Below are 57,671 nucleotides of genomic sequence, written 5' to 3'. Positions count from 1 at the left end.
CGAGATAGAGATCTCATCTAACCCATCCTCTCCATACACAGTCATAACTCGTTTTACACCTAAGAGCTTTGCCGCTCTAGCCACAATAGGTACGAGATCAGAACTATAAACGCCAATTATTTGATATTGAGCTCCCGCTGGATTACTTAAAGGTCCTAAACAATTCATAATCGTTTTTATTCCAAGAGCTTTTCTAACAGGTCCTGCATATTTCATAGCCCCATGAAAAAGAGGAGCGAATAGAAAAGCGAAATCTGTTTCCTTTAGTAACTTTTCCGATTTCACAGGATCAATATCGATTGTCATTCCTAAACATTTATAGAAGTCAGCACTTCCCGATAAGGAACTAACGGCCCGATTACCATGTTTAGCAACAGCAGCTCCTGCACTAGAGGCAATCAAGGCTGCAAAACTTGAAATATTGAAACTACCAGATCCAGAACCTCCTGTTCCACAAGTATCAAGAAGTGGTTTTTCACCACAAATAGCGACTCTTTTCTTTAATAAAACAGAGGCGCAACCTGCGATTTCTTCACTAGTTATACCTTTTGCATTGAGGGCAACCAAGAAAGCGGAAATATGAATATCAGATAGATTACCATCTGTAAGTTCTTCCATAAAACTAGCCGCTTCGTCCTGAGATAGATCTTCACCATTTATCACCTTTGATAATAATTCTTTTATATCCAAGGCTTCTCTTTTGTAGTTTAAAAAATTTTTTAACATACGTTTGCCTGCCTCGCTGGCAATAGATTCAGGGTGAAACTGAACTCCTTCAATAATCATATTCTTATGACGTAACCCCATAATTTCTCCATCTTGACTTTGTGCGGTTATCTCAAAATCTTGAGGTAAGGAGTTCTTTTCAATAACAAGAGAATGGTATCGAGTAAATTGGGTTGGATTGGATAATCCCCTAAAAAGTCCCCTCCCATCATTTGTTATAGGTTCTGTTTTTCCATGTACTATATTTTTAGCACCTACAATGATTCCACCAAAGGCTTCTCCAATGGCCTGATGCCCCAGACATATTCCAAGAATAGGGATTTTACCTGCAAAATATTTAATGGCCTCTATACTGATCCCAGCGTCTGTAGGTCTTCCAGGACCAGGAGATATGACAAGATAGGAAGGTTTGAGTTCAATTAAGTGAGTCAAATCTATTTGATCATTACGGATAACCTTTATAGGAAGTTCAGTTACCTCCGTAAGATACTGATAGACATTGTAAGTGAAAGAATCATAGTTATCTAATAAGACAATCATTGTTACACCTCTATTCCTATACTTGAAGCTAAAGCTCTTAATTTTTCATTTGTTTCTTCCAACTCACGTTCAGGCTCTGAGTCATGAACGATCCCACCACCAGCTTGTAAAGTAATCACGTCCCCCTGCTTTAAGCCTGTACGTATAGCTATGCAAGTATCCAGATTACCTCCAGGTTCGAAATATCCAACTAGCCCTGCATAAAAACCTCTTTCAAAAGATTCTAATTGGCTGATAGTTTTTATAGCTTGAATTTTGGGTGCACCAGATACTGTACCAGCAGGAAACGTTGCTCTAATGGCGTCCATTCCATTTTTATTATCTTTGAGTAGACCTTCCACATTGCTAACAATATGCATGACGTGACTATATCTTTCTACTTGGGCATAGGATGTTACCTGGACTGTTTCTTTTTCACATAAGCGACCGAGGTCATTCCGCGCTAGATCTACAAGCATGAGATGTTCAGCTCTTTCTTTTGGGTCATCTAATAGTTCCTTCTCTAGTAGCAAATCTTCCTGATTCGTCTTCCCACGCCTTCTTGTACCAGCAATAGGTCGAATCAGAGCCTTCCCCTCGTGAACTTTGACATGAACTTCTGGAGAAGAACCAAACATTTGGTAGTCATCAAAATTAAAAAAGAATAAATAGGGGGAAGGATTACTTGAACGAAGTCGCCGGTAAGCTTCCAAGGCAGGTAATTTAGTTTTTACCTGTAATCTTCTTGAAGGGACACATTGTAGTAAATTACCCTTTACGATTTCATCTTTTATAAAACTTACATTGGCTTTATATTGTTCTTCTACAGAAGAATCTGTTAATACTTCAACTTCAAAGTCATTATCTTTGGGAGCTAGGTAGTTAAAATTTAAGTCATTGATAGCATCAACAGTTCTATCAATTGCTTTTGTTAGATTAATTTCACTTTCTTTGTAATTAATACCAACCAGATAGATCACATCTGTATAATGATCAAAGATTATAAAAATGTGCCCAAAAATAAATACAGCTTCAGGCAAATTTAGAGGATTTGGATTATTCGTGAGAGGTATATCATCACAATACTGACAAAACTCAAAACTAAGAAACCCTAATCCACCTGCAGGAAATGGTAAATTTTGTTTTAAAGGGCTATGTTGTTCAGCAAAATAGTTAAGAACATCTAGAATATCTTTAGCCTGACTTTTTATTTCTAATAATTTATTACCCTTTTTCATATAGCTTCTACCAGACGATTGAACAATTTTAAAAGCTTCATCTACTAAAAGAATGGAATAACGCTCTCTACCATTATTCAAAGAGGATGATTCTAAAACAACTTTTGCATGGAGTTTTTCTGCTAGAGAATAGGGTGTGAATCGTTCACCAGGAAGGACTTTAATAATAGTGTCTTGTCTATATTCTTTAGGCATATACGCTCCTGATAAAATATAACCGTTTCTACTAATAGAAACGATTATACCTTTATACACAGGAGTATAACGACATGTCAATTAATTTTTCTAAAATGTGACTTCAAACTCTGATTGATTTGTCACTTTTTTATCTGTGCGTAAAGTACGGAACTCAATATGTTCCCCAATGATTTTTATTTTAGATCGAACATGACCATCTTTATCATTCCAACGATCCTGTCTCAAAATACCAGCTATTCTTACATTAGTGCCTTTTGATAGATATTCCTCTGCAAACTCAGATGTTCTATTCCAGACTTCAATGTCAAAATAGTTGACTCCCTTAGTCTGCTCTCCATCGACTTTGTAATAATAATTGTGTGCTACAGTAAATAAACTTAATTTGTGACCGTTTGGGGTTGTTCGTGTTTCAGGATCTTTTACCAGATTCCCTTCGACTACGACAGAATTGAATGGCTGCATATATGACTCCTTATAATATGTTAGTTATAAGGAATACAGAAATTTATGGGGGATTGATTTTAAATAAAAACCCACCGTCAAAGACGGTGGGATATATAGCATAATACTAACAAAAATTACTTATTAGAAAGAAACCTTTGCAGATAAGAAGAATGCATTTGCAGCTTTATCGTTTTCAGCAGCTACCATATCAATAGGTGCGTTCAATGACTGTTTAGCATAAGTTGCGCTGTCATCTTTCTTAGCAATATAAGCGTAACCATAAGTAAATGTTACACCTGATACTTCAGATTGTGCTCCTGCTTCTAAGAATTGGAAAGCTTTTGCGTCTTTGTTATAAGAGTCTTCATTAGTACCAAGAGCAAAATCAACACCAACATAAGGTTGGAATAAACCTTCAAACAAGTTATACGCTACTGAAGCAGTAAGATTTTGTACCTGTGAATACTTATTAGCATCGGATCCATTGTCCCACTTTTCTCTGTTTACTGAAACGAAGTTCATACCACTTGTAAGAGTAAGATCAGATACCGCTGCATTAACACCCAAACCAAAGAAGATTTCATTTCCACCATCATAAGTATGCTTAACGCCACTTATTTCTGTGTCACCAACACCTAAAGCCTTGTAAGAAAAGTTAACACCTGGTTTGACAGAAAAAGCATCTGTTGCATATTCATAATTTGCTGTAGCAAAAAATGTACTTGTTGCATCTTTTGTACCATTAGTATTGAAACCTAGTTCATAGTTTGCATCAGCCGCAGAACCATAACCCAAAGCTGTGAAATACATAAAACCGTCTTTCACTGATTTAAAATCAGTAATTACACGAACATTAAAAACTTCAGCTGGTTTTACATCAACTTGGTAATTAGCTTTTGCACTATCTCCTCCAAGTTTTACATCAACGGCTTCTGCTTCAAAACCGCTAACCTTACCAAATCTTTCTCCTCTAGCATCAAATTTACCAATTTTTGCTACAACAGGAAGTACTCCTAAGGAAGATCCAATATCAGTCTGAAGCCATGCAGAATCAACTGCCATAAAACCTGAATCAGCCTTGATTGTAGCTTCAATAGAAGTAAAATCATTTAACTCGTTAGCAACAGTAATCTTTACATCAGCTTTACTATAGTCATCTTTTAAGCCCTTTGTTACTTCACCATCAAAATCAGATGCATAACCAAATTTAAGCTCACCAGATACTTCGGTTTGCGCTATTGCGAATGATGCTACAAACGCAACTAACAATGAAAAAAGTAAAAACTTCTTCATAAAAACTTTTCCTCCGTTTTTTAATCGATCAATGGATAATACCCATTAACCTTCTTATTTGTTTCAGTATATCCAGTGCTAATTTTTTCTGTCAAGTTTTTCTTTACTTTTTTAAAGGTCTACTAACAATTCTATATGGACATAATGGAGATAACTCTGCCAATGGCAATATATTTATCCGAACACATAGTATTTGTAAAAAATACAAGCCCTTTTATGTAAGATTGGACTTTTTTTTAAAGGACTGATTAAATAGCTTTATCTGTATTAAAAAGGGAGAAATTTAAATGGGATTTTCTTTATCAATTTTGCCATGGATTTATACAGCAAAATATATAAATCAATCTTGGAAAGGAAATTTTGAAGAAAAGAAGCATTTCTCTTTTGAAGAAGAGCTTCAACTTTCATCTCAAGATAAATCAGAACTATTAGCCAAAAGAAATGAACTAGGGCAATTGCCAATGGTTTCCTATACAAGCCAGTACGGTATGGGATGCTTTGAAGGATTAAAAGCGTTTCCTCAAAAAGATGGTAGCTTAAAAATATTCAGACCTGATGAAAATGCTAAAAGAATGAAAAGTTCTATGGAGGGTCTTCATATGCCTGGGATTGATGAAAAAGTATTCCTGAATGCTGTTAAAGGGATAGCTAAAAGAAATCAAGAACTAGGTTTTACGCCAGAATACGCTAGTGTTTGGGAAAAAGATAATTTTCTATCAGGTCATTCTATCTATATAAGACCATTTACTTATTCAGAAGCGGCTATCGGCTTAGGATATAGTGAAGCCCCCTGGTTTATTGTTATATCAACACCAGTAAGTTCTTATTTTGGAACAGGAAGCTCAAAAGCAATTACAACAGACCGTATTCGTGCTACTAAACGAGGTACAGGTTGGATAAAATGTGATGCTAATTATGTCATTCCCACACTTGCTAAAAAAGAAGCAGAGCAACAAGGCTATATGGAGGCTATATTTCTCGATAGTATGGAGAGCAAGTACATAGAAGAAGGCTCTAGTAGTAATTTTTTTATACTTCTAAATGATGGCACGCTTGTAACTCCATCTTTAGGAGATACGATTCTACCTGGCATCACTAGAAAAAGCATTATGACACTAGCTGTCGATATGGGATTGACCGTCGTAGAACGACAAATATCAATCGAAGAAGCCTTGGATGCTGGCAAGGAATGTTTTGTAACTGGTACAGCAGCAGGAATCAGCTTTTTAGAATCAATGACCCATAAAGGCAAAACAAAAGTCTTTAATGCTGGAAAAATGGGAGAACTGACCAAGGAACTTCTTTTAACATTAAAAGGTATTCAATATGGTTCAAAAGAGGATAAATACAATTGGATGGTTAGTGTCTAATTTTAAAACTGATCTGATTGCAAGTCCCTAGGAATATCTTGATATATCTCTAGGTCTGCTTCTGACTGAGGATATAATAGTAATCTTGAGTTCACATAAGGCAAATTAGCAAGCTCTTCTCGAACACCTGAATCTGGATCTCTTGACAAATTATCGATTAATTCAGAAGCCTTAGTAAAATAATACTGGGCTTCTCCTTTTTTTGAATTATCTCCCATCCTACGTGATACCTGCACAAGTGAGACACCTAAATTGTTGTAAACCTTATACAAATCCTCAACTAGATATTCATGATCGGGGTTATCTTCAGGAAGCAACATGTCTATGGATTGATATTTGGCCTCAAGGTCCTTCTTAAGACCCTCATAATATCCGCGAGCAGCATAATAATCCTTTCTCCTATACAAAGTATTCGCCATAGCATAACGAAGGTTTTCATTATTCTCAATTGAGTCCAAAGAGTCATAAAACTCATCGAGAGATTTCTTAAACTTATTTTGTAGATAGTAAACGAATCCTTTTCTATAATTCACTTCTGGTTCTTGATAATAATTCCTCTCCCCTTCAACATAATAGTCTAAAGCGGTCTGATAATCATGTGACACATAATAGTTGAGGTCTCCCATTAATTTGTATATTTCACCAAATTCTTTACGTGCAGACATTAATCCTCTAGACTTACTATCTTCATAAATATTTAAAGCAGCCCCATAAGATTGTTCTGCAGACAGATAATCCCCTTCATCATACTGCAACTTTCCGATTCGTTTATGAGTGTCTACTAGCTTAGGAAGACGCCTCTGAGATAAAGGCATGGATTGTTCAAAAAAATATAAAGCGGAAGTCAGGGCCTTCTTTTCATCTCCCTCCTTACCTATTTGATCAAAATATCTGGCTAATTCATAATGTGTTTCAGGATAAGACGGATTAATTTCATAGGATTTTAAAAGTATAGATTCAACATCAGAAATTTCATCCCTATCTATAAGATATCCTCCTAATTCTGCCCAAGTATCCCCAAAACTGGCCAGATTCCTTGCTGGAACATCAAGATACATATCTTTGATCCTATTTACTTCTTTTATATTATCAGTACGTATAAAAAGCCTTAACATTCTCATCCAGATTTCATTCTTGCCTCCAGCTTCCTGTCGCAACTCAGCATAGGAACGCCTAGCAGATTCAAAGTAGGAGGGATCTTCATAAGCCCATTCAAGATAGTTATCACCAAGATAGAGTTTCAAGTCGTAATCATTACGATTTATATCTAAGCCCATCTTCAAAATACGTTCGGCTTCAGCATAGTCATTACGATCGTTACTAGCCATTTTGGCCCATTCCAGGTAGCCATTTGTTTCTTTAGGATAATTCTGAATTAATTGACTATACTTTTCTGCTGCGTAATCATACTGTCGACGACTCAAATAGGCTTCTGCGTATTTGTAAAACCAACTTTTATCTTTCCATGTATTCCAGGCCAATCTAAAATCTTCTTTGCCCAATTCATAGTCGTCATCCAGAACACTCTCATAGCCCCGCGTATATAAATTCTTTGCCTTTAATGGTCTATATGCGAACTGATATCCCAATATAATTAAAACACCAGTCAATATACTTAATAAAAATGCATTCCTTATGATGGGAAGCATTATATGAACCGCATTATATAGGAGAGTAGATCGCTTTCGATCTAACTCAAGTCCACTTTCTTTAAATCCAGAAGGGATTCTGATTACTTTTCCTAAGATATCCCCAACCGTCTTAGCCAGAGCTTTAGGAGAAGCATCTTTAATCAACATATTTATAATTCTTTGATTATCCTCAGTTGACAGATCCTTTTCTCCAATAGCTTCTTCAATAGCAATCCTTAAGTTTAGAGGTAGGGTTCCTAACTTTCTTTGAAGTTTTTTAAATTCCTCTTCTGATATTTCAAACTCACCTGGTTGTTCACCCTTATCAAGGCTCATATCCATTGCAGGATTCAGGCTTCCAGGATCAGATAGCAAATCGTCTTCTTCATTTAGACCAAATTCACTACCAAAATCACCTAAATCAAATTCATCATCTTCATTAGACTCAAAATCATCATCACTATCAAAACTGGCTAATTCAGGAAAATCATCGGAGATATTAGTTTCGATTGAAAATTCATCATCAGAAGAGGAATCCAATTCCATATCATTTGAAAAATCTGGAAAAACCATATCATCATCAGTGGAGGCTTGTTCTTTTATTGGATCATCTAAAGAAAATTCTTCTAATTCATCAGGAGTACTGTCACTAGGTTTGTCTGATAAATCTTCATCGAAGGAAAACTCAAAGTCTTCATCACTAAAACCTGGATCACCCATGTCCTCACCAAAATCAGGCAAATCAAGATCAAGGTCTCCCGAAGTTTCCATCTCAGGAATATCTTCCAGTTCATCAAAAGATTCTTCTTCAATATCAATAGAATCATCTAAATCAATATCCAAATCTCGAGGACTGTCTGGTTCAGAAGTGATATCTAAACCATCAACAGGAGGTTCTTCCTCTACACTGGACTCTTCATCATTTGAAGGATCATTTATATTAGCTGATAATTCAGCCAAATCATCATCAATAGAAAAATCCATATCTGAATCAAATGCTGCTAAAGCAGCAGTATCAACAGAAGGATCTAGGTCATCATCAAGGCTATCATTCTGAGTAACATCCTTACTTTCAAATTCCACATTGTTGTCAATGCCAAAAGAATCCTCTTGATCTTCTGTACTGGATTCCAAATCTGGAACATCATCAAAGTTTTCTAGAACATCGAGATCATCGGTCTGTTCCTCGAGTGAGTCTTCAATTTCAGGAATCTCACCGACCTCATCAAGATCAAAGTCAGAAAAATCTTCATCCTGATTCTCAACCGAGTCAGAGAAAGCATCATCTGAAAATGGTTCATCAGATAGTAAGTCATCACCGAACAAATCATCAGGAACAGAAAGATTACCGTCTTCTGGTAAATCCAGATCATCATCAAAAAAGGAATCAATATCTAGATCTGAATATTCCTCTTCAGGTGCCGGTTCAGGCTCTTGATCCAATTCTTCTCTTGTTTCTTCCAGCAAAGAATTGAGATCTTCAGAAATATCTGATACAGGTGGTTGTATATCTTCTAAATCCTCGCCTCGTTCCTGTCTTATAGTAGGTTCATTAGCGAAAGACTGAATTTGTCGTTTTATATCTTCAATAGCATCCAGACTTGGCATACAGAAATTATCGTCCCTTTATAAAGGTTTATTGAACCAATCTTATTAAAGTCAGTTAAGATAGCAACCGAATTTAAATATATCAGAATTATGAGAACCGTTAAACAACTATTTATTATACTAATTACTATACTCGTTAGCCATATGGGCTGGTCAAATGATATACAGCCTGTTAATCAATTAGCAACCCATCTAACATTATCAGTTCTAGATAAGGCTAGTGAGCCAAGACTATGGAATGGAAATATCTTATTCACACAGAAACCAACTGGTAATACAAGAATGGTAGGAATTGCTTTTGAAAATGAAAACTATAAAAAAATTCATCTTTTTAAAAGAAATGAAAAAGGGGTATTTTTCTATCTATATCCATTGAGTAGTGATGAAAATGATCTTCAATATAGAATCATCGAAAATGGATTATGGAAGCCTGATCCCACTAATCCAAATACAGAAACTGATTCATGGGGAACAGAAATCTCACGGATATCCCTTACGGATAAGAAATACAATTACTTACAAAGCCCACAAATCATTGAACCTAATGTCGTACAATTCTCATTCAGAGCTGAACCGGGGCAGACAGTCTACCTTTGTGGTGATTTTAATAATTATGATCCTTTTTTCACTCCCATGATTGAAAAAGAACAAGGTGTATATTCAGTATCCCTTAAATTGTTAGCAGGAAAACATCACTATTACTATATTTATAAAGGGCAAAAATTGACTGATCCCTTGAATCATTTACAGGAGATATCGACGAAAGGACAAACCCTTTCTGTGGTAATTATAGAATAAATACAATGAAATATCTTTTATTTGATCTCGATAACACTCTCTATCAAGGATCTTGGGGTTTTAGTGAAGCCATTAATCAACGAATGAATGAATTTGTTGCCAATTATTTAGGTGTTACCATTGAAGAAGCACTTGTCCTTAGAAAAGAAAACAAAAGATATGGTACAACTCTCGAATGGTTACGTAAAACAAAAGGCTTAACCGATATCACGTCTTTCTTTGACGCAGTGCATCCAAAGAACATACACAAGTACCTCAAACGTGAAAGAAATTTGACACAGATGCTTTCGTCCTTAAAGCTACCTATGTCGATATTGACAAACGCTCCTCGAGATCATGCCTTACGTGTTCTAGACTATTTAGAAATCACCCACTGCTTTGAACACATTTTTGACATAGAATATAATAATCTCAAAGGCAAACCTCATATATCCAGTTATACTAAAGCTCTCGATGTCGCTCATTACACAATAGAGAACACACTATTCATTGATGATCATCCCAAATACTTGTATCCTTTTCAGGAAATGGGTGGACATGTATTATTGGTAGATGAATATGATAATGAATATAAGAAACATCCTTTCCCTCATATTAACAATATTTTTGATCTCCCCTTGTATTTAAGGAGTCTTTAGTGTTTGGATCTCAACTAAAATTAATAATAAAAGAGAACGCATTAGTATTTCGCCTATCTAAAATCATGCGTATTATTAATGGGCTAATCTGTCTCAGTTTAATTATATCCGCCATTTTGCTAAAAGACATCAATGCTTTTATAGTCATAGTTATTTTTATAACCTTATTAGCCAGTCTATATAATGAGTATTGGACCTTTGACTTATCCCATAATTCTTTTATTCATTTTTATGGTTTAGGGATAATTGGAAAAAAAATGATAGGTAACATTGAAAGTATTGAAAGCATTGAATTAACATCATCCGTCTTTCACTCTATACAAACTAATAAGAAAAAAGATATCCAACCAAAGGGAATGTGTACTCTAACAATCAATTCTATGAATATAGGTTCACTAGACATTGAAAAAAGATCATTAAACCAAAAAAAAGAGCTTGTCACATGGGGAGAACTACTCTCCTCAAAGCTTAACAAGCCCTTCATCAATAATAACTAAATAATCTAATTTTTTTCTAAAAGTTTTCCGTCCACATCATGATATAAGAAACAGGCTACTTTATGATCACCTTCTACCTTAGAAAGTTTAGGGATATTATTTTTACAATGGTCCATTCTAAAAGCACACCTATCATAAAAGTAACAACCAACCCGTTCTGTATCTGGACTTGGAACGTCGCCCTCTAAGGTTATACGTTTTCTTTTTCTTTCAATCTCAGGATCAGGGATAGGTACAGCTGATAAAAGCGCTTTGGTATAAGGGTGCAAAGGATTCTTATATAAACCACTACTGGGACTGATCTCAACCATAGTACCTAAATACATAACAGCAATACGGTCACAAATGTATTCAATAACGGCAAGGTCATGGGCTATAAATAAATAAGTAAGTCCAAACTCTTCTTGTAAATCCTTTAAAAGATTTAATATCTGAGATTGGATAGAGACATCCAACGCAGAAACAGGTTCATCCGCAAGGATAAGTTTTGGATTTAAAGCAAGAGCCCTTGCTATTCCAATTCGTTGTCTCTGCCCACCAGAAAACTCATGGGGATATCGATTTTTGAAACGTTTATTCAAACCAACTTTTTCCATCAACCATTCAACACGATCAGCTATTTCAGATTTTGATCGAACGATTACCTTTTTATTGGAAAAAATTATCATTGGCTCTGCAATAATATCTCCAACAGTCATTCGTGGATTCAAACTAGCATAAGGGTCTTGAAAGACCATTTGTACGTCTCGTCTTCTTGTTACCATTTCTTTAGGTGATAATTTATTAAGATCTTCACCATCTAAGATGACTTCACCAGCAGTTGGTTTATACAATTGAGCTATAGCTCTCGCTGTAGTGGATTTACCACAACCCGATTCACCAACGAGACCAAGAGTTTCTCCTCTCCGTAGTTCAAAAGATACACCATCGACAGCGCGAATAGCTCCCACCTTCTTCTTAAATAAGAAACCACCATCCAATGGAAAATGTTGTTTTAAATTTTTTACTTCTAATAAGATTTCAGTCTTATCATTTTCCATTCTTTGTCTCCTTATCTGCATACAACCAACAACTTACTGTTCGCCCTTCGCTTAATTTAATTTCATCTGGATACTTGTTTTTACAAACATCCATTGCATACTCACATCTTGGATAAAATGGACAGCAATCCGGCAGGTTGATGACATTTGGTGGTTGCCCAGGGATAGAATAAAGACGTTTATCATTTGTTTTGTCCAATCTTGGAACAGATTTAATTAAACCTTGAGTATATGGATGTTTTGGTTCCATAAAAAGATCATCATTAGACGCTCTTTCCACTATTTTCCCTGCATACATAACACAAACTCGATCGCACATCCCAGCGACAACACCCAAGTCGTGGGTAATCATAATGGTAGCTGTTCCAAATTTCTGTGCAAGTGAATTCATTAACTCCAGGATCTGAGCTTGAATGGTTACATCCAAAGCGGTTGTTGGTTCATCGGCGATAAGGATTTCCGGATTACAACTTAAGGCAATCGCAATCATTACCCGTTGTCTCATCCCTCCAGAAAATTGGTGAGGATAAGCATCAACTCTGTTCTCTGCTCCAGGAATACCAACTAACTTAAGCATTTCAATAGCTCGTTCCCGAGCGGCTTTTTTGTTTAACTTTTGATGTAACATAATAGTTTCAATCAACTGAGTAGATATCTTAAGAAAAGGATTCAAACTAGTCATGGGATTTTGAAAGATCATTGATATTTTGTTACCACGCATTTGGCGAAGTTCTGATTCAGACATTTTCAAAACATCACGACCTTCAAAAAGGATTTCACCCCCCTCATATCGTCCCGGTGGTTGGGGGATCAGCTTCATGACAGACATATTGGTTACCGATTTACCAGAACCGGATTCTCCTACAATACCTAAAGTTTCCCCCTTTTTTAATTCAAAGGAAACACCGTCAACAGCCTTCAATATGCCCTGATCAGTTTTAAAATATGTTTTAAGATCTTTTACTTCTAAGATCACTTCATTACTCACTACGTTCACCTCCTTTAATTTCTACTTTCTGGATCGAAAGCATCTCTTAGGCCATCACCTAAAAAGTTCATAGAAAACAAAAAGAGGATCATGGCACCAGCGGGATAGATTAATTTCCAAGGAAATAGACTCATACCATCAATAGCATCTTTCAGTAATGTTCCCCAGGAAGCCATAGGAGCAGATATTCCTAAACCTAAGAAAGATAAAAATGATTCACTCATAATAAATGACGGAATACGAAGTGTTGTGAATACAATAATGACACCTAATGTATTAGGCAATAAATGTCTGAATATAATTCTCCAAGTCCCAGCGCCAATACTTCTAGCAGCTTCAACAAACTCAGAATTTTTTAATGAAATAATTTGCCCCCGAACAACCCGGGCAACGGTTAACCAAGACACCAAGGCTAAAGCCAAGAAAAGGTTAAAAATGTTTTGACCGAATATTGCCATAAAAATGATTACCATGAGCATGTAAGGTAAGCTATACATAACATCAATGACTCTTGATATTATAGCATCTACAGTACCACCCATGAATCCTGCCAGGGCACCTAATACAATTCCAATAAATACAGCAACCAGTGCACCAACAAGGCCGACCAGTATGGAGATTCGACCACCATAGATAATACGAGACAGCAAATCCCTCCCAAGATAATCAGTACCCAGAAGGTAATGACGTTCATGGATTTTCACTGTTTTTCCATTTATAACCTTAGTTTCATTATGAATACGATAGATCATATCATCTAGTTCAGCTTTTTCTTCTGCATTTAATTCTCTACCTTCTTTAGCAGCAATAGCCTTCATATGGGTAGACTCTTTTTCATACCATAACTCTCCCGCCGTCTTTGTTAAGGATGGTGGTAGATGAATATGATCAATCACCTGGAATTTGTAAGAATAAATGGGGAGGATATAAGGTCCAAGAAACGCTATAAAGGCATAGAAAATAAAAATTCCCAATCCAAACATAGCCATTTTATTTTTCTTTAATCGTCGCCAAGCGTCCTGTGTTAAACTGGACCCTTTAACAGACATACTAAATGTATTTTCATCTGCTTTAGGTTCTTCAGAACTAGTCACAGAGTTTTTTTCATTACTCATTATTTTACTTATCTCCTATTTATAGCTGACTCGAGGATCCAGAATGGAATACACTATATCCACTATAAAATTTAACAATACCAATAGAACGGAGTACACAATTACAGTTCCTAATATCAATGTGTAATCACGATTAAAAGCTGACTTAACAAAGAAAGTCCCTAATCCAGGAACCCGAAATATTTGTTCTACAACAACAGATCCAACTAAAATTCCGGCTAAAGCAGGTCCTAAATAACTTACAACAGGCAACATTCCACCCTTTAGAACATGCTTAAAAATGATCACAGATTCTTTCAAGCCTTTGGCACGTGCTGTTCTCACATAATCACTTCGTAATATTTCTAAAATACTAGCTCTTGATAATCTTGCTATATTGGCAAAATAAGGAAACATCAATGTTATTACTGGCATAATTAAAGTCCAGGCCCCATGACGACCTGTTATCCAGCCAGAAGTAGGTAACCATTGTAACTTCATGGCGAAGATATACATTAATACAGGACCAATAACAAAGAGAGGAATTGATATACCCATGACTGAAAATCCCATGGCCACATAGTCCATCCATGTGTTTTGCCGTATAGCTGATATAATCCCAGCGCCAACACCTAAGATTACTGCTACGAATAAAGATATACCTCCCAGTAACATTGAGTTGGGCAAGCTGTTGAAAATATACCAATTAACACTGTGATCAGAATATCGGTAGGAAGGTCCAAGATCACCATGAAGAATATCCCACATATATCTAAGATATTGTTTTGGCATTGACTCATTCATATGGAATTTAGCTTCCAGGTTTTTCATGACAGCATCAGGTACAGCTTTTTCTGTATCAAAAGGCCCTCCAGGTGCTAATCTTATAAAAAAGAAACTTATTGTAATGATGATAAAAATTGTCGGAATCAATCCTAAAAATCTACGGATGATGTACTTAGTCATTTACAGACTCCACTTAACTTAATCCCTGCTTACTACATAAATATGACAAGCAGAAATGCCATTGTATTGAATACCCTAATTCCTTGCAAGACAAGAAACAAGATCTATTCCCATAAAAAAGACGCCCATAAAAAGGCGTCTTTAGGTTTACTAAAAACAGTTAACAAATAGTTAAACTATTTCTTGTAAATGTATTTTGTAGGATGAATATCCATAGTATTACTGTGCCATCCACCCCATTTAGAGAGGTCAATCATATTTTTAGTTGCATAGAAGTAGAGTGGTAATATACCCATTTCATCTTCAATGAAGATTTTTTCAGCATCAGCTAGTACTTTGAATCTGGCTTCACCTTCAGGCATTGTTGCAGCTTGTCTGATCAATTTGTCATACTCAGGATTGTCAAATCGACCATCATTACTTCCCCAATTTCCATCTAGATCATCAGCAGCAAGGAACATATCCAAGAAAGTATTAGGATCTTGGTAGTCACCTACCCATCCTGCTCTAGCTACAGTGAATTTATGCTCTCTTCTTTCAGCAAGATAAGTCTTCCATTCCATGTTCACTAGAGTAACTTTAATTCCTAAGTTTTCTTCCCATTGTTGTTGAATGTACTCAGCAACAGTCTGATGACCTTCTGAAGTGTTATATAGAATTTTGAATTCTGGGAATCCATTTCCTTGAGGGAATCCAGCATCTGCCAATAATTGTTGCGCTTCAGCTACACTTTCATGAAATCCATCAATTCCAGGATAGCCAGCCATTGGAGGTACCATTGCATAGGCAGGAACCTGACCAGCTTTAGTTATTTTTTCTACCAATGTCTTTCTGTCAATAGCCATAGCTAAAGCTTTTCTTACACGTGCATCATCAAATGGTGCTGTCTTGGTTTCAAAAATATAATAGTAAGTACTTAACTGGGGAACACTCTGATAATCATCTCTTAGCTTAACAGCATCCATCTGATCTAGAGGAACTTCAACACCCCAATCGATTTCACCATTAACAAATAGATTATAACCGGTGTTGTTATCTTCAACAGCCAAGTAAGTTATTTTGTCTAACTTAACATTAGCAGCATCCCAATATTTATCATTCTTAACCGCTACAACCTTATCCTGAGGAACCCATTCTGATAATTTAAAAGGACCATTACCAACAAAGTTTTTGGGATTAATCCACGCGTCACCGTATTTTTCAATGGCATGAACAGGAACTATAGCAAAAGAATAGTGCGCAAAAGCTTCAAGAGCATAAGGAAGAGGTCCAATAAGATGAACAACTAATGTATTGTCATCAATAACTTCAACACCTAATGCTTCAGGACCAGCTTCACCGCCATTGTATTCAGCAGCACCTTCAAGAAACATAGCTGGGAACCAAGTATAAGGTCCACCCAATTCAGGATCCAAACCTCGAATCCAGGAATCTTTTACAGTTTGAGCAGTGATAGCAACCCCATCACTCCAGACAGCATTCTTTCTTATATGAAAAGTTATTTCAGTATTGTCATCACTGAATTCCCAGCTTTCAGCTACAGCAGGTACTGGCTTAGCAGTTTTGGGATCATAAGAAACTAATCCTTCAAATAGTGATAAGTAAAGACGATGCTCAGGAACACCTTCTATCTTGTGAGGATCAAGAGACTCAGGTTCTGCACTGTTCCAAATAATAAACTCGTCTCCTGATACAGCATCTTGCTGACCTTCAGCAAAAACACTGAATACAACAGAAAACATAAATAAGAGGCTTAATACCTTCTTCATTAAAATTTCTCCTTTTTGTTGGGGTGTTAATCTTTTGTAAACTAATTTAAGGGGTACTCCAGCCTTTTGCCAATAGGAATTTAAGTAAATTTATACGATTTATGTATATTTTTTCATAATTGTCCTCAATAAAACCTAATCATACAATTAGGTAGGCAAAATGGTTCTAAATTTAGGGAATCTGTAAACTTGACAACCCACACATTGTTATATAGCCTAAATTACTTGTTATAGGAGGCACTTATGGACTCTGTTTGGGAAAGATACAATAAACAGATCAAAGAAATGATGGCCAATACAAATGGTCATCATGTAATTACTGAAGAAAACATTCTCCAAGAGGCCAATTTAAAGAATCGAGAGATTTTCTATACCATTGTTGAAGATTTAATGTTGCCTGGTAGTAAAATCAGGAATTTTGAGAATCTCATTCAATTACACAATCTTGCCAAAGAAGGTAAATCCACTCTGATTCTAATGGAACATTATAGCAATTTTGATTTACCATCCTTTTTCAATCTCATTGAGAGGGCAGATGAGAAAATCGGTAAATCCATCACTGAGTCTCTGATTGCAATGGCCGGTATGAAATTAAACGAGGAAAGCCCAGTCGTCTTGGCCTTTACTGAGTCCTTCAGCCGTATCGTAATCTATCCATCAAGAAGTCTAAAAAAGATAACAGATCCTGAGCAAAGGGAAGAAGAAACGCAGAAAAGTAAATCTATAAACTTGGCAGCTATGAAAGCTATGACAAAGGCTAAATACAATGGAAAAACCATCCTTGTTTTTCCTGCTGGAACGCGCTATAGACCAGGGCACCCGGAAACAAAGAAAGCTGTTCCAGAAATGGATTCTTATCTTAAAAGCTTTGAGTATGCCGTTTTTATCGGAATAAATGGAAATATACTTCACATTAATGAATCTGGACAAATGCAAGAAGATTTGGCCCATGAAGATGTCATTTCTTATACTGTCAGTCCTGTTATCAAAACGAAAGAGTTTAGAAATCAATCCAAGGACACTCTTCCTGAGGGATATGATGTTAAACAATGGACTGCAGACAGAATCATGAAGGAATTAGAAAAAATTCATGAAGAAGGTGAAATATACCACCAGAATCAATTGAGCAAACTAAACAGTTAAAAGATTTTTAAGATAATAAGTTCCACATTTGACAAAGCCCTCCCTTAGGAGGGTTTCCATCAGAACTTGTTCCTGGCCATGAATTGAAAAAAGAATATCTGTCATTTCTCGATCTCCAACAAGATCCGTTAGGGAGTTAATCAACTTTGCACTGAGCCTAAGACCTCTATATTCCTTCAAAGTAAAAACAAAGTGAACCTTGAGAATACAGTATTCATCACCACATAATTCTTCATACAAGAGCGCTGAGGCAAAATCACCATCCAAGCTTTCCACTATCAAAGCTTTTTTAGAATGACTCACACAATCTTGTATATATCTATTTAAACGTTGAACCTGAGGTCTATTGTTCAGAAAAGAAAGACATTCTTCAATAAAAACAGGAAGATACCCCTTTATATAATCAGCATCATCCCACAGATCAATTGATTTCACCACAAAATCCGTTTCAATAAGATCATCGATTTCTTCAGGTTCGTACCCGATTCTTTCCAATCCCCAATAATCTCTAAGCTGATTATACCATTCTGTGACTAGGGATTTCATTGTATTACTTTTATGATTAAACCAAATTTTTTCTACTTCGGGATAAGCTCTCAGAACATCCTTAAATTTCCTAAAAACTCCCGAACCCGACTTTAGAACTAATCTTAATTCTTGACGAACAATAGGATTTCTTAGGGAACCAACAAATTGCTCCATTACTTGAAAACCTTCAATACTTGACCACTGGGGAAGCACATATTTACCATTAGAATCTGCTTCTTCTGTAGACTCCAGGACAGTTATCTCCATGATATTAGTATCAAAACAAAATGTAGAAGACTGGTCTTCCATGGCAAATATGATTTGATCAACTAGCTCAGGTGTTAATTCGAACTCCAATTCTGCTCTCCAAAAAACTGCTTTACCGTAGATAGAACATCATCTACAGCGACTAACCAAGTACGTCCTGAGCTTCTTTCTTTAAACTCAACCATACCTTCCTTTAGACTATCCGATGATACAACAATTCTTAAAGGTATGCCAATTAAGTCAAGATCCTTAAATTTAACACCAACAGACTCTTCTCTATCATCAAACAAGCACTCCCTTTCTAGTTGTTTATATATACTCTGAGCAACATCTTTTATACGTAGGGAATGACCTATTGCTACTAATCCAACTTTGTAGGGAGCCAAATTAAGAGGCCAACCAATACCTTTATCATCTTTGTTCTTGTCAACAAGAACAGACACTAGACGGCTAATCCCTATTCCATATGACCCCATATAGGGATACTTCTTTTTTCCATCATCTCCTTGATAGGTAACATCCATAGTTCTGGTATAATAATCACTCAATTTAAAAATATTGGCAACTTCCACTACTTTGTTTTCAACCAATTCCCGGCCACAACTTTTGCATAAATCACCAGCATGAACCCTAGCTATATCAGCTACATAGGGAGATTCAAAGTCACGTCCAAAATTCCCATTTAAATAATGATAATCCCTTTCATTTGCCCCATATATTAAGTTGGAGGAGTTGGCTACTAATTCATCAACCACAACAGGAATATCGATCTCTAAATTAATCGGTGACATATAACCAGGTATCAAACCTTCTGTTCGTAATTCCCTTTTTGACGCTAAAGAACCTACAGGATACCCCAGAAAAGCAGAAAGCTTTTCCTCACTAACCTCATAATCCCCTCTGACAAGAACCATCACCAATCCTCTTGTCGAACTATAAACCAAAGGCTTAGCTAACTGATCTTTATCGACCTCTAATCGTTCAGATAAAGTTTCCATGGTAATACAGTCTTTTGTTTCAACCTTCTCCAAGGGTTTTAAAACTTGAACAGAAAAGTGCTTTTCACTTAACGCTACGTCCTGATTGGCTGCGTACCCACAATTTGGGCACTGTATAAGAGTATTATCACCATAAGAACAAGGAACAAGAAATTCATAGGCTTTATTACCACGCATAAAGCCGACTCCTGATTCGGCCTCAATCACATCCAAATCACAGGATTTGAAAAACTTACGATAAGCCGCAAAAACTTTAGGAAAAAAATTATTCAAATCACTAAAGCTTTTATGAAAAGAATAACCATCTTTCATAATGAACTCTTTAGAACGAATTAATCCCCCTTTAGTTTTAGTCTCATCACGATATTTTGATTGTATTTGAAAAAGAAATAAAGGAAGATCTCGGTAGGAATGAACATTATCCCGAATCAACTCAACCATAGCCTCTTCATGAGTTGGGGAAAGGATGAGATCACGACCATTTTTATCATGAAAACGGATAATGTCTCTTGACATTAGTTCCAGGCGGCCACTTTTTCTCCATATATCTACAGGGTTAACCAAAGGAATCAAAACCTCTTGCCCCCCTAATGGCTCCATGTGAAGGCGAATCATTTCACTGATATTCTTAAGAACTCTCATTCCCAAAGGAAGAAAAGAATGGAGACCTTTGCCCAAAGACTGAACATAGCCAGCTTGTACAAGCAAATAGAAACTATCATCCTTTTTTAGTTGGGGAACCTCTCTTTTTGTTTTTCCTGCAAGTTTTGAATATAACATGAATAAGATAAATCATAGACTAGAATTAGAAAAAATCAAGTACGCAAAACAACCCTTGACTAAGTGTCAGGAAAAAACCATATTAATTAGGTATAATTTTATTAAAATAGGAGATAAGTAATGAGCATTATTGAGTATGTTGAAGCTCGTGAAATTCTGGACTCCCGTGGTAATCCCACAATTGAAGTAGATGTAATCTTAGAAGATGGAACTCTTGGAAGAGCAGCTGTGCCCTCCGGAGCGTCTACAGGAGTTCATGAGGCGGTTGAGCTTCGGGACGGCGATAAGGACCGATTCTTGGGAAAAGGTGTAAAGAAAGCTGTTGAGAATGTTAACAACATTATTGCAGCCGAAGTTGTTGGCCTAGATGCTCTAGAACAGGTTGATATTGACCGAACTCTTATCGAACTTGACGGCACTGAAAACAAAGGAAGACTAGGAGCGAATGCTATCCTTGGTGTATCAATGGCTACAGCTAAAGCTGCTGCTGAATACCTGGGAGTACCTCTCTATAAATACCTTGGTGGAATGAAGACAACAACTCTACCAGTACCTATGGCAAACATCATCAACGGGGGATCACATGCGGATAACTCAGTTGACTTCCAGGAATTCATGGTTATGCCTGTTGGTGCTGAATCCATTAAGGAAGCCATTCGTGTTATTGCTGAAATTTTTCATAACCTTAAGAGCATTCTTAAAGCTAAAGGATATTCCACAGCTGTTGGTGATGAAGGTGGATTTGCTCCAAACCTAAAAAGCAATGAAGAAGCTCCTGAAGTTATCATAGAAGCCATCAAAAAAGCTGGTTACAAACCAGGTGAAGATGTAATGATTGCCTTAGATCCTGCTGCATCAGAATTTTATGATGAAGACAAGAAAAAATACGTATTCAAAAAATCTGACGGTCGTGAATTATCTTCAGAAGAAATGGCATCTTACTGGGCTGAATGGGTTGAAAAATATCCTATTATCTCTATTGAAGATGGTATGGCCGAAGATGACTGGGATGGTTGGAAAGACCTAACAAACAAAGTTGGTAACAAAGTACAACTTGTTGGTGATGACTTATTCGTAACCAACACCAAAAGATTGGCAACTGGTATCGAAAAAGGTGTAGCCAATGCCATCCTTATTAAGGTTAACCAAATTGGTACTTTAACAGAAACTTATGAAGCAATAGAAATGGCTAAGAGAGCTGGTTATACAGCGATCATATCCCACAGATCAGGTGAAACGGAAGACGTAACTATTGCTGACTTAGTAGTAGCATGGGAAACAGGACAAATCAAAACTGGTTCCATGAGCCGATCTGACAGAGTAGCGAAATACAACCAATTAATCAGAATTGAAGAGCAACTTGAAGGTATTGCAGAATACGCAGGAAAAGGTGCTTTCTATTCCATTAAAAACAAATAGTATTGATGATATCTAACCCCCTTCTTTAGGGATATAGGTCTTTGATAATTATTCTGGGGACTGTTGTGAAAGTAATTTTGCAGCAGTTCTTTTTTTAAAAATAAATAATTTAGAATTCGATAGAGAACTTTCTATAACTTCCCAGAGCGAATTGATAAGAAACATCGACATCTATAACTCTAGCACCTGAAGGACCTATTCGAACCCAATCAACAAACTTTTTGAGATCAGAGTCTTCACCTTCTGCCATTATTTCAACATTGCCATTAGGCATATTTCTAACCCAACCTGTTATACCAAATGATTCGGCCTTTTGCTGAGTTGAATAACGGAATCCTACTCCCTGAACTCGGCCTCTCACCTTGATATTAACAGCTTGCATCTCTACCCCTTAATGATTTGGGAGATTCGCTTTTCTAAATCTTCATAATCATAAGGTTTGTACACAACCTCAAAGGGGATTTCGAACTCAGGCTTCAAAAAACCGCTAGTGATTATTATCTTAAGATTTTGACAGTATTTTTCCAAGAATTTAATCCAATACTCACCACCAAGAACATCCATTCTATAATCAGATATCATCAGTATAATGTCATTGTCCAATAATTGTTTAATAGCACCAACACCGTCTGAGGCCACCAAAACATTATAGCCTTTCCTTTTTAGATAATCTCGTAGTGTCAATCGGATTGGATCTTCATCTTCTACTATTAGTACTTTCTGATTAGTATCCATAATATTTCCTCTTATTTTTCAATGAATTCAGCAATAAGAGTAACAACCTCACTGGGATCAAAAGGTTTGCCTAAAAAAGCATCAGCACCTTCTTCTAAAATAAGACGCTCTTCATTACTGTCATTCATTCCTGTAACAGCTATGATGTAGGGAGACCCCAAATCTGCATCACTTTTTATTTTTTTACAAATAACATGCCCATTAACACCAGGTAAATCAATATCCAGGATTACAATAGAAGGACGGACTCTATACAACATAGACCCTGCTTCATAGCCATCAAAAGCCTGATATATAGTAAAGCCGGTTAATTTACGTTCTACATAAGTTTTAAGTAGGTTATTCAACTCTTTATCATCGTCTATGATAAGAATCGATTTCCCTTCTTCTGAGTTATGAACAACTTCCACTAGTTCATCAGGAATCCTCATATTCCTGTCCTGAAGGAAATTAACAAGATCTTCAGCATAGACTCTATACTGACCACCAGGAGTAGTAAAAGCTTTTAAATAATCATTCTTGATCCAGTTTATAGCTGTCTGATTAACAACGCCACAGATATTTGCTACCTCTAAAGCCGAGTAGATTCTTACCTTTTTAGACCCCTTCGCCATGCATCAATCCTTTATCAGTCAAAAGCCTCACTCTCTCAATTATAACGACATTGGGTTTACCGTCAACAATTTTAACAAAACAGATTTAATTCATAGATATAGCTCTTTATGCTACTCAATGAGAAACCTTTTCTAACAAGAGCGGCAATAAATTTATCTTTCGTTATGGTACTTTTTTTTAATACTTTTTTAGCCGCTTTTTCGAGAAGTACTTCGTAACCTATAGCATTAACAGCATCATTTACGACTTCTCTGGCAATAGCCTCACTAATACCTCTTACTACCAAAGAACTGATTAAAACATTCGGAGCTTCTGCTGTTTTTATTAACCTAGTCCTAACCCATTCTTCAGCATATCGTCGGTTATTAAGATATCCCTTATCCTCTAATTTATCAAGGATAGGTTCTATATTGAGAATTTCATAATTACGTTTCATTAGCTTTAACATAAGGGTCTTTCTGGATTCTTCTCTTCGTGCTAATAAATCTATGGCCCGATTATATATTTCCTTATCTATGTCCAAATCAAATCCAATTTCAATATCTTATAAATAAAAAGAGGCCACCAAAGTACATCTTGGTAAGGCCTCCTTTTTCCAAATAAAGTCTGCTTAACGTTTTGAGAATTGGAATCTTCTACGAGCACCACGTTGACCGAACTTCTTACGTTCAACCATTCTGGAATCTCGAGTAAGGAATCCGTTAGCTTTTAAAACTTTTCTATTCTCATCACTTAATGAAGCTAAGGCTCTAGACATACCGTGTCTAACAGCTTCAGCTTGACCGTTTATTCCTCCACCTCTTACTGTTACCAAAACATCATATTTTGAAGCAGTATCAGTTAAGTTTAAGGCAGCCTTAACGACAGACTGTAATTCTGCTAATGGGAAAACATCCTCAATAGTTCTACCATTGATTGTTATATTTCCTTTTCCACTACGAAGGTAAACCCTTGCAACGGAAGTTTTTCGTCGTCCTGTACCATTGGCAATATTCTTTATCACTTACTTACTCCTAGCCTATACATTCAATACTTCTGGTTGTTGTGCAGCATGAGGGTGTCTGTCACCAGTGTACACCTTCACATTCTTGAACAATTTTCTCCCTAAAGGTCCCTTAGGTAACATACCCTTGATTGCCTTTTCTAAAGGAGCTCCGGGCTTCTTAGCACTAAGTGTTTCATAAGTATCAACACTTAATCCACCTGGATATCCAGAGTGTCTGTAATATAGCTTTGTTTTGTTCTTGTTACCGCTAAGCTTCATTTTATCTGCATTAATAACAATAACATAATCACCGATTTCCTGGTGAGGAGTGTAGCAAGGCTTATTCTTACCTCTAAGTACAGAAGCAACTCTTACAGCAACGCGCCCTAATACTTGATCCTGTGCATCAATTATGTACCATTTTCTGGCAACTTCAGCAGGTTTGACAAATATAGTTTTCATTTTGGTCTTTCCACCTATCTCTTACAAAGTTAAGCTGACTCGTAACGAGACCCGAAATTTCTCATTTTTCATAGATAAAGTCAATACACGGAAGGACTTGATATTTACATTTTCTATTAGTAATTTCTATCAATGATAGTAAAAATCAACAAAAACTTATGCATCGGTTGTGGAATTTGCGAAGAAATGAGTCCCGATTTATTCGAAATGGGAGATTATACAGCTGATATAATCAAAGAGATAGAGGGAGAGGAAGAAAAGGCAATCATCCATCAACTAATTAAGGATTGTCCAGGTTCTGCTGTTATCATCGAAGAAGACTAATCCCAGCTACGATTAATATGAACTAACTTAAAAATCATAGCTATTATCATGAATATTACTGGGAGGGTATCAAATACAGGTTTTAGAAAAGATACATTGTGAATTTGTGCAATATCCCAGGACAATATTCCTATAGATGCTAATACATTGTACAGATTGCCTAAAAAATAAACTAGCACAGCAGACATTATGAACCACCATACACTATCCCGCTTATTCGTCCAAACAATAATAACGAGTATAGACAAGACAGCACCTAGTAAAGTCATGACACCATCTATGATCGTCAGATTTGTATTCATCTAAATTCTACCATAACCTTATTTATTCTATGAAGCTCACTGGAAATTATCAAATCTGGTAAAATAGAAGGAACATCAGCTCTATGAGATAAAAGAATATTGTTATCAAGGAATTTTTGAAAAACGTCCTTATAATGATGTTCTTTATTTATATATGTCAAATAACGGCCCTGCTGTGTCCACAAACTATTAGCTGGCAAACTTACAAGCCCCTGGGATACCTTAAAGAAATCTTCTATACCGCGAATTAAAGCGATGGCATCTAAACTGGTAATATCTTCTTCAAAATCCATTAAGGGAATATCAGTTGATACTATTAATAGACAGGCTGAAGATAAGTTTTGAGGCAACACAGGAGTTAAAGCCTTATTCGAAGGGCGGCTTAATTCTGTTCTCCATACCCCCACATCCAAATCATGGTGCTTTGATAAAAACAATTCCATCTGAGCCTTTGAGGAAAAGCAAAGAACCCTATCCTCAGGAAACTTTCTCTTCAGATGCTTCTTAAGATGCTTATGCCATTTTGTTGGAAGAAAACTAACAGCACCAGTTGATATTTGATTCTTTATTTTTGTACCTAGATTTTTAGGACGATGCCCCCAATAAGCAGCGCCTCCTAACAAGTTAAGATCAAGGATAACACTGCCATCATAAGGATAGAGCTTGTATTCTCTACATCTTTTAATATCAGGTACATATTGCAATAAATCCATTTAATAGTCCCATGATCCGATTTGCTCTATTGGTGCAAATTCTTCGATAAATTGAGCCACTTTACCACTCTCAAAACGTATTACCAATACGGTATCTTTCCCATTCCCCTGTCGTTTTATAACCATTCCTACACCATAATCATCATGATAAATAGTAGAACCAGTCTGAAACTTACCAGCAGAAGCTGTAGATTCCCCATAAACTTCAATATATTCAGAAGGAATCTCATCTAGAAAGGGACTGGGGAGAGAGGGCCGGAACTTACCATGAAGCATCCGATTCTTACATGTCGTCAGGATGAGCTTTTTCCGTGCCCTTGTTATGGCTACATAAAAAAGTCTCCTCTCTTCTTCCATCTCTTCAGGATCATCCTCATCTCGAGGAAAGAGCCCTTGTTCCATACCAGTAATGATAACCCGATCAAACTCCAAACCTTTGGTATTATGCATGGTGATTAAAGTGAGACGATCTATGTTATCTTCCTCTGACTCATCAACTCTATCCAGTTCAATATGTTCTAAAAATAAAGCCAATCCTTCTTGTCCATTATCATACACGGCAGAAGCATTAACCAATTCTTTAAGGTTTTCTTCCTTGCCCGAGCCAGTTATCTCATCTTGATTTTTATGATAATCCAATAGTCCAGACTGTTCTATGATCTTCATGATTAAGTCAGAGAGAGGTAACAGCTCCATATCTTCGACCCATTGTTTATATAAACGAAGGAAGGCCTCCAATCCTTTGACAGCTTTCCCTTTAAGGATACCTAGAGCAAAAGAGGAAGCTTCAATCAGATCACCTTCATAACGATAAGCGGCATCTATAATCTTAGCAACACTTGCTGGACCTAGACCTCTTGTTGGCTTATTGATAATGCGCTGAAATGCCACCTCATCTCTAGGATTAGCCAATAATGAAAGGAAAGCTATAGTGTCCTTGATTTCCTCTCTATCATAGAAACGCAAACTTCCAATAATTCGATAAGGGATTCCCATACGAGTCAAGGCAGATTCAAAGGATCTCGACTGGGCATTAGTTCTATATAATACCGCCGTATTACCCCACTGGCCATCAGCATCAACGATAGAGCACACAAGCTGAGCTTCTTCATCATGACTATCCAGATAGTGTAGAGAGCACTTTTCACCAACACCATTTTCAGTCCAGAGAGTCTTCCCCAATCGACCTTGATTATGAGCAACCACGCTGGAAGCCACATTTAAAATAGTCTCAGAAGAACGGTAGTTCTGTTCTAACCTTATGATCTTTGTATTATCAAACTCATTAGGGAAGGTTAAAATATTTTTAACCTCTGCCCCTCGAAACCTATAAATACTCTGATCATCGTCACCGACAACACACAAACTAGTATCTTTGCCAGTCAAAGCATGAAGAAGTTGGTATTGGGCCCCGTTTGAATCTTGGTACTCATCAACCAATATTGTGGAGAAACGCTGTTGAACTCGTGTTCTGACAGCATCATTATTCCGCAAAAGTAAAACAGTCTTTAGTATGAGATCACCGAAATCAAGGTTACCAATGGAATCCAGCTTGTCCTGATAGGTTTTATATATATTAGGAAAATCCGGATCATAACTTATTGCAGACAAATCATCCCCGGGAGTAAGACCATCATCTTTAGCTCTGGAAATCCATCGGGCGAGTTGCCGATGTTCACTTTTAGGCAAAGCAGGGTACAAAGTTTTTAATAAGGAAATAACATCATCGTCATCATAGATAACAAAATAGGAAGAAACTCCAATATGATGGCTATTACGTCTCAGAAACCAAGCACAAAAGCTGTGAAAGGTTCTAATCATAACCTTTGATTCTTCCCCGACGAGATGGGAAATTCTTTCCTGCATTTCTCTTGAGGCTTTATTTGTAAAGGTAACAGCTAGGATGGAAGAAGGATCAACCTTCATTTCATTAACCAAATAAGCGACTCTCATGGTAATCACACGCGTCTTACCTGATCCTGCACCAGCTAATATCAAAAGTGGATCACTACCATGTAACACAGCATCTAACTGTTGAGGATTCAAACCATCTAAGTAGGAAGGTAGTTCATTCAAATAAGTTTTGCCTCTAAATCAAGACCATTACTCTTAATAATGGAACATCTGTAGAACTGACCTATTGCCAAATCCTTACCGTGAACAACCACTAAACCATCGACTTCGGGAGCATGAATAGGACCTCTACCTAAGTATAGACCTTCTTCTGGAACTTCTTCTTCGATGATGATATTCATTTCAGTTCCAATAAAGCGTTTTACACGTTCAACTGTGATCTCTATTTGAGCATTTTCCAGTTGAGCTTTTCTTTTTTCAGCTCTTCGCGTCATAAACTTATGTGTCATGTTATTCTGCATACGATAAGCCGCAGTACCTTCTTCACGTGAGTAGGGAAAGACCCCTAACCAATCGATCTGAGCCTTCTGCTGAAACTCAAGCAGCTGCTCAAAAGATTTATCATCTTCCTTGGGAAATCCCACTAAGAAGGTAGACCTTATCACTCCGTGAGGCAAAGCTGTTCTAATCTTATTAATCAAGGCCAGATAAGACTCAGAATCGCCTCTTCGTCCCATAGCCCGCAAGACGGGAACAGCGCAGTGCTGAAATGGTAAATCAAAATAAGGAAGGATTCTCTCGTCATTTTGACAAATGCTTAATAGTTCATCAATAAAAGTATCTGGATGTATATATAACATGCGAATCCAGAATTGACCTTCCCATTTTGATATTTCTTTTAATAAATCAGGAAGAAGACTATGCCCCACAAGATCAACACCAAAAGACGCAAGATCTTGTGCTATTAAATTGATTTCAGAGACACCCTTTTCTAGGAGAGCCTGTATTTCTGTTAAGACACTATCCAGGGTACGACTCTTTAGACTTCCACGAATCAAGGGAATAGCACAGAAGGAACATCTATGATTACAACCTTCACTAACCTTAACATAGACAGCTTTATCAAAGTTCAGAAAGAAGTCACGTTGAGGAGGGGCCACTTCCTCTGTCGGAATAATGACAGGTTTGTCCCCTGACATAACAGAGTCCACTACTTCACTGATAAGACTGGGAGCTTTGTTACCGAAGACACCATCAACTTCTGGAAGAGAGTCCTTCAATTCATCTTTATATCTTTCCGCTAAACAACCAGTAATCATTATCTTAGTATCAGGGTATTCCTCACGAAGGCTTAAAAAAGTATCAATAGATTCTTCTTTGGCGCTTGTAATAAAACCGCAAGTATTAACCAATATGAGATCTGATTCTTCATGGTTTGTAGTATATTCCCAAGCTTCTCCCGGAAGAGAAGCAATCATTGTTTCTGCATCAACCTGGTTCTTAGCACAACCAAGACTTTCGATAGAGTACTTCTTAATAGACAGGGACGAGTTCAAGATTATAATTTCCTTCGCTTGTTTCATCTGACCACTGAAGCTGTTTTGTAACAACTTCACCATTATGTCCAAAAGGAACGTCTATTCCCTTGGTTTTGGCCATCATGGCTCCACCATTTGAAGCCCAAATCATTATATAGCGATAGGCATCCAAACGAAGTCTCTCCCCTTTTTGGAAATAACGCTCCGTTCTATCTTTACCATCTACTAGATATCTCAAATTACAAAAATCTCTAAATACAATCTCAACACTAAAGGATTGAATAGAAGGAGAAGAATATAAATTAACAACACGTCCCTTTCTACTTCGGGCCTGAGTTGATCCTGTCTCCACCACTTGAGAGGCTTCTGTTACGGAACTCTCATCCACACCAACCACAGGGCTATCACTACCATTTTGGATAGAAAGAAGAACGGTCTGCTTTCCTGGGGAAGTATCAATATCCTTTATCAATACGGATAAATCCGAATCAGATAAAAGAACAGATTGACCAAGCATCAAATCCAGTTCCTTGTTATTATAAGCCATCTGGATAGTAGTCCCAACATCCTTTACAACAAGAGTAGATTTATCATCAAAGAGAACATAGTCCCCTTTGGATAAACGTTTCTCAAAATTATCTTCATAGGCAAACTCAGTCCCGTCACCAGTCACGTCTTTTGCCACTTCAGGCTTGCTTACCAATTCAATGGGAGCCGCCTTAGTGTTCTGCCAGTTAGAGGGGGCTGTACTATCTGTAAAAAAAAGAACATACCCACCGAATCCCAAGACAGCAACAGCACAGACGGCACCTAAAATAATAGGCCATATCTTCTTTTGCTTTGGAATCAAAGCTTCCATAGGAACAGGTTGCTCTTGAATTTGTGCATTCTTATAGAGATGTATTTGTTCATTGGCATTTAAACCAAGATAGTCTGCATAGTTCCGTAAGAAACCCAATAGGTACGCTTCTCCGGGAAATTTTTCATAATCTTCATTTTCTAATGCTTCTATGTACTGTCGGGATATATTTGTTTCTCGAGCGACCTGCTCGATCGATATATCTTTACTTTCACGCGCTTCTTTAAGTCTGTTTCCTAATGATTCCATTATCTATTCTTCCGGGGAAAATAAAAAGTTATTAATTTCATTTGCTGTTCCATCTGAGTCATATTCGAATTTTGAATTGGGAATACCCTGATTCGTTTTGATATCTTTAAAATCAAAAACCAGATTTTCATATCCCACTGTTGTTCCTTCTATACGTCTAATAAGATTGTTTTGACCAACGGCTATCTTAAGCTCTCTAAAGGTTTCATCAGCAGTTCGCCAGGTCATCTTCAACCACACAACCTTTTCTGGATTCTTATCATCCAAGGCCACTGGGGAAGGTCCTCTTAGATAGGCTACACTATAGGCCCTTCTCAGAAGATCTAAGCCTTGTTTGCTTGCCAGAGAAGCTATCTCCGCACTACTTTTTTTTCTTAATGCCTGCCTCATTATAACACTATATTTGGGAATATATATAATAAGATTCTCACCTGTACTTACCAAAACCTGGTTTCGAGGCTCTGTAAAGTCAATTCTTAGCTTATCAGGAGTCTTATAAGAAACTGTACCTGACATCTTCACACCATTACGTACAATATTTAACTGGGCTTGATAATCCTGAACAGTCCCATAACGTTCAGAAATCTTCTTAAAAAAGTCTGAAGCTGTAACGATATCTTGTCCAAAAACAAAATAGGACTGAATCATCAGTATTAATAATATTATTCTCTTTAACATTGATACTCCTAAAGATCCTTCATACTACTTAAGATAGACCCTTTTATCAAGGTTCGTTCTCTATTCCTGTACGAATCAAATATCGTAAGGCAGATCTCCCTAATTTTAAAGGTACATTACATTTTAAACAGTAAGGCCGCCCCTCAACCAAATGGTCTTTTATGCATCCAATACAATAAATAGCCTTACACTCCGGACATTCTCCAGCTGGTACATGATCAGGCAACTCCCCTCTTAAACGTAAGGGTTTTTCTTCTGGCAAGTTTTTAGGAACCCACCATTCTCTGTGACAACAGTCACATTCATATCTATCTTCGGATACAACACGTAGTTTCTCTTGCAACTTCTTAACACTTTCATCATCAGGAAGTTGCATTAATAATTCTTTTAATTCATTACGAGCTTCTTCATATTTCAATCGACTCATATACAACTGAACAAGTGACATCCGAGCTTCTTTAAAGGAGGGGTTCAGTTTCAATGATTCTCTCAGAGCTACTAAAGCTCTCGGATAATCTCCAATTCTGGAGGAAATACGTCCTGCCCAAAACATAGTTGTATAATCTGGGCGAAGATCCAGCAGGAAACGAAGATGTTCTTCTGCCAAACTAAACTGATCCAGATAAAGGGCGGCGGAGATGATATTATCTCTGTAATATGGTTCATCAGGGGCCAGACTTATAGCCTTGTTATAAAACTTTATGGCCTCTTCATAGGATTCTTCATTTACTAATATATTACCGACCTGATTTAAGGCTTCAGGGTTTTCGGGAAAGGCTTTGAGAATATCATAAGCCTCTTTATGTTTATTCATTTTTATGAGCTCTGAGGCCCAATTCACAGCCAAAACAGATTCATGCTTAGCTTCCATATAGGCCTTTTCAAAATAACTGGTATCACCTGTTATTTTACCAGCCAGATTCAAAGCCCAGGGATTATCCCCCTTAAGCTCAAGAGCCTTTGCTAAAGAATCATTTCCATCGATCCCTACCGAATACTGAGTCTCAGCTAGTTTATACCAGTATTCAAAAACATCATCTTCAAGAGCCACTGCCTTTTCAAAAAAAGTAAGGGCCTCTTCTTCCTTCCCCTGTTGCTGTAGAAGTAAAGCCTTTAAATAGGGAATTTGACTATCATAGTCATCAGACGCTAACTGGGCATCAAAGGACTCTTCTGCCTCTTCTAGACGACCTTCATGATAATCAATAATACTTCGTATGTACTCGGTTTTAGGATTGTCCGCTGCCACAGCTTCCAACCTCAAGAGAACCCATTCCAGATCATTCCAGGCTTCCTGAAGAAAAAACTCTTTTCCCGCTTTGGCATAATAGTCTTCTGCGAGATCCCACTCCTCTAATATCTCATAACTCTTGGCAGCATTTAATGCATAAAGAGGAACCTGATTATTAATAGAAAAGGCCTTCAGATAAGCTTCAGCACTTTTATCTTGATATCCAAGCATATGATAAGCATGACCGATCAAACTCCAGTACCGGTCATTTTGATCGTATTCGTCTTCACGACCTGCTAATACTGACAGCAGATTAGCAAAATCATTATCGAGATAATAAATACTGGCCATATCTAAATAAGTATCAAGACCTTTATCCAGTTCAATTAAACGTTTCGCCACAGGAATAGCTTCTTTATAAAACTGACGCGTAATGAGTAGTTGAAGAAAGATTTTGAGATCAGCTACATCAAGGGCTTCTGTTTTCATGGCTTGTCTAAACTGATAAATAGCCGAACTAAGATTGTCTATTGTGTGAAAGGCTTTAGCAAGACGCAAACGATTTTCGGCAGGAATACTGGCCACCTCATTCCATCTGGTATATTCCTTCTCAACATTAACAGGAAGAGAATCAACACGAAAACTCTGTAAACAACATTCCACAGATTCTGTAGAAAAGTTCTGCCCACAAAAGCCTAATTGACCTGAGGAAAAATACTCTCCCGTTGCCTCACCTACCCAATCACCATTAATAAGAAAAATAAAATTATTACCATGTATAATGATCTTTAGGGAAATGGGGTCTTCCGGATTAAAATCTCCTAACATCCAGGGAAGAATAGTAATAGGGCCACCATTGAATAAAGCATCGAAACGAAAGTAGCCCTTACTGGAGACCAGAAAGTAATAGAAATTATCCTCATTAACCTGTCTAAAAAGGATACCCCCAGCGTTGTAGTTAGAATCAAGTTTTATTCGACAGGATATAACACAGTCATTATAGTATTTATCCGGAATTTCTGACCATGCAAAGACATGTTCTTTCAATGTCATGTTAATTGAGTTACGTTGTTGTCTGACCTCATATTTGTTATCCCTGATAAGACTAAAACCAGATCGACCTTGTCTTTTAAGATCGGATATCCAAAGGTCCTCTGTTAAATATGTATCTTTCTTTTGTTGTTTAAACCATTTCAGCCATTTCATGGTGGGCACAGTATAAAGAAGGTCTAAGGGAATTCCAAGTAGTACTTATGATTATATATTACAAGCCGACACTTATAAATAAGAGGTACATAATGAGTTTTTGTATTCTAGAAAAAGATGCTAAAACTTTTGAGCTTTTAAAGTCCTATATTAAGAGTTTAGACAATCCTGACACATCTTGTATTCAAGTGGACAACCAGATACAAGCCAACGAAATCAAAGCCCATCTAAAACGTGAAGGATTAACAGAAAAAGACTCACAGTCTATTCTTGTATGGATACAAGACAACTCTGAAAACTTCAGACAATACTTGAATAGTATCAAAATTGCCTATCTAGTCTGCCGTTGCATGAATATAGAATGGGATCATATTAGTTGGGAAGAATTTTGCACTATTGAAGAAAGAATAAACTCCTTAAAAGGAAGAGTTCTTGACACCATTTTCTAAATCGACTATTCTTCCTTTGCTTCTGCCAGCGTGGTGAAATTGGTAGACACGATAGACTCAAAATCTGTTGGGAGCAATCCCGTGTCGGTTCGAGTCCGACCGCTGGTATAAAGCTGTTCAGTAATGAACAGCTTTTTTAATATACCAATCTATTTCTCCCCATATCTTTTGCCCGATAGAGACAGCGATCCGCCCTTTCAATAATATCTTCCAGTTGATCATCAAGCTCACTATCGTATAGAGCCAGACCAATAGATACAGAAATAAAATCATCAGAGGAAGGTATCTGAATAGTGTGAATGCTTTCAATTAAACGCTCACCTATGGATATGGCCTTATCTTTCTGTGTATCAGGAAGAAGAACAATAAATTCCTCCCCCCCATATCTACAGCAGATATCAGAACTACGAAGCATCTGTCTAACGTTATTACTAAAACGAACTAAAACTTCATCACCAACGAGATGACCGTATTGATCATTGACCAATTTAAAATGATCCAGATCCAAAAGTAGCAAAGCTAATGGGCCATGACTTTTTTTCGATTCTGCTATGAGTCGTTTTAACTGCTCCAGGAACCACCGTCTAGTGTACATTCCTGTTAATGTATCTTTGGAGGCCTCTTGTCTAGCCTGACCATAGTAATCAGCATTTTGCAAGGCAATCCCAATATAATCAGCGAAGGATAGAATTAACCGCTTATGTACTGTCTCAAAAAAACCAACATGATCATCCTGGAACATAATGACCCCTTTAGGCTCCCCTTTAATCCTGATAGGCATAGCCATAACACTATTAAGCAAATCTCCTATATCAGGGAGTTCTATTGGTGTATTTTCAAAAACTAATAAAGAACCAGAAGTAAGTGCCTGCATACAAGGATGGGTAGAAGGAAAAGAGAAAAACATTTTCTTCTTTTTTAATACAGTATCTGCCATAAGTTGAAAGGTCTTATCACTGATGATATATATGGAAGCCCTCTGAGACGGAATCATATAGGAAGCCTGTTGCAAGATCCGTTGTAAGGCTTCATCAAAATCCAATGAAGTTAATAACACAGCACTGGCCACACGCAAACTTTCTGCTTCAATGGCCTTTTCTTCTGCCATCTTCTGGAATTCGTATAGCTTTTCCTCGAGATGCTTCTTATCGGTAATATCAATATCTATTCCTACATAATGAACAGGAAAGCCTTGAGGATCCCGTTCAATGACGACAGCTTTATTAAGAATCCATATCCAATCACCATCAGTATTTTTTATTCTATATTCTGATACAAAGACGTTACCCTGGCCCTCTACAACACTTCTCCAAGCATAAACCAGGCGATCCCGATCATCAGGATGTACATCGGCCAACCACTTTTCATTCATTATATCTTCTAAAAAAGGGCCATGTTTATCCCACAAACAATTGGATATAACTGTCCCTTTCACCAGGTCTTTCTCAAATAAGCCAAGATATTGTAATGCGGCTTCATAATCACAGGGGATGGAAAAAACCTCTTCTACAGGTTCAAGAGCTTCAATTGATTCGGGGTCTTCCATAGGGTTACTATTATTCACAGCGGGGTTTCCTATGGTATATAAGTTTAAAAGAAGTTAGTTAGAACTGCAAAGATAAAGCTCTCAAGAAGAGAGCTTTATTATTAATCTTCGTATTTCTTAAAGATAACAATACCATTATGACCACCAAATCCAAGGGAATTGGACATAACAGCATTAATAGAACCTTTTTGAGCTTTATTAGGAACGTAGTCCAAATCACAACGCTCATCGGTCTCATTTATATTCATAGTGGGAGGAAACACGCCATCCCGTATAGACAAGATAGAAAAAATAGCTTCAATACCACCAGCAGCACCAACACAGTGACCGGTCATACTTTTGGTAGAACTCACCTTTAGCTTGTAAGCATGATCTCCAAATACTTTCTTGATTGCCAATGTCTCTGTGGGATCATTTACCGGAGTAGATGTTCCATGAGCATTAATATAATCAATATCTTTAGGATCCATATCAGCCATACTTAATGCCATTTTCATAGCGGCAATCGCTCCCCGGCCTTCTGGATGGGGGGCTGTTAAATGGTCGGCATCACAACTCATACCAGACCCAGCTAATTCTGCATAAATAGTGGCGCCTCTTTTCTTGGCATGTTCTAACTCTTCAAGAATAAGAATACCAGCACCTTCTCCCATAACAAAACCATCTCTATCCTTATCAAAAGGACGACTGGCTTCCTGAGGAGTATCGTTATACTTAGTACTTAAGGCATGTAATACACAAAAACCACCAATCCCCATTTTGGTTATAGAAGCTTCTGTTCCACCAGTAACAGCAACATCAATAATACCATGCTCGATTAATCGGGCGGCATCACCAATGGCATCAGTCCCGGCAGCACATGCAGTCACTAAAGCATAACAAGGTCCCTGGGCACCTAATGCAATAGCCGTATTAGCCGGTGCTTCGTTAATAATTAATTTAGGAATAGTCATAGGAGGAATACGGCTGGGTCCAGCTGATAACAACTTTTCATAAGCGAGTTCAAGAGATGTTAAACCACCAATACCATTTCCCAGAATAACACCGATATTTTCCGGATCAATATTCTTACCTACTTCAAGGCCAGCATCTTCCATGGCCTGCTTACCAGCATAGACAGCAAAAGCACTAAAATCATCCATTTTACGTGCATCTTTTGAATCTAAATATTTCCCTCTGGACTCTGTAAAATTCTTTACTTCAGCGGCTATCTTTGCAGGATAGTCACTAGCATCAAATTTTGTAATAGGACCAATACCAATCTGACCTTCCTGAATGGCCTTCCATGTATCTTCTACATTATGACCCAAAGAATTTACAGTACCTAAGCCTGTTATAACAATTCGTTTTTTCACATTACACTCCAAAGACGATTATTACATCGCCATTCCACCATTAATTTCAATTACTTGACCTGTTATGTATTGAGACATATCTGATGTTAAAAACAACAATAAATCAGCGATCTCAGAAGGAAGACCTAATCTACCCATGGGAACTTGCTTTAGTAAACCGTCTTTCTGATCATCAGTTAATTTATCAGTCATAGCTGTCTTGATAAATCCTGGAGCAATGGCATTACATCTAACACCCCGGGAAGCTATCTCTTGAGCAACTGATTTTGTTAAACCAATCAAACCAGCTTTTGATGCAGAATAATTAACCTGTCCTGCGTTACCATGAGCACCAACAATAGAAGACATGTTCACAATAGAACCTCTTCTTAACTTAGCCATATGTCTGGCTACGATTCTGGTTATATAAAAGGCACTAGAAAGGTTGATATTTATAACATCATGCCAATCTTTTCCACTCATTCTAAACAACAGGCCATCTCGAGTGATTCCTGCATTATTAACAAGAATGTCCAGTTCTCCTGCTTCTTTGATAATTTCTTCTACCACATTGGTAATATCTTCTTCACTCGCTACATTTGCTTGTTTGAAGACGACCTTTACACCTGCTTCTTTGGCTAATACTTCATAATCAGCCATGTATTCACTAGGATTTAGGTCAATAAAATAAACATTGGCTCCATTTTTAAGCAATGTCTCTACAATTTCTTTTCCAATTCCTCTAGCACCACCGGTAACTAATGCGGATTTTCCTTTAACTAACATATTCTCTCTACTCCTGTATGTTCATCACACTTTCTACTGTGCCAGCTAAGTGACACTTAATATCGCTATTGAAGGCCTTCCATAATCCAGACAAAACACTGCCGGGACCAACCTCGACAATCCTATTAATACCTTCATTCAATATGGCTTGTTCTTCCTTAACCCATTGAACGGAAGAAACAATCTGCTTTACAGCAAGATCTTTGGCTTCTGATCCTTTCTCTATCTTAGCTCCTGTTACATTAGAGTATAAGGACAAATTAGGATCTTTAAAGTTTATATCTTTAATATAGGCTTCAAAATCAGAAGCGGCTTCACTCATTAAGGGAGAATGAAAAGGACCGGATACTTTTAATGGAAGATAACGGCGGGCACCTAAATCCTTACAAAAGGACTGCCCCTTTGTAATCCCCTCAGCTGTCCCTGATAAGACGAGTTGCTTTGGACTATTAAAGTTAGCTACATATAAGCCTTCGATGTTAGCTGTTAGCAACTCGGAAGCCAATACATCCGGATCCAGACCTATGACAGCAGCCATACCGGGAGCACCATTTGATTTATCAATATTCTCGGAAGCTTTGGCCATTAACAGTCCACGGTTTTGAACCAGAGGAAATACAGCCTCATAATCCAAAACACCTGCATAAGTTAAGGCGGCAAACTCTCCCAAACTATGCCCAGCTACAATATCTGCTTCAATACCGACGGATCGCAAGTACACAGCAGCGGCTATATTATGTAAGGTAATAGCTAATTGAGCTTTATCAGTAGCCTTTAATTCTTCATCAGTTCCTTCAAAAAGAAGAGCCTTTGTATCTATATGACATCGATCTGAGGCTAGTTGGAATAAATCCCTTACCTCTTTTGAAGCCTCATAGAGGTCTTTTCCCATACCTTGATACTGTGATCCCTGGCCTGGAAAAACAAAACATGTTTTCATAATCGCCCCTCAAAAAAACACTCTTTATTGAACATTGGATACATTCTATTCAATTATAGTTAATTGTTCAATATTGGCATACCTTAAAAAAAGTCAATAAAAAATTCTCTTTTTTAACATTTACATTAATTGGTCTTGGCTTTATTGTTATCCTTACAAGGAGCCTTTAGGTTATTCCTTTAATATTTTTTCTGGTAGTTCTGATGAAGGATTCCCAGCCCCTTCACATGGCTGCTGAGGAGCATTCTATGTTAAGTATCAACTTAGGACTGACCCTAACGGTAGTCGGTATGACCACAGTATTTAGTTTTTTAGTACTGTTAGTCCTTATCATGTCTGTTAGTTCCACTATCATACAAAGATTTTTCCCTGAAAAAACTAATCTAGACATTAATGAAAAGAAAACAAATGATAAAAAAGTCAAAATAGCTTTGGCTATAGCAGTCTCTAAAGCTAAAGAGGAAGGATTAATTTCATGAAAAAGAAAGTTGATTTTATGGTGACAGCTTTCAGAGATGGATTCCAATCTGTCTATGGAGCTAGGGTATTTACGAAAGACTTCCTTCCCGCTGTTGAAGCAGCACGTAAGGCAGGAATTACCCACTTTGAAGCTGGTGGTGGTGCTAGATTTCAAAGCTTATATTTTTATTGTAACGAAGATGCTTTTGATATGATGGATCAGTTCAGAGCAACAGCAGGCCCTGATGCAAACTTACAAACCCTGGCGAGAGGGATCAATGTGGTAGGTTTAGATTCTCAATCCAGTGATATTATCAAACTTCACGCTGAGTTATTTAAGAAACACGGTATAACAACCATTCGTAACTTTGATGCCTTAAATGATGTAAACAATTTAATTTATTCAGGACAATGTATTCACGATGCAGGATTACAACATGAAGTATCCGTTACAATGATGGAATTACCCCCAGGTTGTGAAGGAGCTCATGAATCAGAATTCTATATCAAGTCTTTAAAAGATATCCTTGACGCTCATATCCCATTCAATTCTGTTTGTTTTAAGGACGCTTCAGGAACAAGCCGACCAACCAAGGTTTACGATACGATCAAAGCAGCACGAAAACTTCTTGGTGATAAAGCCCATATTGTATTCCACAGTCATGAAACAGCCGGTATTGGCGTTATTGCCTACAAAGCAGCTCTGGAAGCAGGGGCCAATCAGATAGATTTGTCTTTAGCTCCCGTATCTGGAGGAACAGGACAGCCTGACTTAATCACTATGTGGCATGCCTTACGAGGTTCTGAGTTTGATTTAGGAATTGATATTAACAAGGTTATTGAAGCAGAAGAAGTCTTCAAGAATTGTATGAAAGACTACTTCCTTCCCCCAGAAGCTAAGGCTGTAGAACCATTAATACCTTTTAGTCCTATGCCTGGAGGAGCTCTTACTGCGAACACTCAAATGTTACGAGATAATGGTTTGATGGATAAATATAGTGAAATATCAGCAGCCATGGGTGAAGTTGTCACTAAAGGTGGTTTTGGAACGTCCGTAACTCCTGTTAGTCAGTTCTACTTCCAACAGGCTTTTAACAATGTGATGTTTGGACCTTGGAACAAGATTGCAGAAGGTTATGGTAAGATGGTCCTTGGTTATTTTGGTAAAACTCCTGTTGTACCTGATCAGGAAATCGTCAAATTAGCGGCCGATCAATTACAATTAGAACCTACTACAAAAAGCCCAATAGATATCAATGATGCCGATCCAGCAAAAGGAATAAAGGCAGCCAAAGAAATGCTTACATCCAATAATCTTGATGTAACAGATGAAAACATTTTCATCGCTGCGGCCTGTAAAGAAAAAGGAATCGCCTATCTACAAGGCAATGGACCTGTTATGGTTAGAAAAAACCAGGAAAAACCAGCCTCAAGCGGTACGGGAAGCCAGAATGGTTATACCGTTGTTGTGGAAGGGGAGAAATTCTCTGTTGATTTTAAAGACAACAAGGCTTTTGTTAATGGTAAGGCGATGGATTTCACCATCACAGAAGGAATAGATAGCCCTACGGCTTCCAGCAGTGAAGGAAGTTCTGATGGTGAGGCCATTGAAGCCCCCATGCCGGGTTTAGTTCTTCGCATCAATGTATCCGAAGGAGACAGGGTTGAAGAAGGTGATGTTCTCATCGTTCTGGAAGCTATGAAAATGGAAACACCCATTTCAGCAATAAAAGCAGGAACAATCAATAAGATTAGTGTTGCTCAGGGAGTTCAAGTAACTGCAGGTCAACATCTCATTGAGATAGGATAGGGAGATAGCATATGTTTGACAGTTTATCTAAATCCCTATTCTCATTATGGACCTCAACAGGTTTATTTGGTTTTATTCAACCAGGAGGCTGGGGTAACTTCATAATGATTGTTGTGGGCTTTGTCCTACTATTCCTGGCAATCAAGAAAGGTTTTGAGCCCTTATTACTGGTTCCCATTGGATTTGGTGCTATTTTATCGAATATCCCCTATGCCCAAATAGCAGAGCATACAGCATATTTTTTGAATGATAATGGTGCTGTTATCTTCGATGCGGCTCATCATACCATTATCAGTGAGTATGGTGGATTCATTGGACAATTCTACGATATGGGAGTGGCCTCTGGTCTTTTCCCTCTCATTATATTCATGGGTGTAGGAGCAATGACAGACTTTGGACCGCTCATTGCCAACCCTCGGACCCTATTGTTGGGAGCAGCCGCTCAATTCGGTATCTTTATGGCACTTTTAGGAACAGTGGCCCTAGAAGCCATTCCAGGATTTTCTTTTGTCACCTCCTCTGATGGACAATCTCTAGCCCAATCGATACTTCATGTTGCCGCATCCATAGGAATTATTGGTGGTGCTGATGGCCCGACAGCTATCTTTACATCATCTAGACTGGCACCAACCTACTTGGGGCCCATCGCAGTAGCCGCCTATAGCTATATGGCTTTAGTGCCTATCATCCAACCTCCTATTATGAGGGCTTTAACCACAAAAGAAGAACGTCAAATAAAGATGAAGCAATTAAGACCAGTATCAAAGACAGAAAAGATCATTTTCCCTTTACTGGTTCTCATTCTTTGTATAATTCTTCTTCCTAGCGCAACTCCTCTTATTGGAATGTTGATGTTTGGTAACTTATTAAAAGAATGTATGGTAACAGACCGTTTGTCAGATACAGCACAAAATGCCTTAATGAATACAGTAACAATTATGCTAGGATTATCTGTCGGTTCCAAAATGCAGGCAGAAGTCTTCCTTAATGCCACTACCCTGGGTATTTTAGCTCTGGGATTAGTCGCTTTCTGTATTGGTACCTCTGCCGGGGTATTATTAGCTAAGTTAATGAATAAACTAAGCAAGACACCTATTAACCCATTAATAGGAGCAGCTGGAGTATCTGCTGTTCCTATGGCCGCTCGAGTGGCTAACAAAGTAGGTCTTGAAGAGAACCCAAGTAACTTCCTGTTAATGCATGCCATGGGCCCTAATGTAGCAGGAGTTATTGGATCAGCTGTAGCCGCGGGAGTTTTATTAGCACTCGTCCCCATATTTGGAGGATAATATATGCTTATATGGTTATTTGTCTTTATCATAAGTATGGCGGCTTTAGTCATAGCTTCAGACAAATTCATAGAATCTGCTGAACAAGCAGGTATAGCTTTAGGAATGCCAACCTTTTTGGTTGGCGTTCTTATAATTGGTGTGGGAACAAGCCTTCCCGAATTAGTATCCAGCCTATTTGCGATAGCAAAAGGAAGTTCGGAAATTGTTGTCGGGAATGTACTTGGCTCCAACATCACAAATATATTTCTCGTACTGGGTATTGCAGCCATCTTAAGCAAACGTTTAACCATAACCCATGACATTCTGAATATTGATTTGCCCTTTATTTTTGGTTCAGCTTTAATGCTTTATCTTTTTATGAAAGACGGGCAAGTCACCACAGGTGAAGCCATATTCTGTTTGATTGTTCTGGTTGTATACCTCTTTCAAAGCATATCTGGTGATAATCAAGATGTGCCGGAAAAGGTTAAAATGACAGCGTTGGGAATAATAACACTCGTGATTTCACCTGTTGTTATCTTTTTTGGGGCTCAATATACAGTGGAATCTGTTATCCATATTGCCACAATAGCCAAGATTCCTGAGGAAGTTATAGCCCTAAGTGCTGTAGCTCTAGGAACGAGTCTACCAGAGGTAATGGTGACCATTTCCGCTGCAAAGAGAAATAATGCAGAGATGGCCGTAGGAAATGTAATTGGGTCTAATATCTTTAATTCGCTTGCGGTTATCGGAATACCCGGGTTAATAAGTACCCTTAAAGTTCCCCAGAGCATTATTGATTTTTCCCTTCCTATGTTTATGGGAACAACTGTACTCTTCATTCTGTTAACCGTTGACAAGAGAGTTAATAGAGGAGAGGGAGCCTTTTTGGTCGTCCTATACGGTTTTTTTATTGGAAGGCTATTTCACCTCATCTAGCCTATTCCACTGGTAGTTATCCCAGTCCATTATCTCACAGGGTTTAAACCGGTCTTTGTAGCTCATAGATCGGTTTTCCTTTATCCAGAATCCCAGATTATAATGTCGCTTTCCCCATTTCTGCCCTAACTTTATCTCGGTTATCACACTGAAGCTTCCTAAACTATACTGGGAATAATCCGGATCATAGACAAAGTAAACACTGGACAATGATTCTTTACCAAAATCCAGGAACCCAAAAGCTACCAGGATATTATCCCTGTAGTACTCTATGATTCCACAAGGAGCCGCAGGCAAGTAAAAAGATTGCTTAAAGGCTTCTTCATCCTCTTCGTTGTGGAACTTTATCAAAGAATGTTTTTTATAGATCTCAAAATGCCTTTCATCATAACGCAAAGGATTTACGATGACACGGGTATCAGCATTCTTCTTCATTACTCTTCTCTGACTTTTGCTTAGATTTAATTCGGGGATAACCGTTCTTATGGGGATACATTTACGACAAAATCGACAGGCAGGTCGAAAAAAATAGGCCCCAAACCGGCGCCAGCCTGCTTCAAACAACTCATCCAGTTCGACTTCATTAACATCATAGGCCAAGAAATATTCCTGTCGATATTCTTCTCCTTCAATATAGGGACAGGCTGAAGGATGTGAAAACTTAGGCTTCTCTAGGTATTTCATAGCTTTCTATTCTAATCTATAATTCTTTTTATGGGTACAGAGCTCTTATCACCAGCTGGTAGTTTTAACACAGCGATTTATGCCGTCCAGGGAGGAGCAGATGCTCTGTACTTAGGACTCAAACAATTTAGCGCAAGACAGAAAGCGGAAAATTTTACTTTAGAACAAGTTCGTAGACTCAAAACAGCCAACAAAGGGACCTCCCTTTATCTAGCGATCAATACCATTCACAGCAATGAAGACCTTCAAAACCTGACGGAATTGTTACCTCAAATCACGAAGCTCCCTATAGAGGCTTGTATCATCCAGGACTGGGGTGTTTATCACCTATTAAAGAAGAATTATCCCCATCTGCCTCTCCATGGATCTACCCAAATGGCCGTTCATAATGTCAACGGAGCCCAGTTTCTCTATGAAAATGGTTTTACCAGAGCCGTTCTGGCTAGAGAGCTCAAGATCAGTGAGATCAAAAGAATCAAAGAGGCTGTCCCCGAATTAGAATTGGAAGTATTCATACATGGGGCCTATTGCTATGGATTTTCCGGTCTATGCTTAGCTTCAGGATTGCTGATTCACAGGTCTGGCAATAAAGGACAATGCGGTCAGATCTGTCGAACATGGTTCAATGACGATCATAAAAAGAAAGCCTATCACTTCTCCGGAAGGGATATCTTCTATGGCAAGAAAATACAGGAATTAGTCCAAATCGGTGTCACTAGTTTGAAGATCGAAGGCAGAATGAAAAGCCCGCAATACGCCTACCACTCTGCGGCTTATTACCGTAATTTACTGGACGACAAGCTGGAGGAAGCCCAAAATCATGAAGAGGAATTAAGGCTCTCCTTCCAAAGATCGACCATGGGGACCTTAAAAACAACCCCTGAGAATCCCGGTCATGAAGGATTACCCTGTGCTGTGATAACAAAAAAGACCCCTAATGGGTATCAATATAAAAGACTGAAGCAGTTCAAGAACCATGATGGGTTGATGTTCCTCGATAAGCAATACTCCCCCCCAAAACGGGTTGGTTTTGCAGCTCAATTAGACAAATCAGGAAAGCTCATAAGTGACATCAACATACCTATAGACACATTGCTCTATCATATATCTCCACAAAACAGAGCGGTCAAAGAATATAAAGACCATTCCTATAAGGTCTATAAAACAGAGATAGAAGCAGATATCACCTTGGAACAGGAGGACTTACTTACGATCAAGACGGACAGCTTTGCATGGCAAACCCCCATTAGCAGAGAAGATGCCCGGGGAACACAAGGCTTAGCCGATGTAATAGCCGAGCAATTCAGTAAATCAGGGACCTCCTTTTATACTTTGAAACCAAGCACTATAGATCCCCAATTCAATAAACTCTTCATCCCACCAAAAGATCTAAAACGAATAAAGAATAGCTTCTATGAATACATAGAGTCCTATTATTTGAAAGAAGGAGAAAAATTAAGAGCTTCCTTAACCAACAGAGCTTTACCACCACAGGAGCTATATACCACACGAGCCAGAATGGTTGATCCCCAAACGGAACTCCCCTTTTATGTGGATCTCAATAATGTAACAGAAGATTCTATGTATCAAGAAGATGGTCGCTATTACCTACCATTGGCACCTGTCATTTGGAATAGTTCCTTATATTTCAACCATTTAGAGAACTTCATTAGTACCTTGAAGGCTCCTATTGTCCTTGGATTATCCAATCCTGCTCACCTTCATTGGGCTGTACATAATAAAGAAAGAAATAACATTTTCTTTTTTATAGATTACGGGCTGTATGCAGCAAACTCGGAAAGTCTGTCCTTTTTTGAAGACTTGTTGGGTGATAAGCTTCTTTTCATTCTTCCTTATATAGAGCTTAACCCTTCCCCTTTTAATCCCCCTCTGTTCATAAGCAGGGTTTGTCAAATCAAAGAGAATCATCAAGGAGCTTGTCCTCAAAGTTGTCCCAGAAAGGGTAAAAAAGGTTACACCCAACAGGGCAAACAGTTTACACTTGTTATTCAGGATTGCATTAATTATTTGTTTTCTGAAAAGAATAATTGATTATGTAACATTAAATATTCAACTATTGACCGAGCTAGTAAGCTCAAGGTAGTATTCATCTGACGTTCAAGGAGTTAAAATTGAAAGCCTTTATACAATCTACAGGTTATTATGTACCTGATTATATACGCACAAATGAGGAATTATCCTCTATGGTAGATACCAATGATGAATGGATATACTCCCATACAGGAATTAGAGAGCGCAGAATAGCTGGTCCCGATCAAGCAGCCTCTGACTTAGCCGTAGAAGCCTCATTAAAAGCTATTGAAAAGGCAGCCATAAGTGCTGATGATATCGACATCATTATATTGGCGACTTCCACTCCCGATCATAATAGCTTTCCCTCTACAGCCAGTCTGGTACAGGATAAGTTAGGTGCCAGAAATGCAGCGGCTATGGATATATCAGCAGCCTGCTCTGGATTCGCATACGCTCTGGAAACAGGCAAAAACTTTATAGCATCCGGTTCTTACAAACATGTATTAGTGATAGGTACAGAGGTATTCTCACGAATCATTGACTGGACGGATAGAGACACTTGTGTACTCTTTGGTGATGGTGCAGGGGCGGTTGTCCTTTCTCAACAGGAAAAAGAAGAATCCTATATACTTGATTCCATTCTTGGGTCTGATGGATCTGGAGCCCCTTATCTCATAAGAGAAGCGGGAGGAAGCCGTTATCCTAAGAACGAAACAGACAAGAGTCCCTTTGTAACCATGAATGGTCGCAGGGTTTATAACTTTGCCGTTAAAGTCATAGGTAAGACAATACTTGATCTACTAGACAGAAATAATTACACCATAGACGATATTGATTATATTGTTCCCCACCAGGCCAATATTAGAATCATTGAAGCTTGTGCCAAACGAACCGGAATCCCTTTAGAGAAATTCTTTACCGACATGGAGTTCTATGCGAACACCAGTGCTGCTTCCATTCCTATCGCCTTAGGTGAAATGGAAGAAAAGGGCTTACTTCACAGGGGTAACCTTATTATAACCGTTGGATTTGGAGCAGGTCTTACTTATGCGGGAAACCTTCTCCGCTGGTAATTCACCAATCTTTTTGTTTGATTTCTGACATGCCTTGTCCTAATATTGAATTATCAATAAGGAGAAACGAGGATAAATGTCCAATACAAGAGGCTATATTGAGCTGAAGTTTGGCCCAAGATGGAAATATATTGCACCAGCTAGAAGTTTTATCCAAAACTTTCTAGCCATTGCAATAGATAACACAGCCAAGGCCGATGCCATAGCAATGGCAGCCAGTGAATTATTGGAGAATGCCGTTAAATATGCCCATGGGGAAGAAACAGGAATCATCGTACAAGTCTTTCCAGACGAACAAAGAATAACAGCCTCGGTCACCAACAAAGGTGACAAGTCTTCTATAAAAGAACTAAAAGCCATCTATAGTCGTATCAATGAAGGTGACCCTCTGGAAGCCTATGTATCCCAAATGAAAATCGCAGCCACACGGGAGGACGGAAAAAGCCAACTGGGATTAGCCAGAATACGCTATGAAGTGGGGGCAAAGCTTTCTATGGAAACGAATGAGGACGATATGATCACCATTACAATCGAGGCCGACTGGTCCAATACAGGAGATTCTTCAAATGAATAAGCTACAAATAGAAAATATCAATGAAGACAGGGTAAAAATCCAGGTTGAGGATATTGATTCAGGATTACGATTAATTTTTGAAGGAGACATCGATATGCAGGATCCCAGCCAGATACTGGATCCCCTCTTTGACAAAATCCATACCGGTGCCTGTGAACAAGGTTTTGATTACATAGAAGTTGACTTCAATAAGCTCAGCTTTCTCAATTCCAGTGGAATCAAAGCCTTAGCCAAGTGGATAATGAAAATGGCCTTATTATCAGAGCATAATAAATACCTGATCAAAATTATTCATAATAAAAGTATCACATGGCAAGTTACCTCTCTACCAACCTTAACTTACCTAGTCCCCGGAGCCGTTACCGTTGAGTAATTAATGAATTCATTTCACCTGTTCAGCTTTCTACCAATCCTTATATTTACCACCCTAATATGGTTTGAACGAATACTGACAAAAGGACATGACAAAAAAAGTAATGCCCTCATTGGTTCTACTTTATTCATGGTTGCCAATGGACTACTTCAGGCGACATACGATCATTTTCCACAGGAGTTATTATTTCTCAACACCCAAAGTATCATGACCTTTCTCTATCTTTACTTTATCGGACTTGCGACCTTAGAGTATTCCATACATTCCAAACGAATAGATAAAAGTTACTTAAGCGAAGATTTTAATGACAGGCTTAAGTATTTAAAAATCCCTTTCCTTCTGCTAACAGTAATACTTCTTATTTTATACATAAGCCCTCCCCTTAGATTAAATGAACAATACTTATTTGGCCTCTATTATAAATTTGCTTCAGAGCTCAATTTGGCTAAGGGAACTATCTATCCCTATTACACAAAATTATTATCAAGCTTATTTGTCTTGCTCTTATTGATTAACCTCGCTATTTGCCTATTTCAACTGTTTAATTTATTGACAGGTGTTATCAGAAAACGTAACTATCCTTTTGTCCTTATGGGACTGGTAGGGCTATACTATACGGTCGTCATCATACAAAAGGATGGGACCACACATATAAGCTTAATACCTTTTTTTATCCTTAATTCCGCTTACATAGTAAGGGTTGTATCGGAGTACTTCTTTTGGAATAACTACCATTTACGAAAAGAACTCAAACGGCAGGATGAAAGGGTTCACAATAATACTGTCCTCTTAAAAAAGGTCATTAACAGTCCTGAAGACGAAGAGAAGCACATCATACAACACACCATAGATGATGCCCTATCCAAAATATTTACCCGGCTTATCCTCCCGGAATACCAATTCACAGGTATCATCATCTACCGCTGTAATGCTCAGAGAATTCTGGAGGTAGAAAATCCGGAACATATAACCGGATACTGCACTCCCATGAAAGCAGTAGAAAATATTAAAAACATGTCCAGAGAAAAGATCAATGAAATTATCCTAAAGACAAGCTATGATCTAGAAAAACTCGAAGACACAGAATTGAAAGACATAACGGACTGGGGAGAATCGATAGTAAAAAGGGTACTCAATGCCCCTCATGAAATCCTTATAGAACAAAACATTCCCCGCCTCTACTTAGGTCTACAAAGATTACTCTGTGCTGTTCCCATTAGCGATCACCGCAGCTTAACAGGTATGATCATTCTTTATAAAGATAGTTTTAACAAAATATATCCCAGTGAAATGGATGTCCTGACAGAACTATCTGAATCCCTGGGATTGATCTTTCAAATCATGGATGGTAAAGAATATCAAAAAGAAAGATCAAGATTGCAAAGCGAAATGGAGACAGCGAAGAATATTCAAGTTTCCATTCTACCGCGGACCATAGAGCTTCCTGGATATGAAACAGCTGCTTTTATGGAAACAGCCACAGAAGTGGGGGGAGATGTCTATGACATTATCAATACCCCCTTTGGTAATTACTTAGGAATCGGAGATGTAACCGGTCATGGATTAGCTTCAGGGATGGTTGCCCTCATGCAGCTCACTAGTCTTCATAGTATCCTGGAAGTAAGTAAACAGGTAAGTCTGGAATTTGATATTGATACCATATATGACATTGTTAATACCGTACTGTGTACAATAAATAGAGATAGAATTGGTAGCGATAAATTTATGACCCAAAACTACTTCGTGGAAAAAGAGGGGTATTTCCTCCATTCCGGAGCACATGAAATAGGCCTACTCTATCATAAAGAAACAGATAGTATTGAAGAACTAACCAAGCTCATACGTCAAACAGGATACTTGGGATTGTCAGAATATGTGAAAGCCGCCTCCTCAGTGGGAGAGTTTTTTATGAGTCCCGGAGATGTCCTTATCCTCTATACAGATGGCGTTATAGAGGCTAAAAACCAAGATCAGGAACAATTCGGTTTGGAAAGATTAAAAGATCTGCTTATGGAATTCAAAGATCTCCATCCTAAAGATATTATTGAAAAGATTAGAGACAGGGTAAAGAATTTTGCTAAATGGGGAGATGTCCGAAAAAACGAAGGACAATTCGCCGATGATTTTACTATGATTGTTCTTAGAAAGCTCCCCGAACAACCAAAGGGTAGTGTTCGTCTGTTTCTATAATATTGACAAAAAAGTGTATTCTCACTATTCTTGTTTCAACTTGGGGGTATAGCTCAGTTGGCTAGAGCGCTTGAATGGCATTCAAGAGGTCAGGGGTTCGACTCCCCTTACCTCCACTTTTGTGGATACAAGTTAATCATTTTACAATGATAATAAGCTCCTAAGAATCAACCATGTTGGTTCGGATGGAGCTTTTTTTTATGTTCTCATTTAAGAACAAAGGGAGAAAAAGTGATGATTCATCAGCTCAAGAAAATGTTTTCCGGTTGGAAAGCCTTTGAACTTATTTGGCTTAGCCTTTTTTCAGCCGTTGCCATACTATTAACCATAATCTGGAAGGATAATGTCTTTGGGCTTATCGTATTTTTGACAGGTGTTCTTTGTGTCGTTCTAACAGCTAAGGGGAATATCTGGTCCTTCCTGTATGGACTGGTTAATACCTTAGGTTATGCCTGGCTGGCTTATAAGAATAACCTGTTTGGCGAGATGGGATTAAACCTATTCTTCTTTCTTCCTATGAACTTTATTGGTTTCTATATGTGGAAGAAGCATTTAGCAGAATCCAGTGAAGTGGAAATGCTTAAGATGTCTTCCAAAGGCGTAGCCTTAACATTACTCGTTAGTGCCCTAGGTATTGGTCTTTTAGGCTATGCCCTATCCTTGATAGCCGGTCAAAACACCCCTTATATTGATGCAACAACGAACATCTTATCCATCATGGCGACTTTATTAACGGCTAAACGTTTTAGGGAACAATGGCTTCTCTATATTGTGCTCAATGTCTTTACAGTCATCATGTGGTCGATCCGAACAGTCAATGGAAGCCCAGATGGCCCCTTGATGATCGTCATGTGGAGTGCCTACCTGATTAATGCTTTCTATGGGTATTATAATTGGACACAGGGAGCTAAGCTTCAGGAAAAGGCCCAATCCTAATGAAGAAAATAGGTCTAACCCTTGGTAAATACGCCCCTTTTCATAAGGGGCATCAATTTGTCATTGATACAGCACTTAAGGAAGTGGACGAACTGATTGTCATCATATATGACACAGACCTCATCCCTATTCCTCTCCAAGTGCGAGCTAAGTGGATTAGATCTTTATACCCTCAAGTAAAAGTAATCGAAGCCTGGGACGGTCCCCCAGAAGTGGAAGATATCAAAGTTGTGGAAAAACAGGAAGAAGAGTATGTATCGAGCTTGATACAAGGCATTAATATTACCCATTTTTACTGTAGTGAATACTATGGAGATCATATGAGTAAGGCCCTGGGAGCTATCGATCGCCGGGTAGACGAAAAGCGTCTACACTGTCCCATATCAGCGACGAAGATCCGCTCCAATCCATATCACTACAAAGAATATTTAGATCCTGTCGTCTATAGGGATATGATAACAAAGGTCGTCTTTATGGGTGCCATGTCCACAGGGAAGTCCACTATCACAGAAGCCTTAGCTAAGAGATTCCACACATCCTTTGCTCCCGAATACGGCAGAGAATACTGGACGACTCATCAGATAGATAGGCGAATCGGTTTTGAAGCCTTTAATGATATAGCCGCAGGACACATAGAAAGAGAAGAAATAGCCTTTGCCCAAGCTAATAAATATTGCTTCGTTGATACCAATGCCATCACCACCTACATGTACGCTCTGGATTATCATGGTAAAGCTCCTGATTACTTAGCAAAAGTAGCCCATGAGAATTACAAACGGTATGACCTATTTTTCTTATGTGATGATGACATTCCCTATGATGACACTTGGGATCGAAGTGGAGAGCAAAAACGTTCTACCTTCCACAAGCAAGTCATTGCTGATCTGAAGGAACGGAATATTCCCTACATTATATTAAGAGGAAGCGTAGAAGAACGTATGGCTATAGTGGAAGATGTATTGAATCAGTACAAACCATATTCAAACTTCTATGGACAGAAGATCTAATAACGATCTTCCAGAAGAAGCCTTCCACCGGAACAATCGATGCCTCCGTTTGTATCGGAGTAATGACTTTGTCCTCCATACTCATACTTCTCTGTGATCTCAAAAGCTCGTTCTCTAACACTGGCAGGAGCTGAGTCCTATGAGGATAAATAGGATAACAAACCTAACTTTCCCCATTCCATTCACTATAAAACTCATCTAAGAATGTCTCCATAAACTCATGTCTTTTGACAGCCATTTCAGAACCGGTCTTTGTATTCATTCTATCCTTTAAAAGAAGAAGTTTCTCATAAAAATGATTGATAGTCGGTGCTGTACTATTTTTATATTCCTCTTTGGACATATTAAGCCGGGGAGGCACAGAAGGATCATAGAGTAAACGCCCTTTATAGCCTCCATAATTAAAGGTTCTTGCTATACCGATGGCTCCTATAGCATCTAATCGATCCGCATCTTGTACCACGTCCAATTCAGGGGATTTGAAGTCTTGCTCAAAGTTCCCTCCCTTAAAGGATATGTTCTGAATGATCATCCTTACCTGTTCAGTTATGGAATCCTCAACGCCTAAGGATTTGAGAAAATCAGAGGCCAAAAGAGGACCAATTTTTTCATCTCCCTGATGAAACTTGGAATCAGCAATATCGTGAAGCAAGGCACCCAATTCTACAATAAAGAGGTCGACTTTCTCCTCTTGGGCTATTCTCTTAGCTAATTGCCATACCCTATAAACATGCCACCAATCATGGCCGGCTTCGGCATCCTTCAGGGTCTGCTGAACAAAATGAGTAGTTTGGATGATCACATTATCACGGTCTATTATCATTCTAGGCGACTTCTGGCTGAATGGGCTCACCAATAGCTATAAGAAGATACGCCTGCTTTGGCTTATTAGGATGAAACACAACCTCAATTGTTGTGGCCTCTTTCAAGGATCTGGTGACACTATTTCTATAGATATTATGAACAGCAGTGATTTGCTGTCCCTCATGGTCAAAAGCGAATTTCACTCGACCTCGTCCTCTATAGAAAGAGACACCAAGTAATTGGGCCTCTTTGATCATTCCCCGCTTAGCCAGGCTCTGGAACTTATTGACACGAAATAATAATAGGATAAGACAAACAGCCGTTAATACTGTGGTTAGAAAAATAAAAACCTGTTGATTATGAGAAGGATCAAGTAACCTTTGTAAAAGCATTACGACCCAGAATATAACAGGGACTGAAGAATTAACCCCTGAAAAATAATCATACTTTATCTGATTAATAAAACTGTATTTAATCACAAAGACCTCACTCATTGAAATGCTTTTAATAGCTTACTATAATACCCCACATTACAAAAGGAGTGATATTACCCAATGCATACGAACCCCCTGATACTTTCGCTCATCCTGTTAATGGGATTTGTTACCTATAGCTACGGTGATTCCCAATACCGTTTAAGCAAGAGTGAGTTCTATTATGAAGATAATCTGGAATTGCTTCATACTTATAAATACTCGGAAGACTCCCTACTTATAGAAGAGCGTTCTTATAACGAAGCAAATGAATTAGAGAAAATCTACAAACATGAATATGATCAAGATAAAAACAGAACCAGAACAACAACCTTTGATGTAAAGACGGGACTCTTAGGCTATACATTAATGATGTATGACGATAATAAAAATAAGGTTTATGAAAATACCTTTACCCACAAAGGTAAAGAAGAAGATTCTTATAGCAATGTCTATGACGATAAAAATCGTTTAATCCAAAGTACTTATCATCATTACCCCACAAATACTGTGAATTATTATAAGTATGAGTATCCCCAGCCCCATAAGGAAATCTGTTATAGCTACGATGAGGATGATACTCTCTTGAGTTATTTTGTGACTGAATATGATGATGAAGACAGGATAATTAAGAACTCAGAGTTCACAGCCTCCGATCTGATCTTGAATTACCTGGCTTATGAATATAATGATAAGGGGCTAAAGACTACAGAAGCTTTTAAAACCCGAAGAGGCCTACAATACGTTATACGTTTTGAATACGACCAAAAGGGCAACCTTATCAAAGAGAGTACCTATGATGAAGGAAGCACCTTAGAGTCTTATAGCCTCTATTATTATGACCCTGTTCCTTTACTTAACTGATCTTGTAGCATAGAAGCTAGGGGCATTGTGCTCATGAAGAGGTCCTTGTCCATTAGTATCATGGAAGATATCTGTTAGTTGAAAACCAGCCTTAAGCTGTCCTCCAAGCTGTTCTTCTATGGTATGAGAAAATTGCAGGCCCCAATCATTACGGATACACATATCATAGACTTCCTTATCCTGAAGCGGATTAAAGGGAAGTTTGTATTTGATGCTCTTTTCGTCTTCATCGAATAAGTAGTTAACTCCTGTATCTAAACCTGCCAGGAGTATCCCCCCTTTCTTTAACACACGGTAGCATTCTTTCCAGACAGGAATCACATCTTCGATATAACAATTGGATACAGGATGGAAGATAAGGTCGAAGCTTTCATCCTGTAGTGGTAAGGGTTTGGTCATATCCGCTTGAATAATCTCAATGGAATAGCCTTCCCTATCGGCTACCATCCGTTCGCTTTCTAACTGGCTGTCGGAATAATCCAGAATGGTACACTCAGCCCCTAAAGCCGCAAAAATAGGCATCTGCTGACCACCACCGGAAGCTAAACCTAAGATCTTAGCCCCCTTGAAGTCACAAAACCAATCCTTGGGAACAGCCTTGGTAGGAGTTAGTACCACATCCCAATTATTATGAACCTTGGCCTGTTCATAAATTTCGTGAGTGATAGGTGTCCCCCACTCCCAACCTTCTTCATTCCACTTATTAAAAACACTAGCGTTTATATCTACATAATTATCTGACAAAGCGTTTACCTCCTATGATATGAGAAAACTTTGAATCTTATCCTTATCTTCTTGATTGACTAACCAATTCATAAAATCAAGGATTTTCTGAGCTTGTTCTGGTTCAAAGTTATCCTTAATAGATTGCACCTTTATTTCCATTTGTGTTTGCTTTCTAACCTTGTGTTTCCAAGAAGAAGAGAACATATAATAAATGGCCGTATGCAAACCTTTTTCTTTTAGTTTCTCCCATTCATTTTCATCTAGCCAAATTCCAAAACAGTTGTCACATCTATCAACATAGAAGCTGGCACCAAAGCCTGCTTTACTTGATACAACGGCTTTACCACAATCAGGACAAACTTTAGCGTTTTGAGAATCTTTGTCAGAGAATATTAGGGAAAATATATTTTCATCCAACCCTTCATAGGAAAAATTATTCTGGGATACAAACTTTATATAATTACGTGATGGGATCCATACACCCTTACATTCACTACAGCAATAAGCTTCTAAACTATTATCAAGCTCGATATGCTTTGATTCAAAACTAGAACAATTTGGACATTTCATATTTACCTCTCGCGCTAGTCTATAATGAAACACTTCAGATTAGCAATAAAAAGGCAAGTGTTTCATATTGACACTATATAATGAGTCATAAAGATCCTATGTCAAAATGAAACAGATAAAGCTCTTCTATGGAGTTCTTACCTAAGAAAAAGAGCTTTTATTATTTCCTTTTATTACAACGATTTAAATAATTTTAAAAAGCAAAAACATAATTTGGCACAGCCTTTGCATTATAGTAAGTGAAAAGAATAAAACTAATGCAGGAGGCATTATTATGAGATATTTAGTAAAAACACACAGTGACATTGACAGATTAGCTAATAGCATCTGGGGTGATTCCTTCTACAACAGGGAACCAGCAATCGATTTTGTAGAAAAGGATTCAGAATATCTACTTATAGCGAATATGCCAGGTGTAAGCCAAAAGGAAGTTAATCTAGAAGTACATAACAATAGATTAACCCTATCAACAAAGCGAGAAGAAGAAACAGAGCAAAAGGATGTAACTTACCTATTAAAGGAAAGGACAGGTTCATCCTACACAAGGAGCTTTAATCTTCCCAAAGACGCTGATCAGGATCAGATCAAAGCTGATTTGAAGAATGGAATACTAACAGTAAGCATTAAAAAGAGTCCCGAAGCTGGACCCAAAAAGATAAACATAAAATAAACCTAAGGAGGCAGAAAATGAGGTATTTAGCAAACAACAACAGAGCACTAGATTGGGCAAGAGACGTGGAAAGAATGATGGATGGTATCTGGGGCAATCCCTACGGTGCAAGCCAAGCTTCCGTAGACTTTGTCGAAAAAGATGCCGAATATCAGATTATCGCCGACTTGCCAGGTATTGATCAAAAGGATATTAACCTTGAGATCAAAGATGACAGATTATCTTTTTCAACAATCAAAAAGGTAGAGAAGGAAGAAAAAGAGGAAGAGTCTTATCTGATTCGAGAACGAAGCGAAGCTTCCTACTCAAGGACTTTCCAACTACCTAAAGGCATCGATCACGATCGGATCAAAGCGGAATTAAAGAATGGTGTTTTAACCATAACCATTCCTAAAAAACCTGAAGCTAGTCCTAAACGAATCGAGATTAAGTAAACGATTACAGACCGGGCTGATGCAGAAGATATTTTCTGCATCAGCTCTTTTTTTTTGCCCAACCCCATTTGTTAAGTACTCTTGTTAAGCAAAACAAGAAAAAATGAGCAAAAACCTTCATATTTCACAAAAAAACTTTCAAAAAACTTCTCGATATTCCAGAAACAGCTGAGAAGAAGCCTATGTAAGGGGAAGAACCAAAGCCCACAAGCCAAGGACCCAAGCATACCGGCTTTCACTCCCTCTCCTTACCCCCAGGCGTTGCCCGGGGAACCAAACCAAACACAAAAGGAACAAAGTGCCAAAAGCACCCCAAAGCCAAAGGCCACGGCAAAGGGATGCAAAAGGAACTGAGTTCCAGGCGAAGTAGCTAAAAGCTACCAGCCAGGTCAAAAGCAAAGTTCAAAAAACTGAACATGCAGAAGGCCGAAAGGCGAAGTATTTTGAATCAGATCAAGGAAGAAGTAAGAAGATAAAGCACAGTGTACTCCTTGTACATGAGCATTTAGCTTCTTGCTGATGACGCAGAGATTATTCAAAAGACCCAGCCGCAAGGAGAGATATACCGATGAGAAAGATAAATTACTACTTAAATGAAAACAAACTAACAGACAAAGAAGAATCAAGATTTGCCGCCCGAGTGAAGATTAAAGACACCCTTTATCAAAATGACATTATTAACATCATGGCAACGAAAAATACCACCGTATCCCGACAAGACATCATTGTTGTGATGGACCTCTTAACTGAAGTGGTGAGGGATGAATTATTATCAGGGAACAGAATCATTACGGATTTGTTCCAAGCCAGTGTAAGTATCAAAGGGGGATTTGCTACAGACTCCACTGATTATGATAGCAATGTACATTATGTAAAGCCTAACTTTACGGCCTCGGCTAAGCTTAGAAAGGACATTGTCTCCAAAGCGGGAGTCAGCAAGGTCGACCCTGGTCAGAAGGTTCCCAAGGTGAGCTTGGTCTATGACATCCGCTATGGAACTTATGGTCCCCACTATCCTATTG

At 38.0% G+C, this 57,671-nt stretch carries 57 protein-coding genes and 2 tRNA genes (1 of these 59 running past the window's edge); 25 read left to right on the top strand and 34 right to left on the bottom strand.

The window, feature by feature from the left end; translation table 11 throughout:
• The 4 genes from K345_RS0102040 to K345_RS0102025 form a co-directional block, all read right to left on the bottom strand.
• Positions 1-1,266: the 5' portion of a bifunctional anthranilate synthase component II/anthranilate phosphoribosyltransferase gene (locus K345_RS0102040; protein ID WP_028972757.1), read on the bottom strand. 339 nt of this gene lie to the left of the window's left edge; 1,266 of the gene's 1,605 nt are visible here — the first part of the coding sequence; the start codon lies at positions 1,264-1,266; the stop codon falls past the left edge of the window.
• 2 nt (positions 1,267-1,268) lie between these two features.
• Positions 1,269-2,678, bottom strand: coding sequence for an anthranilate synthase component I (trpE, locus tag K345_RS0102035; RefSeq protein WP_037570939.1), 1,410 nt, complete (start codon positions 2,676-2,678; stop codon positions 1,269-1,271).
• Positions 2,679-2,768: 90 nt separating this feature from the next.
• Entirely contained in the window at positions 2,769-3,143 is a 375-nt protein-coding gene (locus tag K345_RS19320) for a single-stranded DNA-binding protein (RefSeq protein ID WP_053227984.1), read from the bottom strand.
• A gap of 123 nt (positions 3,144-3,266) precedes the next feature.
• On the bottom strand, positions 3,267-4,418 hold the full coding sequence (locus K345_RS0102025; protein WP_028972755.1) for a hypothetical protein: 1,152 nt from the start codon (positions 4,416-4,418) through the stop codon (positions 3,267-3,269).
• Positions 4,419-4,705: 287 nt separating this feature from the next.
• Here K345_RS0102025 and ilvE point away from each other — a divergent pair, with 287 nt between their 5' ends.
• Complete coding sequence (gene ilvE / locus K345_RS0102020) at positions 4,706-5,788, top strand: branched-chain-amino-acid transaminase (protein ID WP_028972754.1); 1,083 nt, start codon at positions 4,706-4,708, stop codon at positions 5,786-5,788.
• 2 nt (positions 5,789-5,790) lie between these two features.
• Here ilvE and flcA read toward each other — a convergent pair whose 3' ends face one another.
• The gene (gene flcA / locus K345_RS0102015) at positions 5,791-9,027 is read right to left on the bottom strand and encodes a periplasmic flagellar collar protein FlcA (RefSeq protein WP_028972753.1); all 3,237 of its coding nucleotides are present in this window, start codon (positions 9,025-9,027) and stop codon (positions 5,791-5,793) included.
• Between the two features lie 90 nt (positions 9,028-9,117).
• On the opposite strand from flcA, the gene K345_RS0102010 reads away from it, so the two are divergent.
• The 3 genes from K345_RS0102010 to K345_RS0102000 are packed head-to-tail and all read left to right on the top strand — an operon-like array spanning position 9,118 to position 10,960.
• Entirely contained in the window at positions 9,118-9,825 is a 708-nt protein-coding gene (locus K345_RS0102010; protein ID WP_028972752.1) for an early set domain-containing protein, read from the top strand.
• Positions 9,826-9,830: 5 nt separating this feature from the next.
• On the top strand, positions 9,831-10,463 hold the full coding sequence (locus K345_RS0102005; protein ID WP_037570936.1) for an HAD-IA family hydrolase: 633 nt from the start codon (positions 9,831-9,833) through the stop codon (positions 10,461-10,463).
• Positions 10,463-10,960: a hypothetical protein gene (locus tag K345_RS0102000; protein WP_028972750.1), complete on the top strand. Its 498-nt coding sequence runs from the start codon at positions 10,463-10,465 to the stop codon at positions 10,958-10,960. Before K345_RS0102005 ends, K345_RS0102000 begins: the two co-directional genes overlap by 1 nt.
• Before the next feature lie 5 nt (positions 10,961-10,965).
• On the opposite strand, the gene K345_RS19315 is transcribed toward K345_RS0102000, so the two are convergent.
• The 5 genes from K345_RS19315 to K345_RS0101975 all read right to left on the bottom strand — a co-directional run bounded on the left by K345_RS19315 (position 10,966) and on the right by K345_RS0101975 (position 16,817).
• A complete protein-coding gene (locus K345_RS19315) occupies positions 10,966-12,000 on the bottom strand; it encodes an ABC transporter ATP-binding protein (protein WP_037570932.1) in 1,035 nt (344 codons plus the stop codon).
• The gene (locus tag K345_RS0101990; protein WP_028972749.1) at positions 11,990-12,988 is read right to left on the bottom strand and encodes an ABC transporter ATP-binding protein; all 999 of its coding nucleotides are present in this window, start codon (positions 12,986-12,988) and stop codon (positions 11,990-11,992) included. The genes K345_RS19315 and K345_RS0101990 overlap by 11 nt, the downstream gene beginning before the upstream one ends.
• 14 nt (positions 12,989-13,002) lie before the next feature.
• Entirely contained in the window at positions 13,003-14,103 is a 1,101-nt protein-coding gene (locus K345_RS0101985; protein ID WP_028972748.1) for an ABC transporter permease, read from the bottom strand.
• A 15-nt stretch (positions 14,104-14,118) separates the two neighbouring features.
• Positions 14,119-15,048 (bottom strand): ABC transporter permease, encoded by a 930-nt coding sequence (locus K345_RS0101980; protein WP_028972747.1) that lies wholly within the window; start codon positions 15,046-15,048, stop codon positions 14,119-14,121.
• A gap of 176 nt (positions 15,049-15,224) precedes the next feature.
• Positions 15,225-16,817, bottom strand: a complete 1,593-nt coding sequence (locus K345_RS0101975; RefSeq protein WP_028972746.1) for a peptide ABC transporter substrate-binding protein — start codon at positions 16,815-16,817, stop codon at positions 15,225-15,227.
• Positions 16,818-17,060: 243 nt separating this feature from the next.
• On the opposite strand from K345_RS0101975, the gene K345_RS0101970 reads away from it, so the two are divergent.
• Positions 17,061-17,960 carry a lysophospholipid acyltransferase family protein gene (locus K345_RS0101970; RefSeq protein ID WP_028972745.1) on the top strand — a complete coding sequence of 300 codons (900 nt, stop codon included), beginning with the start codon at positions 17,061-17,063 and terminating at the stop codon, positions 17,958-17,960.
• Here K345_RS0101970 and K345_RS22040 read toward each other — a convergent pair.
• On the bottom strand, positions 17,949-18,845 hold the full coding sequence (locus K345_RS22040) for a hypothetical protein (protein WP_053227983.1): 897 nt from the start codon (positions 18,843-18,845) through the stop codon (positions 17,949-17,951). The two genes, K345_RS0101970 and K345_RS22040, sit on opposite strands and share 12 nt — an antisense overlap.
• Positions 18,830-20,533, bottom strand: coding sequence for a proline--tRNA ligase (locus K345_RS0101960; protein WP_028972744.1), 1,704 nt, complete (start codon positions 20,531-20,533; stop codon positions 18,830-18,832). The genes K345_RS22040 and K345_RS0101960 overlap by 16 nt, the downstream gene beginning before the upstream one ends.
• A gap of 120 nt (positions 20,534-20,653) precedes the next feature.
• Here K345_RS0101960 and eno point away from each other — a divergent pair, with 120 nt between their 5' ends.
• Positions 20,654-21,952 (top strand): phosphopyruvate hydratase, encoded by a 1,299-nt coding sequence (gene eno / locus K345_RS0101950; RefSeq protein ID WP_028972743.1) that lies wholly within the window; start codon positions 20,654-20,656, stop codon positions 21,950-21,952.
• A 109-nt stretch (positions 21,953-22,061) separates the two neighbouring features.
• Here the strand turns inward: eno and K345_RS0101945 are convergent, their stop codons facing one another.
• The 6 genes from K345_RS0101945 to rplM all read right to left on the bottom strand — a co-directional run bounded on the left by K345_RS0101945 (position 22,062) and on the right by rplM (position 24,749).
• The gene (locus K345_RS0101945) at positions 22,062-22,334 is read right to left on the bottom strand and encodes an acylphosphatase (protein ID WP_028972742.1); all 273 of its coding nucleotides are present in this window, start codon (positions 22,332-22,334) and stop codon (positions 22,062-22,064) included.
• Between the two features lie 2 nt (positions 22,335-22,336).
• The gene (locus K345_RS0101940) at positions 22,337-22,687 is read right to left on the bottom strand and encodes a response regulator (RefSeq protein ID WP_028972741.1); all 351 of its coding nucleotides are present in this window, start codon (positions 22,685-22,687) and stop codon (positions 22,337-22,339) included.
• A gap of 11 nt (positions 22,688-22,698) precedes the next feature.
• The gene (locus K345_RS0101935; protein ID WP_037570929.1) at positions 22,699-23,301 is read right to left on the bottom strand and encodes a response regulator; all 603 of its coding nucleotides are present in this window, start codon (positions 23,299-23,301) and stop codon (positions 22,699-22,701) included.
• Between the two features lie 71 nt (positions 23,302-23,372).
• The gene (locus K345_RS22035; RefSeq protein WP_028972739.1) at positions 23,373-23,825 is read right to left on the bottom strand and encodes a regulatory protein RecX; all 453 of its coding nucleotides are present in this window, start codon (positions 23,823-23,825) and stop codon (positions 23,373-23,375) included.
• Between the two features lie 87 nt (positions 23,826-23,912).
• Positions 23,913-24,302 carry a 30S ribosomal protein S9 gene (gene rpsI, locus K345_RS0101925; RefSeq protein ID WP_028972738.1) on the bottom strand — a complete coding sequence of 130 codons (390 nt, stop codon included), beginning with the start codon at positions 24,300-24,302 and terminating at the stop codon, positions 23,913-23,915.
• An 18-nt stretch (positions 24,303-24,320) separates the two neighbouring features.
• The gene (rplM, locus tag K345_RS0101920; protein ID WP_028972737.1) at positions 24,321-24,749 is read right to left on the bottom strand and encodes a 50S ribosomal protein L13; all 429 of its coding nucleotides are present in this window, start codon (positions 24,747-24,749) and stop codon (positions 24,321-24,323) included.
• 132 nt (positions 24,750-24,881) lie between these two features.
• On the opposite strand from rplM, the gene K345_RS22720 reads away from it, so the two are divergent.
• Positions 24,882-25,073 carry a ferredoxin gene (locus K345_RS22720; RefSeq protein WP_083963583.1) on the top strand — a complete coding sequence of 64 codons (192 nt, stop codon included), beginning with the start codon at positions 24,882-24,884 and terminating at the stop codon, positions 25,071-25,073.
• Here the strand turns inward: K345_RS22720 and K345_RS0101910 are convergent.
• Genes K345_RS0101910 through K345_RS0101880 form a run of 7 tightly spaced genes read right to left on the bottom strand, consistent with a single transcriptional unit; the run spans position 25,070 to position 33,703 of the window.
• Positions 25,070-25,375, bottom strand: coding sequence for a hypothetical protein (locus K345_RS0101910; RefSeq protein ID WP_028972736.1), 306 nt, complete (start codon positions 25,373-25,375; stop codon positions 25,070-25,072). The two genes, K345_RS22720 and K345_RS0101910, sit on opposite strands and share 4 nt — an antisense overlap.
• On the bottom strand, positions 25,372-26,088 hold the full coding sequence (locus tag K345_RS0101905; protein ID WP_028972735.1) for a hypothetical protein: 717 nt from the start codon (positions 26,086-26,088) through the stop codon (positions 25,372-25,374). Before K345_RS0101905 ends, K345_RS0101910 begins: the two co-directional genes overlap by 4 nt.
• Positions 26,089-28,164: an ATP-dependent helicase gene (locus tag K345_RS0101900; RefSeq protein WP_028972734.1), complete on the bottom strand. Its 2,076-nt coding sequence runs from the start codon at positions 28,162-28,164 to the stop codon at positions 26,089-26,091.
• Positions 28,161-29,525, bottom strand: a complete 1,365-nt coding sequence (gene rimO, locus K345_RS0101895) for a 30S ribosomal protein S12 methylthiotransferase RimO (RefSeq protein WP_053227982.1) — start codon at positions 29,523-29,525, stop codon at positions 28,161-28,163. The genes K345_RS0101900 and rimO overlap by 4 nt, the downstream gene beginning before the upstream one ends.
• A complete protein-coding gene (locus tag K345_RS0101890) occupies positions 29,476-30,588 on the bottom strand; it encodes a helix-turn-helix domain-containing protein (RefSeq protein WP_028972732.1) in 1,113 nt (370 codons plus the stop codon). Before K345_RS0101890 ends, rimO begins: the two co-directional genes overlap by 50 nt.
• A 3-nt stretch (positions 30,589-30,591) precedes the next feature.
• A complete protein-coding gene (locus K345_RS0101885) occupies positions 30,592-31,266 on the bottom strand; it encodes a LolA family protein (protein WP_028972731.1) in 675 nt (224 codons plus the stop codon).
• 46 nt (positions 31,267-31,312) lie between these two features.
• The gene (locus tag K345_RS0101880) at positions 31,313-33,703 is read right to left on the bottom strand and encodes a tetratricopeptide repeat protein (protein ID WP_028972730.1); all 2,391 of its coding nucleotides are present in this window, start codon (positions 33,701-33,703) and stop codon (positions 31,313-31,315) included.
• Between the two features lie 92 nt (positions 33,704-33,795).
• On the opposite strand from K345_RS0101880, the gene K345_RS0101875 reads away from it, so the two are divergent.
• Both K345_RS0101875 and K345_RS0101870 read left to right on the top strand, forming a co-directional pair.
• Positions 33,796-34,152 (top strand): hypothetical protein, encoded by a 357-nt coding sequence (locus tag K345_RS0101875; RefSeq protein ID WP_028972729.1) that lies wholly within the window; start codon positions 33,796-33,798, stop codon positions 34,150-34,152.
• Positions 34,153-34,176: 24 nt separating this feature from the next.
• Positions 34,177-34,260: transfer RNA gene (locus K345_RS0101870), tRNA-Leu, on the top strand.
• A 28-nt stretch (positions 34,261-34,288) separates the two neighbouring features.
• Here the strand turns inward: K345_RS0101870 and K345_RS0101865 are convergent.
• From K345_RS0101865 to fabD, 4 genes are all read right to left on the bottom strand, one after another.
• Entirely contained in the window at positions 34,289-35,716 is a 1,428-nt protein-coding gene (locus tag K345_RS0101865) for a GGDEF domain-containing protein (protein ID WP_028972728.1), read from the bottom strand.
• 83 nt (positions 35,717-35,799) lie between these two features.
• On the bottom strand, positions 35,800-37,053 hold the full coding sequence (fabF, locus tag K345_RS0101860) for a beta-ketoacyl-ACP synthase II (protein ID WP_028972727.1): 1,254 nt from the start codon (positions 37,051-37,053) through the stop codon (positions 35,800-35,802).
• A gap of 21 nt (positions 37,054-37,074) precedes the next feature.
• Entirely contained in the window at positions 37,075-37,818 is a 744-nt protein-coding gene (fabG, locus tag K345_RS0101855; protein WP_028972726.1) for a 3-oxoacyl-[acyl-carrier-protein] reductase, read from the bottom strand.
• 7 nt (positions 37,819-37,825) lie between these two features.
• Positions 37,826-38,758: an ACP S-malonyltransferase gene (gene fabD / locus K345_RS0101850; protein WP_028972725.1), complete on the bottom strand. Its 933-nt coding sequence runs from the start codon at positions 38,756-38,758 to the stop codon at positions 37,826-37,828.
• A gap of 248 nt (positions 38,759-39,006) precedes the next feature.
• Between fabD and K345_RS0101845 the strand changes: the two genes are divergently transcribed.
• Genes K345_RS0101845 through K345_RS0101830 form a run of 4 tightly spaced genes read left to right on the top strand, consistent with a single transcriptional unit; the run spans position 39,007 to position 43,237 of the window.
• Positions 39,007-39,237, top strand: coding sequence for an OadG family protein (locus tag K345_RS0101845; RefSeq protein WP_028972724.1), 231 nt, complete (start codon positions 39,007-39,009; stop codon positions 39,235-39,237).
• Entirely contained in the window at positions 39,234-41,027 is a 1,794-nt protein-coding gene (locus K345_RS0101840) for a biotin/lipoyl-containing protein (RefSeq protein WP_028972723.1), read from the top strand. The genes K345_RS0101845 and K345_RS0101840 overlap by 4 nt, the downstream gene beginning before the upstream one ends.
• Positions 41,028-41,038: 11 nt before the next feature.
• On the top strand, positions 41,039-42,316 hold the full coding sequence (locus tag K345_RS0101835; RefSeq protein ID WP_028972722.1) for a sodium ion-translocating decarboxylase subunit beta: 1,278 nt from the start codon (positions 41,039-41,041) through the stop codon (positions 42,314-42,316).
• A gap of 3 nt (positions 42,317-42,319) precedes the next feature.
• On the top strand, positions 42,320-43,237 hold the full coding sequence (locus K345_RS0101830; RefSeq protein ID WP_028972721.1) for a calcium/sodium antiporter: 918 nt from the start codon (positions 42,320-42,322) through the stop codon (positions 43,235-43,237).
• On the opposite strand, the gene K345_RS0101825 is transcribed toward K345_RS0101830, so the two are convergent.
• Positions 43,220-43,921 (bottom strand): arginyltransferase, encoded by a 702-nt coding sequence (locus K345_RS0101825; RefSeq protein WP_028972720.1) that lies wholly within the window; start codon positions 43,919-43,921, stop codon positions 43,220-43,222. The two genes, K345_RS0101830 and K345_RS0101825, sit on opposite strands and share 18 nt — an antisense overlap.
• A 30-nt stretch (positions 43,922-43,951) precedes the next feature.
• On the opposite strand from K345_RS0101825, the gene K345_RS22030 reads away from it, so the two are divergent.
• From K345_RS22030 to K345_RS0101785, 8 genes are all read left to right on the top strand, one after another.
• Positions 43,952-45,973, top strand: coding sequence for a peptidase U32 family protein (locus tag K345_RS22030; protein ID WP_028972719.1), 2,022 nt, complete (start codon positions 43,952-43,954; stop codon positions 45,971-45,973).
• An 80-nt stretch (positions 45,974-46,053) separates the two neighbouring features.
• Positions 46,054-47,028 carry a beta-ketoacyl-ACP synthase III gene (locus tag K345_RS0101815; RefSeq protein ID WP_028972718.1) on the top strand — a complete coding sequence of 325 codons (975 nt, stop codon included), beginning with the start codon at positions 46,054-46,056 and terminating at the stop codon, positions 47,026-47,028.
• Positions 47,029-47,104: 76 nt separating this feature from the next.
• Positions 47,105-47,602, top strand: a complete 498-nt coding sequence (locus tag K345_RS0101810) for an ATP-binding protein (RefSeq protein WP_028972717.1) — start codon at positions 47,105-47,107, stop codon at positions 47,600-47,602.
• Positions 47,595-47,975: a hypothetical protein gene (locus tag K345_RS0101805; protein WP_028972716.1), complete on the top strand. Its 381-nt coding sequence runs from the start codon at positions 47,595-47,597 to the stop codon at positions 47,973-47,975. Before K345_RS0101810 ends, K345_RS0101805 begins: the two co-directional genes overlap by 8 nt.
• 3 nt (positions 47,976-47,978) lie before the next feature.
• Positions 47,979-50,165, top strand: a complete 2,187-nt coding sequence (locus K345_RS0101800) for a PP2C family protein-serine/threonine phosphatase (protein WP_028972715.1) — start codon at positions 47,979-47,981, stop codon at positions 50,163-50,165.
• A 42-nt stretch (positions 50,166-50,207) separates the two neighbouring features.
• Positions 50,208-50,281, top strand: a tRNA-Ala gene (locus tag K345_RS0101795).
• Positions 50,282-50,399: 118 nt separating this feature from the next.
• Positions 50,400-51,101, top strand: coding sequence for a nicotinamide riboside transporter PnuC (gene pnuC / locus K345_RS0101790; RefSeq protein WP_037570919.1), 702 nt, complete (start codon positions 50,400-50,402; stop codon positions 51,099-51,101).
• Positions 51,101-52,108: an AAA family ATPase gene (locus tag K345_RS0101785; protein WP_028972713.1), complete on the top strand. Its 1,008-nt coding sequence runs from the start codon at positions 51,101-51,103 to the stop codon at positions 52,106-52,108. Before pnuC ends, K345_RS0101785 begins: the two co-directional genes overlap by 1 nt.
• A gap of 163 nt (positions 52,109-52,271) precedes the next feature.
• Here K345_RS0101785 and K345_RS0101780 read toward each other — a convergent pair whose 3' ends face one another.
• Together K345_RS0101780 and K345_RS0101775 are read right to left on the bottom strand one after the other, a co-directional pair.
• Positions 52,272-52,931 (bottom strand): HD domain-containing protein, encoded by a 660-nt coding sequence (locus K345_RS0101780; RefSeq protein WP_028972712.1) that lies wholly within the window; start codon positions 52,929-52,931, stop codon positions 52,272-52,274.
• A gap of 1 nt (position 52,932) precedes the next feature.
• Positions 52,933-53,391 (bottom strand): hypothetical protein, encoded by a 459-nt coding sequence (locus K345_RS0101775; protein WP_169714743.1) that lies wholly within the window; start codon positions 53,389-53,391, stop codon positions 52,933-52,935.
• 75 nt (positions 53,392-53,466) lie between these two features.
• Between K345_RS0101775 and K345_RS0101770 the strand changes: the two genes are divergently transcribed.
• Positions 53,467-54,249 carry a hypothetical protein gene (locus tag K345_RS0101770; RefSeq protein ID WP_028972710.1) on the top strand — a complete coding sequence of 261 codons (783 nt, stop codon included), beginning with the start codon at positions 53,467-53,469 and terminating at the stop codon, positions 54,247-54,249.
• Here K345_RS0101770 and K345_RS0101765 read toward each other — a convergent pair.
• Positions 54,238-54,993 (bottom strand): class I SAM-dependent methyltransferase, encoded by a 756-nt coding sequence (locus K345_RS0101765; RefSeq protein WP_028972709.1) that lies wholly within the window; start codon positions 54,991-54,993, stop codon positions 54,238-54,240. The two genes, K345_RS0101770 and K345_RS0101765, sit on opposite strands and share 12 nt — an antisense overlap.
• Before the next feature lie 12 nt (positions 54,994-55,005).
• A complete protein-coding gene (locus tag K345_RS22025) occupies positions 55,006-55,545 on the bottom strand; it encodes a TFIIB-type zinc ribbon-containing protein (RefSeq protein ID WP_053227981.1) in 540 nt (179 codons plus the stop codon).
• 274 nt (positions 55,546-55,819) lie between these two features.
• Between K345_RS22025 and K345_RS0101755 the strand changes: the two genes are divergently transcribed.
• From K345_RS0101755 to K345_RS19285, 3 genes are all read left to right on the top strand, one after another.
• Positions 55,820-56,215, top strand: a complete 396-nt coding sequence (locus K345_RS0101755; protein WP_028972708.1) for an Hsp20/alpha crystallin family protein — start codon at positions 55,820-55,822, stop codon at positions 56,213-56,215.
• Between the two features lie 17 nt (positions 56,216-56,232).
• Positions 56,233-56,649, top strand: a complete 417-nt coding sequence (locus K345_RS19290) for an Hsp20/alpha crystallin family protein (protein ID WP_053227980.1) — start codon at positions 56,233-56,235, stop codon at positions 56,647-56,649.
• 568 nt (positions 56,650-57,217) lie between these two features.
• Positions 57,218-57,671 (top strand): HU family DNA-binding protein (locus K345_RS19285; protein ID WP_037570916.1); only part of this gene is annotated, 454 nt, incomplete at its 3' end.

Source organism: Spirochaeta cellobiosiphila DSM 17781 (assembly GCF_000426705.1).
Taxonomy (GTDB): Bacteria; Spirochaetota; Spirochaetia; order DSM-17781; family DSM-17781; genus Spirochaeta_E; species Spirochaeta_E cellobiosiphila.
Note: the sequence above shows the minus strand (reverse complement) of the source record. Positions and strands in the feature narration are given on the sequence as shown.

Excerpts from the sequence above, each read along its gene's own strand:
- trpE (WP_037570939.1), bottom strand. The coding sequence starts at position 2,678 with ATGCCTAAAGAATATAGACAAGACACTATTATTAAAGTCCTTCCTGGT.
- K345_RS19320 (WP_053227984.1), bottom strand. The coding sequence starts at position 3,143 with ATGCAGCCATTCAATTCTGTCGTAGTCGAAGGGAATCTGGTAAAAGAT.
- K345_RS0102025 (WP_028972755.1), bottom strand. The coding sequence starts at position 4,418 with ATGAAGAAGTTTTTACTTTTTTCATTGTTAGTTGCGTTTGTAGCATCA.
- ilvE (WP_028972754.1), top strand. The coding sequence starts at position 4,706 with ATGGGATTTTCTTTATCAATTTTGCCATGGATTTATACAGCAAAATAT.
- flcA (WP_028972753.1), bottom strand. The coding sequence starts at position 9,027 with ATGCCAAGTCTGGATGCTATTGAAGATATAAAACGACAAATTCAGTCT.
- K345_RS0102010 (WP_028972752.1), top strand. The coding sequence starts at position 9,118 with ATGAGAACCGTTAAACAACTATTTATTATACTAATTACTATACTCGTT.
- K345_RS0102005 (WP_037570936.1), top strand. The coding sequence starts at position 9,831 with ATGAAATATCTTTTATTTGATCTCGATAACACTCTCTATCAAGGATCT.
- K345_RS19315 (WP_037570932.1), bottom strand. The coding sequence starts at position 12,000 with ATGGAAAATGATAAGACTGAAATCTTATTAGAAGTAAAAAATTTAAAA.
- K345_RS0101985 (WP_028972748.1), bottom strand. The coding sequence starts at position 14,103 with ATGAGTAATGAAAAAAACTCTGTGACTAGTTCTGAAGAACCTAAAGCA.
- K345_RS0101980 (WP_028972747.1), bottom strand. The coding sequence starts at position 15,048 with ATGACTAAGTACATCATCCGTAGATTTTTAGGATTGATTCCGACAATT.
- K345_RS0101975 (WP_028972746.1), bottom strand. The coding sequence starts at position 16,817 with ATGAAGAAGGTATTAAGCCTCTTATTTATGTTTTCTGTTGTATTCAGT.
- K345_RS0101970 (WP_028972745.1), top strand. The coding sequence starts at position 17,061 with ATGGACTCTGTTTGGGAAAGATACAATAAACAGATCAAAGAAATGATG.
- K345_RS0101960 (WP_028972744.1), bottom strand. The coding sequence starts at position 20,533 with ATGTTATATTCAAAACTTGCAGGAAAAACAAAAAGAGAGGTTCCCCAA.
- eno (WP_028972743.1), top strand. The coding sequence starts at position 20,654 with ATGAGCATTATTGAGTATGTTGAAGCTCGTGAAATTCTGGACTCCCGT.
- K345_RS0101945 (WP_028972742.1), bottom strand. The coding sequence starts at position 22,334 with ATGCAAGCTGTTAATATCAAGGTGAGAGGCCGAGTTCAGGGAGTAGGA.
- K345_RS0101940 (WP_028972741.1), bottom strand. The coding sequence starts at position 22,687 with ATGGATACTAATCAGAAAGTACTAATAGTAGAAGATGAAGATCCAATC.
- K345_RS0101935 (WP_037570929.1), bottom strand. The coding sequence starts at position 23,301 with ATGGCGAAGGGGTCTAAAAAGGTAAGAATCTACTCGGCTTTAGAGGTA.
- rplM (WP_028972737.1), bottom strand. The coding sequence starts at position 24,749 with ATGAAAACTATATTTGTCAAACCTGCTGAAGTTGCCAGAAAATGGTAC.
- K345_RS22720 (WP_083963583.1), top strand. The coding sequence starts at position 24,882 with ATGATAGTAAAAATCAACAAAAACTTATGCATCGGTTGTGGAATTTGC.
- K345_RS0101910 (WP_028972736.1), bottom strand. The coding sequence starts at position 25,375 with ATGAATACAAATCTGACGATCATAGATGGTGTCATGACTTTACTAGGT.
- K345_RS0101905 (WP_028972735.1), bottom strand. The coding sequence starts at position 26,088 with ATGGATTTATTGCAATATGTACCTGATATTAAAAGATGTAGAGAATAC.
- rimO (WP_053227982.1), bottom strand. The coding sequence starts at position 29,525 with ATGAAACAAGCGAAGGAAATTATAATCTTGAACTCGTCCCTGTCTATT.
- K345_RS0101890 (WP_028972732.1), bottom strand. The coding sequence starts at position 30,588 with ATGGAATCATTAGGAAACAGACTTAAAGAAGCGCGTGAAAGTAAAGAT.
- K345_RS0101885 (WP_028972731.1), bottom strand. The coding sequence starts at position 31,266 with ATGTTAAAGAGAATAATATTATTAATACTGATGATTCAGTCCTATTTT.
- K345_RS0101880 (WP_028972730.1), bottom strand. The coding sequence starts at position 33,703 with ATGAAATGGCTGAAATGGTTTAAACAACAAAAGAAAGATACATATTTA.
- K345_RS0101875 (WP_028972729.1), top strand. The coding sequence starts at position 33,796 with ATGAGTTTTTGTATTCTAGAAAAAGATGCTAAAACTTTTGAGCTTTTA.
- fabG (WP_028972726.1), bottom strand. The coding sequence starts at position 37,818 with ATGTTAGTTAAAGGAAAATCCGCATTAGTTACCGGTGGTGCTAGAGGA.
- fabD (WP_028972725.1), bottom strand. The coding sequence starts at position 38,758 with ATGAAAACATGTTTTGTTTTTCCAGGCCAGGGATCACAGTATCAAGGT.
- K345_RS0101845 (WP_028972724.1), top strand. The coding sequence starts at position 39,007 with ATGTTAAGTATCAACTTAGGACTGACCCTAACGGTAGTCGGTATGACC.
- K345_RS0101840 (WP_028972723.1), top strand. The coding sequence starts at position 39,234 with ATGAAAAAGAAAGTTGATTTTATGGTGACAGCTTTCAGAGATGGATTC.
- K345_RS0101835 (WP_028972722.1), top strand. The coding sequence starts at position 41,039 with ATGTTTGACAGTTTATCTAAATCCCTATTCTCATTATGGACCTCAACA.
- K345_RS0101830 (WP_028972721.1), top strand. The coding sequence starts at position 42,320 with ATGCTTATATGGTTATTTGTCTTTATCATAAGTATGGCGGCTTTAGTC.
- K345_RS0101825 (WP_028972720.1), bottom strand. The coding sequence starts at position 43,921 with ATGAAATACCTAGAGAAGCCTAAGTTTTCACATCCTTCAGCCTGTCCC.
- K345_RS22030 (WP_028972719.1), top strand. The coding sequence starts at position 43,952 with ATGGGTACAGAGCTCTTATCACCAGCTGGTAGTTTTAACACAGCGATT.
- K345_RS0101810 (WP_028972717.1), top strand. The coding sequence starts at position 47,105 with ATGTCCAATACAAGAGGCTATATTGAGCTGAAGTTTGGCCCAAGATGG.
- K345_RS0101805 (WP_028972716.1), top strand. The coding sequence starts at position 47,595 with ATGAATAAGCTACAAATAGAAAATATCAATGAAGACAGGGTAAAAATC.
- K345_RS0101800 (WP_028972715.1), top strand. The coding sequence starts at position 47,979 with ATGAATTCATTTCACCTGTTCAGCTTTCTACCAATCCTTATATTTACC.
- pnuC (WP_037570919.1), top strand. The coding sequence starts at position 50,400 with ATGATTCATCAGCTCAAGAAAATGTTTTCCGGTTGGAAAGCCTTTGAA.
- K345_RS0101785 (WP_028972713.1), top strand. The coding sequence starts at position 51,101 with ATGAAGAAAATAGGTCTAACCCTTGGTAAATACGCCCCTTTTCATAAG.
- K345_RS0101780 (WP_028972712.1), bottom strand. The coding sequence starts at position 52,931 with ATGATAATAGACCGTGATAATGTGATCATCCAAACTACTCATTTTGTT.
- K345_RS0101770 (WP_028972710.1), top strand. The coding sequence starts at position 53,467 with ATGCATACGAACCCCCTGATACTTTCGCTCATCCTGTTAATGGGATTT.
- K345_RS22025 (WP_053227981.1), bottom strand. The coding sequence starts at position 55,545 with ATGAAATGTCCAAATTGTTCTAGTTTTGAATCAAAGCATATCGAGCTT.
- K345_RS0101755 (WP_028972708.1), top strand. The coding sequence starts at position 55,820 with ATGAGATATTTAGTAAAAACACACAGTGACATTGACAGATTAGCTAAT.
- K345_RS19290 (WP_053227980.1), top strand. The coding sequence starts at position 56,233 with ATGAGGTATTTAGCAAACAACAACAGAGCACTAGATTGGGCAAGAGAC.